This is a genomic window from Janthinobacterium sp. HH106 (assembly GCF_001758725.1).
Lineage (GTDB): Bacteria > Pseudomonadota > Gammaproteobacteria > Burkholderiales > Burkholderiaceae_D > Janthinobacterium.
The window spans coordinates 1-57,671 of the sequence record NZ_LRIC01000051.1 but is presented as its reverse complement, the minus strand read 5'-3'; the positions used below and the strand labels follow the sequence as shown (position 1 = coordinate 57,671).

44 protein-coding genes and 1 pseudogene (1 of these 45 running past the window's edge) are annotated in these 57,671 nt (G+C 62.0%); 17 read left to right on the top strand and 28 right to left on the bottom strand.

Going from position 1 to position 57,671, the window contains the following annotated elements:
* On the bottom strand, positions 1–235 hold the beginning of the coding sequence (locus tag JAB8_RS19815; RefSeq protein ID WP_070291108.1) for a M20/M25/M40 family metallo-hydrolase. Its footprint begins 1,001 nt before the window's first position; only the first 235 of its 1,236 coding nucleotides appear in the window; it begins with the start codon at positions 233–235; its stop codon lies off the left edge, out of view.
* A complete protein-coding gene (locus tag JAB8_RS19810; RefSeq protein ID WP_070291107.1) occupies positions 232–1,464 on the bottom strand; it encodes a urate hydroxylase PuuD in 1,233 nt (410 codons plus the stop codon). The genes JAB8_RS19815 and JAB8_RS19810 overlap by 4 nt, the downstream gene beginning before the upstream one ends.
* 131 nt (positions 1,465–1,595) lie before the next feature.
* Here JAB8_RS19810 and JAB8_RS19805 point away from each other — a divergent pair, with 131 nt between their 5' ends.
* On the top strand, positions 1,596–2,534 hold the full coding sequence (locus tag JAB8_RS19805) for a LysR family transcriptional regulator (protein ID WP_034754583.1): 939 nt from the start codon (positions 1,596–1,598) through the stop codon (positions 2,532–2,534).
* Positions 2,535–2,607: 73 nt separating this feature from the next.
* The gene (locus JAB8_RS19800; RefSeq protein WP_070291106.1) at positions 2,608–4,368 is read left to right on the top strand and encodes an allantoate amidohydrolase; all 1,761 of its coding nucleotides are present in this window, start codon (positions 2,608–2,610) and stop codon (positions 4,366–4,368) included.
* Positions 4,369–4,377: 9 nt separating this feature from the next.
* Here the strand turns inward: JAB8_RS19800 and JAB8_RS19795 are convergent, their stop codons facing one another.
* From JAB8_RS19795 to JAB8_RS19765, 7 genes are all read right to left on the bottom strand, one after another.
* A complete protein-coding gene (locus JAB8_RS19795) occupies positions 4,378–5,613 on the bottom strand; it encodes a Zn-dependent hydrolase (RefSeq protein ID WP_070291105.1) in 1,236 nt (411 codons plus the stop codon).
* A 10-nt stretch (positions 5,614–5,623) separates the two neighbouring features.
* Positions 5,624–7,015 carry a dihydropyrimidinase gene (gene hydA / locus JAB8_RS19790; protein ID WP_070291104.1) on the bottom strand — a complete coding sequence of 464 codons (1,392 nt, stop codon included), beginning with the start codon at positions 7,013–7,015 and terminating at the stop codon, positions 5,624–5,626.
* Between the two features lie 21 nt (positions 7,016–7,036).
* Positions 7,037–8,521 carry an NCS1 family nucleobase:cation symporter-1 gene (locus tag JAB8_RS19785; protein ID WP_070291103.1) on the bottom strand — a complete coding sequence of 495 codons (1,485 nt, stop codon included), beginning with the start codon at positions 8,519–8,521 and terminating at the stop codon, positions 7,037–7,039.
* A gap of 109 nt (positions 8,522–8,630) precedes the next feature.
* Positions 8,631–9,911 carry an NAD-dependent dihydropyrimidine dehydrogenase subunit PreA gene (gene preA, locus JAB8_RS19780; RefSeq protein ID WP_070291102.1) on the bottom strand — a complete coding sequence of 427 codons (1,281 nt, stop codon included), beginning with the start codon at positions 9,909–9,911 and terminating at the stop codon, positions 8,631–8,633.
* Entirely contained in the window at positions 9,911–11,278 is a 1,368-nt protein-coding gene (locus JAB8_RS19775; RefSeq protein ID WP_070291101.1) for an NAD(P)-dependent oxidoreductase, read from the bottom strand. Before JAB8_RS19775 ends, preA begins: the two co-directional genes overlap by 1 nt.
* A gap of 44 nt (positions 11,279–11,322) precedes the next feature.
* A complete protein-coding gene (locus tag JAB8_RS19770) occupies positions 11,323–12,828 on the bottom strand; it encodes a CoA-acylating methylmalonate-semialdehyde dehydrogenase (RefSeq protein WP_070219351.1) in 1,506 nt (501 codons plus the stop codon).
* 75 nt (positions 12,829–12,903) lie between these two features.
* Positions 12,904–14,220, bottom strand: a complete 1,317-nt coding sequence (locus tag JAB8_RS19765; RefSeq protein ID WP_070291100.1) for an aspartate aminotransferase family protein — start codon at positions 14,218–14,220, stop codon at positions 12,904–12,906.
* A gap of 203 nt (positions 14,221–14,423) precedes the next feature.
* Here JAB8_RS19765 and JAB8_RS19760 point away from each other — a divergent pair, with 203 nt between their 5' ends.
* The gene (locus JAB8_RS19760) at positions 14,424–15,881 is read left to right on the top strand and encodes a PLP-dependent aminotransferase family protein (protein WP_070291099.1); all 1,458 of its coding nucleotides are present in this window, start codon (positions 14,424–14,426) and stop codon (positions 15,879–15,881) included.
* Between the two features lie 10 nt (positions 15,882–15,891).
* Positions 15,892–16,590, top strand: a complete 699-nt coding sequence (locus JAB8_RS19755; RefSeq protein WP_070291098.1) for a TetR/AcrR family transcriptional regulator — start codon at positions 15,892–15,894, stop codon at positions 16,588–16,590.
* Positions 16,591–16,603: 13 nt separating this feature from the next.
* On the opposite strand, the gene JAB8_RS19750 is transcribed toward JAB8_RS19755, so the two are convergent.
* On the bottom strand, positions 16,604–17,539 hold the full coding sequence (locus tag JAB8_RS19750) for a choice-of-anchor A family protein (protein ID WP_070291200.1): 936 nt from the start codon (positions 17,537–17,539) through the stop codon (positions 16,604–16,606).
* Between the two features lie 310 nt (positions 17,540–17,849).
* Between JAB8_RS19750 and JAB8_RS19745 the strand changes: the two genes are divergently transcribed.
* From JAB8_RS19745 to JAB8_RS19730, 4 genes are all read left to right on the top strand, one after another.
* Positions 17,850–18,332: a hypothetical protein gene (locus JAB8_RS19745; protein WP_070219311.1), complete on the top strand. Its 483-nt coding sequence runs from the start codon at positions 17,850–17,852 to the stop codon at positions 18,330–18,332.
* A 142-nt stretch (positions 18,333–18,474) separates the two neighbouring features.
* Positions 18,475–18,744 carry a hypothetical protein gene (locus tag JAB8_RS19740; RefSeq protein ID WP_070291097.1) on the top strand — a complete coding sequence of 90 codons (270 nt, stop codon included), beginning with the start codon at positions 18,475–18,477 and terminating at the stop codon, positions 18,742–18,744.
* Between the two features lie 160 nt (positions 18,745–18,904).
* Entirely contained in the window at positions 18,905–19,327 is a 423-nt protein-coding gene (locus JAB8_RS19735) for a VOC family protein (protein ID WP_070291096.1), read from the top strand.
* Positions 19,328–19,338: 11 nt separating this feature from the next.
* Positions 19,339–20,502, top strand: a complete 1,164-nt coding sequence (locus JAB8_RS19730; protein ID WP_139143102.1) for a dipeptidase — start codon at positions 19,339–19,341, stop codon at positions 20,500–20,502.
* A 1-nt stretch (position 20,503) separates the two neighbouring features.
* On the opposite strand, the gene JAB8_RS19725 is transcribed toward JAB8_RS19730, so the two are convergent.
* From JAB8_RS19725 to xapA, 7 genes are all read right to left on the bottom strand, one after another.
* Positions 20,504–21,721 (bottom strand): nucleoside deaminase, encoded by a 1,218-nt coding sequence (locus tag JAB8_RS19725; RefSeq protein WP_175445222.1) that lies wholly within the window; start codon positions 21,719–21,721, stop codon positions 20,504–20,506.
* 4 nt (positions 21,722–21,725) lie between these two features.
* Complete coding sequence (locus JAB8_RS19720) at positions 21,726–22,133, bottom strand: cytidine deaminase (RefSeq protein ID WP_035824999.1); 408 nt, start codon at positions 22,131–22,133, stop codon at positions 21,726–21,728.
* 106 nt (positions 22,134–22,239) lie between these two features.
* Positions 22,240–23,562, bottom strand: coding sequence for a thymidine phosphorylase (deoA, locus tag JAB8_RS19715; protein ID WP_070219316.1), 1,323 nt, complete (start codon positions 23,560–23,562; stop codon positions 22,240–22,242).
* A 116-nt stretch (positions 23,563–23,678) separates the two neighbouring features.
* Positions 23,679–26,030 (bottom strand): aldehyde dehydrogenase family protein, encoded by a 2,352-nt coding sequence (locus JAB8_RS19710; protein ID WP_070291093.1) that lies wholly within the window; start codon positions 26,028–26,030, stop codon positions 23,679–23,681.
* A gap of 42 nt (positions 26,031–26,072) precedes the next feature.
* Positions 26,073–27,032, bottom strand: a complete 960-nt coding sequence (deoC, locus tag JAB8_RS19705) for a deoxyribose-phosphate aldolase (RefSeq protein ID WP_070219318.1) — start codon at positions 27,030–27,032, stop codon at positions 26,073–26,075.
* Positions 27,029–28,222: a phosphopentomutase gene (locus tag JAB8_RS19700; protein ID WP_070219353.1), complete on the bottom strand. Its 1,194-nt coding sequence runs from the start codon at positions 28,220–28,222 to the stop codon at positions 27,029–27,031. Before JAB8_RS19700 ends, deoC begins: the two co-directional genes overlap by 4 nt.
* 117 nt (positions 28,223–28,339) lie before the next feature.
* Positions 28,340–29,179: a xanthosine phosphorylase gene (gene xapA / locus JAB8_RS19695; protein WP_070291092.1), complete on the bottom strand. Its 840-nt coding sequence runs from the start codon at positions 29,177–29,179 to the stop codon at positions 28,340–28,342.
* 356 nt (positions 29,180–29,535) lie between these two features.
* Here xapA and JAB8_RS19690 point away from each other — a divergent pair, with 356 nt between their 5' ends.
* The 7 genes from JAB8_RS19690 to JAB8_RS19660 all read left to right on the top strand — a co-directional run bounded on the left by JAB8_RS19690 (position 29,536) and on the right by JAB8_RS19660 (position 37,766).
* Positions 29,536–30,693: a carbohydrate kinase gene (locus JAB8_RS19690; RefSeq protein WP_070291091.1), complete on the top strand. Its 1,158-nt coding sequence runs from the start codon at positions 29,536–29,538 to the stop codon at positions 30,691–30,693.
* Between the two features lie 12 nt (positions 30,694–30,705).
* Complete coding sequence (locus tag JAB8_RS19685; protein WP_070219354.1) at positions 30,706–31,626, top strand: pseudouridine-5'-phosphate glycosidase; 921 nt, start codon at positions 30,706–30,708, stop codon at positions 31,624–31,626.
* An 85-nt stretch (positions 31,627–31,711) separates the two neighbouring features.
* Positions 31,712–32,614 (top strand): LysR family transcriptional regulator, encoded by a 903-nt coding sequence (locus JAB8_RS19680; protein WP_070219321.1) that lies wholly within the window; start codon positions 31,712–31,714, stop codon positions 32,612–32,614.
* Between the two features lie 493 nt (positions 32,615–33,107).
* Positions 33,108–34,103 carry a BMP family ABC transporter substrate-binding protein gene (locus JAB8_RS19675; RefSeq protein ID WP_070219322.1) on the top strand — a complete coding sequence of 332 codons (996 nt, stop codon included), beginning with the start codon at positions 33,108–33,110 and terminating at the stop codon, positions 34,101–34,103.
* A gap of 81 nt (positions 34,104–34,184) precedes the next feature.
* On the top strand, positions 34,185–35,714 hold the full coding sequence (locus JAB8_RS19670; RefSeq protein ID WP_070291090.1) for an ABC transporter ATP-binding protein: 1,530 nt from the start codon (positions 34,185–34,187) through the stop codon (positions 35,712–35,714).
* Positions 35,711–36,790, top strand: coding sequence for an ABC transporter permease (locus JAB8_RS19665; protein WP_070219324.1), 1,080 nt, complete (start codon positions 35,711–35,713; stop codon positions 36,788–36,790). The genes JAB8_RS19670 and JAB8_RS19665 overlap by 4 nt, the downstream gene beginning before the upstream one ends.
* A 4-nt stretch (positions 36,791–36,794) precedes the next feature.
* A complete protein-coding gene (locus JAB8_RS19660) occupies positions 36,795–37,766 on the top strand; it encodes an ABC transporter permease (RefSeq protein WP_034754516.1) in 972 nt (323 codons plus the stop codon).
* Positions 37,767–38,279: 513 nt separating this feature from the next.
* Here the strand turns inward: JAB8_RS19660 and JAB8_RS29965 are convergent.
* A pseudogene (locus tag JAB8_RS29965) lies at positions 38,280–38,864 on the bottom strand (NUDIX domain-containing protein); the annotation flags it as partial.
* Positions 38,865–38,959: 95 nt separating this feature from the next.
* Between JAB8_RS29965 and JAB8_RS19650 the strand changes: the two are divergent.
* On the top strand, positions 38,960–39,724 hold the full coding sequence (locus tag JAB8_RS19650) for a DeoR/GlpR family DNA-binding transcription regulator (protein ID WP_070291089.1): 765 nt from the start codon (positions 38,960–38,962) through the stop codon (positions 39,722–39,724).
* 35 nt (positions 39,725–39,759) lie between these two features.
* On the opposite strand, the gene JAB8_RS19645 is transcribed toward JAB8_RS19650, so the two are convergent.
* The 10 genes from JAB8_RS19645 to puuE all read right to left on the bottom strand — a co-directional run bounded on the left by JAB8_RS19645 (position 39,760) and on the right by puuE (position 56,917).
* Positions 39,760–40,830 carry a S1/P1 nuclease gene (locus JAB8_RS19645; RefSeq protein ID WP_070291199.1) on the bottom strand — a complete coding sequence of 357 codons (1,071 nt, stop codon included), beginning with the start codon at positions 40,828–40,830 and terminating at the stop codon, positions 39,760–39,762.
* A gap of 8 nt (positions 40,831–40,838) precedes the next feature.
* On the bottom strand, positions 40,839–42,068 hold the full coding sequence (locus JAB8_RS19640) for a phospholipase D-like domain-containing protein (RefSeq protein WP_070291088.1): 1,230 nt from the start codon (positions 42,066–42,068) through the stop codon (positions 40,839–40,841).
* A gap of 16 nt (positions 42,069–42,084) precedes the next feature.
* A complete protein-coding gene (locus JAB8_RS19635; protein WP_070291087.1) occupies positions 42,085–43,794 on the bottom strand; it encodes a bifunctional metallophosphatase/5'-nucleotidase in 1,710 nt (569 codons plus the stop codon).
* A 109-nt stretch (positions 43,795–43,903) separates the two neighbouring features.
* Positions 43,904–47,278 carry a TonB-dependent receptor gene (locus JAB8_RS19630; RefSeq protein WP_070219329.1) on the bottom strand — a complete coding sequence of 1,125 codons (3,375 nt, stop codon included), beginning with the start codon at positions 47,276–47,278 and terminating at the stop codon, positions 43,904–43,906.
* Positions 47,279–48,070: 792 nt separating this feature from the next.
* Positions 48,071–49,573 carry a hypothetical protein gene (locus tag JAB8_RS19625; RefSeq protein WP_070291086.1) on the bottom strand — a complete coding sequence of 501 codons (1,503 nt, stop codon included), beginning with the start codon at positions 49,571–49,573 and terminating at the stop codon, positions 48,071–48,073.
* A gap of 43 nt (positions 49,574–49,616) precedes the next feature.
* On the bottom strand, positions 49,617–50,933 hold the full coding sequence (gene guaD / locus JAB8_RS19620; protein WP_070291085.1) for a guanine deaminase: 1,317 nt from the start codon (positions 50,931–50,933) through the stop codon (positions 49,617–49,619).
* Between the two features lie 9 nt (positions 50,934–50,942).
* Positions 50,943–52,022 (bottom strand): xanthine dehydrogenase accessory protein XdhC, encoded by a 1,080-nt coding sequence (gene xdhC, locus JAB8_RS19615; protein ID WP_070291084.1) that lies wholly within the window; start codon positions 52,020–52,022, stop codon positions 50,943–50,945.
* A gap of 9 nt (positions 52,023–52,031) precedes the next feature.
* Positions 52,032–54,377 (bottom strand): xanthine dehydrogenase molybdopterin binding subunit, encoded by a 2,346-nt coding sequence (gene xdhB, locus JAB8_RS19610; protein WP_070291083.1) that lies wholly within the window; start codon positions 54,375–54,377, stop codon positions 52,032–52,034.
* A 10-nt stretch (positions 54,378–54,387) separates the two neighbouring features.
* A complete protein-coding gene (gene xdhA, locus JAB8_RS19605) occupies positions 54,388–55,854 on the bottom strand; it encodes a xanthine dehydrogenase small subunit (protein WP_070291082.1) in 1,467 nt (488 codons plus the stop codon).
* A gap of 109 nt (positions 55,855–55,963) precedes the next feature.
* Positions 55,964–56,917 carry an allantoinase PuuE gene (puuE, locus tag JAB8_RS19600; protein ID WP_070291081.1) on the bottom strand — a complete coding sequence of 318 codons (954 nt, stop codon included), beginning with the start codon at positions 56,915–56,917 and terminating at the stop codon, positions 55,964–55,966.
* A gap of 120 nt (positions 56,918–57,037) precedes the next feature.
* On the opposite strand from puuE, the gene uraH reads away from it, so the two are divergent.
* A complete protein-coding gene (gene uraH, locus JAB8_RS19595; protein ID WP_034785620.1) occupies positions 57,038–57,391 on the top strand; it encodes a hydroxyisourate hydrolase in 354 nt (117 codons plus the stop codon).
* Positions 57,392–57,671: the final 280 nt, after the last annotated feature.

Below are 57,671 nucleotides of genomic sequence, written 5' to 3'. Positions count from 1 at the left end.
CGATCAGGTTGGTGATGCTCTGCATGCCATACGCCTCGACCTGGTCCGCCGGCACGGCGTGCTTTTCCGCGTTCCAGCCATACGCCTGCAGCAGCTGCGCCACCAGGTCCGCGTGCGGCGCGTTATTGCCGGGCGGCGTATCCGTCGGCTGCTGCACCACCTTCTGTAAAAAGGCGACTTCTTCGTCGAAGTGCTCGTCGATCCAGGCCGTGATTTTTTCTGCGTGCGTCGTCATTTTGCTCCTTGCATGGTCTGTTGCAGCCAGGCGCCCAATTTACTGCGCTCGGCCTCCGTCATATTGGTCAGGTTCCCGATCGGCATGGCCTTCAGCTCGATGGCCTGCTTGTAGATTTGCGCCGCGTGCTGGCGGATTTGCGTCTCATTATCCAGCATCATGCCGGCCGGCGCCGTGGCGAAGCCCGGCTGCGTGGGCTGGGCCGAATGGCAGGTGGCGCAGCGCTGGGCGATGATGGCGTGCACGCTCGTGAACTGCGCCGCCGGGTCCGCCGCCGGCGCGGCCGCCAGGGCCACGGGCGCTTTCGGCGCGATGGCCACGGCAACGGCCAGCAACAGGGCAACGCCGAGAGCCGGATAACGCCACTCGACACGCCCCTTGTGGCGCAGGTTGAAGAAGTGGCGAATGAAGACGCCGGCCGCCATGATCAGCGCCAGCACCAGCCACGCGTGGTCGTTCCGGTAAGTCATCGCGTAGTGGTTGCTGATCATGATGAACAGCACGGGTAACGTAAAATAATTGTTATGCACGCTGCGCTGCTTGGCTTTCAGGCCATGTTTGGGATCGGGCAGCTTGCCGGCAGCCATGGCCTCGACCATCTTGCGCTGGCCGGGAATGATCAGCATCAGCACATTGGCCACCATGATGGTGCCGATCATGGCGCCCACGTGGATGTAGGCGGCGCGCCCGCTGAGCAAATGCGTGAGCACATAGGCGGCGCCGACGATCAGCGCGAACACCGTCACGCCGAACCACAGTTCATATTGCGCCAGCTTCGAGCGGCACAGCAGGTCGTACACGGTCCAGCCGATGACGAGGGTGGCGATGCCGATGCCGACGGCCTGGCCGCTGGAGATATCGGCCACGGCCTTGTCGATCATCATGGCCTGGGCATTGAAGTAATACGCGATGGTGAGCAGTGCAAAGCCGGACAGCCAGGTGGAATACGCTTCCCACTTGAACCAGTGCAGTTCCTTCGGCAGTTCCGCGGGCGCCACCAGGTATTTTTGCGGGTTATAGAAGCCGCCGCCATGCACGGCCCACAATTCCCCCGACACGCCCTTCTTCGCCAGCTCGGAGCCGGGCGCGGGCGGACGTATGGAATTGTCGAGCCAGACGAAATAAAAGGAAGCACCGATCCAGGCGATGCCCGTGATGACGTGCAGCCAGCGGACGATCAGGTTCAGCCACTCCAGGCCGTACGGAATCAGGTAGGCAAATACTTCCATAAATTTCCTCTAGTCAGACCGAACCCATATTCGTGCCAATCTACACAAGATAAACGGATTTACCGCCCATCACATGAAAAATATCGTATATTTGACATATTCAAATCGATATACAACAGAGCCGCCGTCACATGTCCAGCCTGCCGCAACACCTCGACCTGCACCTGATCCGCATCCTCTACCTGCTGCTGGTGGAAAAGAATGTCTCGCGCGTGGCGCTCAAGCTCAATCAGCCGCAGCCTTCGATTTCCGCCTCCTTGCGCAAGCTGCGCGAACTGACGGGCGACCCGCTGCTCGTGCGCGGCGCGCGCGGCATGGTGCCGACCCAGCATGGCGAAAGCCTGCTCAATCCGGCCAAGCGCATCCTCGACCAGACGGAAAGCCTGTTCGTCAAGAAGACGCCGTTCGTGGCGCAGGAAGAGGCGCGCACCTTCCATATCGCCGCGCCCGACTACCTGGACAGCCAGTTCCTGCCCAACGTGGTGGCCCTGCTGCGCCGCGGCTCGCCGAAAAGCCGCGTCGTGCTGCACAGCCTGGGGCCGGGCATCGACCATATCCGCCAGCTGTCCGACGGGGGCCTGGACCTGGTCATCGCCAACTGGGACGAACCGCCCGCGCACCTGCACATCTCGAAGCTGTTCGAAGACCCCATCATCTGCGCCATGCATGCGGAAAACGCCTATGCGCGCCGTACCGCCAGCGACGCCATGACGCTCGACGACTACCTGAGCCTGCCCCACGTGGCGCCGTCGCAGATGATGCCCGGCTACCACGGCGTGATCGATTCCTTCCTCGAACGGCAAAACCTGCAGCGCAACGTGGTGGTGGAGTCGGCGTATTTCGGCCTGATCCCCTACATGCTGACGCAGACGGACCTGGTGCTCACCACGGGCCGGCAATTCATGCGCTTCTATGAAAAGACCCTGCCGCTGAAAACGTACACCGTGCCCTTGAAATTCCCGCCGATGCGCTTTTACCAGCTGTGGCACCAGCGCGTGCACCAGGCGCCCGAACACAAATGGCTGCGCGACCAGGTCAGCGCAGCGGCCAAGGCGCTGGTGCAGCGATAGCCGCTATCAGCGCGCGCATATAATGGAGGCAGGAACGGGGCGCTATCATCACCGCTTGAATGATCGGAAAACCATGACCACCCTTTCAGACCTGAACGCCGGCAGCCAGGCCGATTTTATCGCGCACCTGCATGGCATCTACGAACACTCGCCCTGGATCGCCCAGCGCGCGGCTGCCGCCCGGCCGTTTGCCAGCCTGACGGCCCTCAAGACGGAGCTGCAGCGCGTGCTGGCGCAAGCCTCGCCCGAAGAGCAGCTGGGACTGATACGCGCCCACCCGGAACTGGCCGGCAAGGCCGCCATCGCCGGGCAGCTGACGGCGGAATCGACGCGCGAACAGGCCAAGTCGGGCCTGAACCTGTGCAGCCCTGATGAATTCGCCACCCTGCAGCGCCTCAACAGCGAATACAACGCCAAGTTCGGCTTTCCCTTCATCCTGGCCGTCAAGGGTCCGACGGGCGAGGGCCTGACGCGCCAGGACATCATCGCCACGTTTGCGCGCCGCCTGAAAAACCGGCGCGCCGATGAACTGGCCGAATCGCTGCGGCAGATCAAGCGCATCGCCGAACTGCGCCTGAACGACCTGTTCGACGTGCGCCTGGACTTCGGCCCCGCCATCATGCAGCAGGCGGAAACGCTGGCCGGCTGGAGCGACAGCGATTACAACCTGACCTGCGCCTATCTGACGCCGGCGCACCGCAAAACGGCCGCGCAGCTGGCCGACTGGATGCGGGACGCGGGCATGCAGGTGCACATCGACGCCGTCGGCAATGTCGTCGGCCGCTATCTGTCCGACGCACCGGGCGCGAAGACCCTGATGACGGGATCGCACTACGACACCGTGCGCAACGGCGGCAAGTACGATGGCCGCCTGGGTATCGTGCTGCCGATCGCCGTCGTGCGCCACCTGCACGAACGGGGCGAAAAGCTGCCGTTTCATTTCGAGGTCGTCGGTTTCGCCGAAGAGGAAGGCGTGCGCTTCAAGAGCACGTTTTTGGGCAGCACGGCCGTGACGGGCAAATTCGACGTGTCGCTGCTGGAGCAGCTGGATGCGGACGGCGTGAGCATGCGCGACGCGCTGGCCGCCGCCGGCCACGAGGCGAGCGCCATCGGCGCCATCGCGCGCGCTCCCGAAGACTTGCTCGGCTATGTGGAAGTGCACATCGAGCAGGGCCCCGTGCTGCTTGAGCGCGACCTGCCGCTGGGTATCGTCACGGCGATCGCCGGCAGCTCGCGCTACCTGGTCAGTCTTGGGGGCGTGGCCAGCCATGCGGGCACCACGCCCATGACCATGCGCAAGGATGCGGCCAGCGCGGCCGCGGAAATCATCCTGCTGGTGGAACGGCGCTGCAGCCAGCGCGAAGCGCTGGTGGGCACTGTGGGCCAGCTGCAGGTGCCCAACGGCTCCGTCAACGTGATCGCCGGCGCCTGCATCCTGTCGCTCGATATCCGCGCGGCCGTTGATGCCGTGCGCCAGGCTGCCGTCGACGACATTCTGGATGGCATCGCCGCCATCTGCGCGCGGCGCCAGATCGACTACCAGCTGGAACTGCTGCTGTCGGCGCGCGCGGCGCCGTGCGCGCCGTGGCTGATGGCGCAGCTGGCGCAGGCCGTGGAATCCGTCGGCATCGCACCGTATGCGCTGCTGTCGGGCGCCGGCCACGACGCCATGGCCATGGCCGCCATCACCGACGTGGCCATGCTGTTTACCCGCTGCGGCAATGGCGGCATCAGCCACAACCCGCTGGAAACCATGACGGCCGACGACGCCGACATCGCGGCGCGCGCGCTGCTGGCGTTTTTGCGCAACTTCCAGCCCAAGCCGCAGGGATAGCGGTCGTGGCTACACGGCCACGGCCCGCTCCAGCATCGCGTGCAGCAGCACATTGCAGCCCGCTTCCAGGTGCTCGGGCTTGGCGTCTTCGATTTCATTGTGGCTGATGCCGTCCTTGCATGGCACGAAGATCATGCCGGCCGGCGCCAGCCTGGCCGCGTAGATGGCATCGTGGCCGGCACCGGACACCACATCCATCACCGAGTAGCCGAGTTTGGCCGTGGCGTTGCGCACGGCGCCCACACAGTCGGGGTGGAACGGGCATGGCGGGTAGTAGGACACCCTTTCCAGTGAAATGCCCAAGCCTGTTTTTTCGCGCATGGCATCGATGAAGGCAGTGATCTCGCCATGCATGGTGTTGAGCAGCTCGTCGTTCACGTTGCGCAGGTCGATGCTGAATTTGACTTCGCCGGGAATCACGTTGCGGCTATTCGGGAAGACCTGCACCATGCCCACCGTGCCGCGCCCGTACGGCGGGTAGCGGTTGGCGATGGCCACCACTTCCTGCATGATGGTGGTGGCCACCTGCAGCGCATCCTTGCGCAAGCCCATGGGCGTGGGGCCCGCATGCGCTTCCATGCCCGTCACCACGCAGTCGTACCAGGACAGGCCCATCACGGCAGGCACCACGCCGATGACTTTATCGGCGTCTTCCAGCACGGGGCCCTGTTCGATATGCGTCTCAAAATAGGCGCCGATCGGATGGTCGCCCGGCACCTGCTCACCTTTGTATCCGATGCGCGCCAGCTCCTCGCCCACGGTCTTGCCTTCCGTGTCCCTGGCCGCATACGCGGTCTCCAGCGAAAAGGCGCCGCAAAATACGCCCGAGCCCATCATCACGGGCACGAAGCGCGAGCCTTCCTCGTTGGTCCAGAAGGCCACTTCGATCGGTGCCTGCGTCTTGATCTTCAGATCGTTCAGTGTGCGCACCACTTCCAGGCCCGCCAGCACGCCGTAATTGCCATCGAACTTGCCGCCCGTGGGCTGCGTGTCGATATGGCTGCCCGTCATCACGGGCGGCAAGGTATTGTCGGTGCCGTCGCGTCGCATGAAGACATTGCCGATCTGGTCGATCGTGATGCTCATGCCCGCCTCGCGGCCCCAGCCCACCACCAGGTCGCGGCCTTCCTTGTCGAGGTCCGTCAGGGCCAGGCGCTTGACGCCGCCCTTCGCTGTCGCGCCGATACGCGCCAGTTCCATCAGGGCTGCCCACAGGCGCTCGCCATTGATACGCAATGCATCCATCGTCAACTCCTTATGCGGTGGTGGCGGAAAAGGCGGGGCGTTCGATATAGCGCCCCGCCCCTTCGACGGCCGTCAGTTCGCCCTGGTGGAACACCACCTTGCCGGCGGCAATCGTGGTGCTGGGGATGCCGCGCACGGTACGACCTTCGAAGACATTGAAGCCTCCCTTGGCGAACTGGGTGGCGGCGGAAATGGTGCGCGTGCCTTGCGGGTCCCACAGCACGATGTCGGCATCGCTGCCTGCGGCGATGACGCCCTTGCGTGGATACATATTGAAGATCTGCGCCGCATTGGTGGACGACACCTTGACGAATTCTGAGGGGGTGAGCATGCCCGAATTGACGCCAGCATCCCACACCACGGCCATGCGTTCCTCGACGCCGCCGCAGCCGTTCGGGATGCGCGTAAAGTCGTTCTTGCCGGCCGCCTTCTGCTCGGCGCAAAAGGTGCAGTGATCGGTGGCCGTCGTGTGCAGGTTGCCGCTTTGCAGGCCGTGCCACAGGGCCGATTGATGGTGCTTGCCGCGGAACGGCGGGCTCATGACGTGGCCCGCCACGTAGTCGAAATCGTCGCTCTGGTAGACGCTGTCGTCGATCACCAGGTGGCCCGCCAGCGCTTCGCCATATACGCGCTGGCCATTGGCGCGCGCGCGCGTGATGGCGTCGAGCGACTCCGCGCACGAGACGTGCACGATGTACACGGGGGTATTCAAAACGTTGGCGATCGCGATAGCGCGGTTGGCCGCCTCCGCTTCCACGGCGGGAGGGCGCGACAGCGGGTGCGCCTGCGGCCCGGTGATGCCTTTTTTGAGCAGGGCTTGCTGCAACTGGAAAACCAGTTCGCCGTTTTCCGCATGGACGGTGGGCAGCGCCCCCAGTTCCAGCGAGCGGGTAAAGCTTTTCACAAGGGTTTCATCGTCGGCCATGATGGCGTTTTTATAGGCCATGAAATGCTTGAAGCTGTTCACGCCGTGCTCGCGCACCAGCACTCCCATCTCTTCATGTACCTGTTCGTTCCACCAGGTGATCGCCACGTGGAAGGTGTAGTCGCCAGCCGCCTTGGCCGACCACTCGCGCCACTGGTGATAGGCCTCGATCAGCGACTGCTTCGGCGCGGGGATGACGAAGTCCATGATGGTGGTGGTGCCGCCCGCCAGTCCCGCCGCCGTGCCCGTGAAAAAATCGTCGGCCGTCACGGTGCCCATGAAGGGCAAATTCATGTGCGTGTGCGTGTCTATCCCGCCCGGCATCACGTACAGGCCGCCCGCGTCGATCACGGTGGCGCCGGCCGGCAGCGCCAGGTTCTCGCCGACGGCGGCAATCGTGTCGCCCTCGATCAGCACATCGGCGCGAAACGCGCGGTCGGCGTTGACGACGGTACCGCCACGTATCAGTGTAGTCATCTTGTCTCCTTCTCGAAAAGATCAGGACTGGGGCGCCTGCTGTACGAGCGCAGCTACCTTGCCCTTCATCATGACGCCGTAGACGACTGCGGCGATGGCCACGCCCACGAACCAGGCGTAGGTATAGATGGTTTTGAAGCCTTCGCCCACGCCGGGAAACGCCGCAGGAAAGGCCGCGTTCAAAAAGCCCGGGATATTCGGCAGCACGGCGATGACAAAGGCGATCAGCGCCGCCATGTTCCAGCCATTGCCATACGAGTAGACGCCGTCGTCGCGGTACAACTGCCTGACGTCTAGCTGCGTCTTGCGCACAAAGTAATAGTCGACGATGAGGATGCCGGCGATGGGGCCCAGCAGGGCCGAGTAGCCGATCAGCCAAGTGAAGATATAGCCCTGTGTCGACTCGAGCACCTTCCACGGCATCATGACGATGGCGATGAAGGCCGTGATGTAGCCGCCCATCTTGTATGAAATCTGCTTCGGCGCCAGCGAGGAAAAGTCGTACGCAGGCCCCACCAGGTTGGCCGCCAGGTTGACGCTGACCGTGTCGATCAGGAGGATGATCAGGGCGATCAGCACGGCGGCGCCCGTCATGCGGCTGGCCAGGTCGACGGGGTCCCAGATGGCCTTGCCGTACATGACGACCGAACCGGCAGTGACGATCACGGCCAGCATGGCCAGCAAACCCATGGGCACGGGCAAGCCGACCGACTGGCCCACGATCTGGTCGCGCTGCGTCTTGGCAAAGCGCGTGAAGTCGGGAATGTTCAATGCCAAAGTGGCCCAGAAGCCCACCATGGCGGTGAGCGACGGCCAGAAGACGCTCCAGAACTGGCCCGCCTTTTTGCCGCCGGGGATGAATTGCGATGGCTGGTCCAGCAGGTTGGCCACGCCGCCGGCCTTGCTGTGCACCCAGTACAGCAGCACGAAGCAGATCAGGATTTTCAAGGGCGCCGTGTAGGTTTCGAGCTTGCGGATCGATTCCATGCCATGCAGGATGTAATAGAACTGGATGGCCCAGAAGGCCAGGAAGCACAGCAGCTGGCTGCCGTTGATGCCCAGGCCAGCGATCTTCTCGCCGCCCAGCTCATGCCCCATCAGCACGCCCATCAGCGTGTAGATCATCTGCCCGCCGAACCAGGTCTGGATGCCGTACCAGCCGCAGGCGACGATGGCGCGCATCAATGCCGGCAGGCGCGCGCCCATGGTGCCGAACGAGGCGCGCGCCAGCACGGCATACGGGATGCCGTACTTGGTGCCCGCATGGCCGATCAGCAGCATGGGCAAGAGCACGATGGCGTTGGCGAGAAATACCGTGAGCACGGCCTGGTAACCGGACATGCCGCTGTCGATCAGGCTGGCCGACAGGGTGTAGGCGGGAATGCACATCACCATGCCCACCCACAGCGCGGCGAAGTGATACCAGCGCCAGGTGCGCTGCGCCGCCGTGGTGGGCGCCAGGTCTTCATTCCAGAGTTGCGTGTTGCCTGAATAGTCGTGGTTCACAGGTATGCTCCATCGGTTGGGAGGTTGGGCGTTTTAAAAACGGCTGCGGCCTAGCTTACTGCAAAGTTGGGCAACTGTTTATAAAATATGCGTACGCAAAAAACGTGCCCTATACCGATTCCGCCAATGCCCGAGGGTTGCGCGGATCCTGCGTCCAGTTCATGTAAGGCTTGCCCGTGGCCTGCGGCACCATCGTGATGCAGCCCTGCACCGGACAGGTGATTTCGCACAGGTTGCAGCCCACGCATTCCTCCTTGATCACCTCATACGTGCGCGTGCCGGCGGCGTCGATCAACTGCGCAATCGACTGGTGCGAGGTGTCTTCGCAAGCCACGTAGCACTTGCCGCATTTGATGCAGTCGTCCTGGTTGATCTGCGCGATCACCTGGTAATTCATGTCCAGGTATTTCCAGTCCGTCGTGTTGGCCACGGCCTTGCCGGAAAAATCGCTGATGCGTGCATAGCCCTTCTCGTCCATCCAGCGCGACAGGCCATCCTTCATCTCGTCGACGATGCGAAAACCATGCAGCATGGCCGCCGTGCACACCTGCACGCAGCCGGCGCCCAGGGCGAGGAATTCGGCCGCGTCGCGCCAGTTGCCGATGCCGCCGATGCCGGAAATGGGCAAGCCGCGCGTCTGCGGATCGCGCGCGATTTCCGCTACCATGTTCAGGGCGATGGGTTTCACGGCCGCGCCGCAATAGCCGCCGTGCGTGCTGGCGCCACCGACAATCGGCAAGGCCACCATGCGGTCCAGGTCCAGCGAGGTGATGGAATTGATGGTGTTGATCAGCGAGACGGCGTCCGCGCCGCCTGCCTTGGCCGCGCGCGCCGGCATGCGCACGTCCGTGATGTTGGGCGTGAGCTTGACGATGACGGGCAGTCGGCTGTGTTTCTTGCACCAGGCGGTCACCATCTGCACATACTCGGGCACCTGGCCCACGGCCGCGCCCATGCCGCGCTCCGGCATGCCGTGCGGGCAGCCGAAATTGAGCTCGATGCCGTCCGCCCCCGTCGCCTCGACCTTGGGAAGGATGTCGGCCCAGTAGTGCTCTTCGCAAGGCAGCATCAGGGAGACGATCATGGCGCGGTCGGGCCAGTCTTTTTTTACCTGCGTGATTTCGCGCAGGTTGATCTCCAGAGAGCGGTCGGTAATCAGCTCGATATTATTGAAGCCCACCACTTCGCGGTTCTTGCCGTACAGGGCGGAATAGCGCGACGAGACGTTGACTGCGGCCGGGTCTTCACCGAGCGTCTTCCACACGACGCCGCCCCACCCCGCTTCGAAGGCGCGCACCACGTTGTAGGCCTTGTCGGTCGGCGGTGCGGACGCCAGCCAGAAGGGATTCGGCGCCTTGATGCCGCAAAATTCGATGCTGAGATCAGCCATTATGCAGCCTCCACTTTATTCAACAAATCGGAATGGATGGCCAGTGCGGCCAGCTTGCCATGCTGGACGGCTTGCACCGTCAAGTCCTGTCCCGGCGCCACGCAGTCGCCGCCCGCGTAGATCCCCGGCAGCACCGTGCGGAAACCCGCGTCGACGGCGATCTTGTCGCCTTCACGCTGCAGCAAGGATGCCATCGGGTCATGCAGCACCTGCGTATCAAGGCTCTGGCCGATGGCCTTGAAGATGGCGTCGGCCGCCACGTCGAACGTTTCGCCCGTGCCCGCCAGTCGCGTGCCCTGCATGGCGGTTTTTTCGAAACGCATGCCGGCCACCTTGCCCCCGCTATCGAGCAGCACCAGCTGCGGCTGGGCCCACGTCAGCATGCGCACCTGGTTCGCCTTGGCGATCTCCTGTTCATGGTGGGTGGCCGTCATGGCGTCGAAACCGCGCCGGTAGACCAGGGTGACTTCCTCGGCGCCCAGACGCTGAATCTGCACGGCCATATCGATGGCCGTATTGCCGGCGCCAATCACGATCGCCCGTTTCGGCACGGGCAGCGCGGCCAGGTCGTCCGCCTGGCGCAGCGCGGCGATGTAATCGACGGCGGCCAGCAAGCCCGGTGCGTCCTCGCCCGTCAAGCCCAGTTTTCGGCTGGCGCCCAGGCCCAGGCCGAGGAAGACAGCGTCGTACTGCGCATGCAAGTCGCGCAGCTGCACGTTTTCACCCAGCGCCTGGCGACATCGGATGGCGATGCCGCCGATATCGAGCAGGAAGTCGATTTCCTTTTGCGCGAAATCGTCCGTCAGCTTGTACTTGGCGATGCCGTATTCATTCAGGCCGCCCGCCTTGCCCTCTTTTTCAAAGATCACCACGTCGTGGCCCAGCATGGCCAGGCGGTGCGCGCACGACAGTCCCGCCGGTCCCGCGCCGACGATGGCGATGGTCTTGCCCGTGCTTGCCGCCCGTTTGAAAGGGTGCGCCGTAAAATGCATGTGGTCGACGGCATAGCGCTGCAAGAGGCCAATCTTGACCGGCTGGCCTTCGGCGTCGTGGTTGCGCACGCAGACGTCTTCGCACAGAATCTCCGTCGGGCAGACGCGCGCGCAACTGCCGCCCAGGATGTTCTGCTTCAGGATGCCGGCGGCGGCGCCGTTGATGTTCTTGTCGTGGATGTTGCGGATGAAGCTGGCCACGTCGATTTCCGACGGACAGATACGGCTGCACGGCGCGTCGTAGCAATACAGGCAGCGGGCGCTTTCGATGGCGGCCTGGCGCGCCGTCAGGGGCGGTGCCAGGTCCGTGAAGTGGCCCGCCAATTCCTCGTTGGGCAGGGCGGGATGCGGTAAATAACTCAAGGACTCGATCATCGCGGTTTCCTTTTTTTGTGCGGCCGATGTTTGATTTAAAACCCTTACTTCATCTGGGGAAAAGCAAATTCCACACCAGCGCTTGCCGTGTTCGGCCAGCGCTGCATCACGGCCTTGTGGCGCGTGTAGAAACGCACGCCTTCGGGGCCATACGCGTGGTGGTCGCCGAACATGCTGCGCTTCCAGCCGCCAAAACTGTTGAAGGCCATCGGCACGGGCAAGGGGATGTTGACGCCCACCATGCCGACCTGGATCTGGCGCACGAATTCGCGCGCCACGCCGCCATCGCGCGTGTAGATGGCCACGCCGTTGCCATACTCGTTGGCGTTGATCAGCTCCACCGCGTGCACCACGTCTGGACAGCGCAGCACGCACAGCACGGGGCCGAAAATCTCTTCCTTGTAGATATTCATGTCACGCGTGACGTGATCGAACAAGGTGCCGCCGACAAAGAAACCGTTCTCGCGGCCAGGCACCACATGGTTGCGTCCATCGACCACCAAAGTCGCGCCCTGCTCCACGCCCGAGGCGATCAGTTTTTCGATACGCTGCTTGGCCGCCAGCGACACGACCGGGCCCATTTCCGCACCATCTTCCATACCGTCGCGCACTTTCAGTGCGGCCGTGCGCGTTGCCAGTGCATCGATCAACTTGTCGCCCGCGTCGCCCACGGCCACGACGACGGAGATGGCCATGCAGCGCTCGCCCGCAGATCCGTAAGCCGCGCCGATCAGCGCGTCGACCGTCATCTCCATGTCCGCGTCGGGCATCACCACCATGTGGTTTTTCGCGCCGCCCAAGGCTTGCACACGCTTGCCGCTGGCGCTGCCGCGCGCATAGATGTATTCGGCGATCGGCGTCGAGCCGACAAAGCTGATCGCCTGCACCACGGGGTGGTCGAGCAAGGCGTCGACCGTCACCTTGTCGCCCTGTACCACGTTGAAGACACCGTCGGGCAAGCCCGCTTCTTTCAACAGTTTCGCGTGCAGCAGCGACGCGGACGGATCGCGCTCGGATGGTTTCAAGACGAAGGTATTGCCGCAAGCGATGGCGACGGGGAACATCCACATCGGCACCATCACGGGAAAATTGAATGGCGTGATGCCGGCCACCACGCCCAGCGCCTGGCGCATGGACCAGGCGTCGATGCCGCGCGAAATCTGGTCCGTGAATTCCCCCTTCAGCAATTGCGGTATGCCGACGGCAAATTCCACCATCTCGATGCCGCGCGCCACCTCGCCCTGCGCATCGGCAAAGGTCTTGCCATGCTCGCGCGTGAGCATGGCGGCAAATTCGTCCGTGTGCTGCTGGCACAGCTGCAGGTAGCGGAACAGGACCCTGGCGCGCGTCAGCGGCGGCGTGGCCGACCACGAGGGAAAGGCGGCCGCCGCCGCCTGCACGGCCGCGTCCACGTCTTCCACGGTGCCCAGCGCCACGCGCGCCACAGGCTCGCCCAGGGCCGGGTTGTAGACGTCGCCGTAGCGGCCGCTTTGGGTGTCGATTTTGGCGCCGTTGATGTAGTGGGTGATGGTGTCGAGCTGTGTGTTAATTTGGTTCACGTTATTTCCTCTCTTTACCCCAAGGGCAAATTCTGGGGTCAGACCCGGCGGGTCTGACCCCGGGGCTTAATCAAGGTTCTTCAGCACCTTGGCCAGCTTGCCGAACAGCTCGTCGACATGCTGTTTTTCCAGCACCAGCGGCGGCGACAGCGCGATGATGTCGCCCGTCGTGCGTATCAGCACACCGTCGGCGAAGGCTTGCTTGAAGGCGCTGAAGGCGCGCGTGCCCGGCTTGCCGGCGATGGGATCGAGTTCGATGCCGGCGATCAGGCCGATGCTGCGCAGGTCGATCACGTGCGGCAAGCCTTTCAAGGAATGCACGGCGTCGCTCCAGTACGCCTGCATCGCTTTCGCGTGGCCCAGGATGTCCTGCTCCTCGAACACCTGCAAGGTGGCCAGCGAGGCGGCGCAGGCCAGCGGGTGGCCGGAATACGTATAGCCGTGGAACAGTTCGATGCCGGGCGGCGCATCCATGAAGGCATCGTGGATATACTTTTTGCTGAACACTGCCCCCATCGGCACCATGCCGTTGGTCAGGCCCTTCGCCGTCGTCATCAGGTCCGGCTCGACGTCGAAATAGTCGGCGGCGAAAGGCGTCGTCATGCGGCCGAAACCCGTGATCACTTCATCGAAAATCAACAGGATGCCGTGCTTGGTGCACAGTTCGCGCAAGCGTTTCAGATAGCCTTTCGGCGGGATCAGCACGCCCGTGGAACCGGCCACCGGTTCGACGATGACGGCGGCGATCGTCGAGGCGTCGTGCAGGGCGATAATGCGTTCCAGCTCGTCGGCCAGGTGGGTGCCGTATTCGGGTTCGCCCACCGTGTAGGCGTTCTTATCCAGGTTGTGCGTGTGCGGCAGGTGGTCAACACCCGGTAGCAGGGGGCCGAAGGTCTTGCGGTTGCCGCCGATGCCGCCCACGGAAATGCCGCCGAAACCGACGCCGTGGTAACCGCGTTCGCGGCCGATCAGGCGCGTGCGCGCGCCCTCGCCGCGCGCCCGGTGGTAGGCCAGCGCGATCTTCAACGCCGTGTCGACGGCTTCGGAGCCGGAGTTCGTATAGAACACGTGGCCGAACTTGTGGCCCGTGTAGTCCATCAGTTTTTCCGCCAGGTCGAAGGCGGCCGGATGGCCCATCTGGAAGGTGGGGGCGAAGTCGAGCTGGCCCACCATCTCGCGGATGGCGCCGACGATTTTCGGCTGCGCATGGCCGCACGGCACGCACCACAGGCCCGCCGTGCCATCGAGGATGGCGTTGCCATCGACATCCTTGTAATACATGCCTTCGGCCGATACCAGCAGGCGCGGGTTGGCCTTGAAATCGCGGTTGTTCGTAAACGGCATCCAGAATGCCGACATCGATTCCGGCCTTGTTTCGTTCATGACCTTCTCCTTGGAATGGGCTGGCGCGGGGGCCAGGATCGTTTTTGACGAAGCGTAAAATAATTTACCAGTTGGCAAAAAGCTGATGTAATAATAGACAGGCCATCCCCAATGGCACAGATACACAAACGGCAAAGTATCCCAACCGTACAGGTCGAAAAACCACTACAGTTTTTTTGTGCAAGGCAGCATAAGGAGCCACCGTGAAGCACAGCGACAGCACAGACGATGCTCCCGAGCAAGCCAGCGGCTGGCCCGTGCTCGACATCGACCGCCAGAAAAAGGGCGGCCTGGTCGAGCAGATCGTCATCGCCATCAGCGTCATGGTGGGCAGCCGCGCCCTGCGCATCGGCACGCGCATGCCGTCCGTGCGCCAGTTCGCCCGCTGCAATGGCGTGTCGACGTTTACCGTCGTCGAATCGTATGACCGCCTGGTCAACCTCGGTTTGCTGTCGTCGCGGCGCGGTTCCGGCTATTTCGTCGCGCGCCACGATATCGCCGCCTCGCCGCAATTGGCTGTGCACGCCAGCCCCACGGCCATCGACGCCCTCACGCCGGACCTGTATTCGGGCGTGTCCGACGCCCTCCCCGTGGGGGCGGGCTGGCTGCCGCCCGAGATGTATGGCGAAGCGACCGTGCTCGACGCCGTGCGCCAGGCCATGCGCATTCCCGCCAGCCGCCTGCGCGGCTATGGCCACCCTCTCGGCTTTCCCTCGCTGCGCCAGCACCTGGCAAGCAGCCTGTCGGAAGAGCTGTTCCAGGTCGAGCCGGACCAGGTCCTGCTGACGCACGGCGCCACGCATGCTTTTGACTTGATCCTGCGCAGCCTGACCAAGCCGGGCGACACGGTGCTGGTGGAAGACCCCGGCTACAGCAACCTGCAGTCGCTGATACGCCACCACGGCTGCATCCCCGTGGGCGTCCACCGCGGCGAAGCGGGCCTCGATCTCGATGCGCTGGCCGTTGAAGCCGCGCGTACGCAGCCGAAACTGACGTTCGTCAACACGGTGCTGCAAAATCCGCTCGGTACATCGCTCACCCAGGCGCAGGCGCACCGCCTGCTGGCACTGGCCGAGCAATTCGATTTCTGGCTGGTGGAAGACGATATCTACCGCGAACTGGCGGCGCGCGGCGAAGCGTCGCTGGCGGCGATGGACGGCTTGCGCCGCGTGATCCGCGTGGGCAGTTTTTCCAAGACTCTGTCGCCCGTGCTGCGCGTGGGATCGATTTGCGCCTCGCCGCCGCTGGTGGCCGAACTGGTGCGCGTGAAAATGCTGGCGGGACTGACGACGTCGGAAATCAACGAGCGCGCCGTCTACCACGCCATCTCCGCGCGGCCCTACAAGCGCATGGTCGAACGGCTCGTGGCGCAGCTCGATGCGGCCCGCGAGCGCAGCATCGACTGCCTGGCGCAGGCGGGCATGGCGCCCGTGGCGCGGCCCCGCGGCGGCATGTTCGTCAGCGCCGGCTGGCCCGACGTGCAAACGCCGGAATGGAATGGCAAGGTCATCGCCGACATGGCCTTGAAGGCGGGCATCCTGCTGTCGCCGAACGAATTTTTCATGTTGCGCGCGCCCGAGACGGTGTGGTTCCGCTTCAACGTGGCCTACACCGATACCCCCGTGCTGCAGGCCTTCCTGCAATCGATACGCCCACGCTAAAGAAACCGCCATGGCCAGCGACAAATCCCCTGCCCTTCCCGTGAAAAATGCCGGCGGCCGGCGTTTGCAAAACCGCGACCGCCTGGAAGCGGACATCCTGGAGCAAGCCGTGCGCGCGTTCGCCGAATGCGGCTATGAGGGCGCGTCGATCGCCACCATCGCCGAGCGGGCCGGCCTGTCGAAGCAAAACCTGATGTATTACTTCCCGTCCAAGCAGCTGCTGTACCAGCGCGTGCTCGACGACGTGCTCGACGACTGGCTGGCGCGCATGGACATGCTGGCCAATGAAGACGACGAGCCGCGCGACGTGCTGCGCGCGTATATCGGCGCCAAGCTGCGTTTTTCGCGCGAACAGCCGTGGGCCTCGCGCGTGTATGCGCTGGAAGTGATCAATGGCGCGCCCCTGTACGGCGCGCAGATACGCGACCGGGTCGTGCCCCTGCTGCGCAAGGATATCGCCGTCTTCGAAGCGTGGATCGCCGCCGGCCGGATCGCGCCCGTCAACGCCACGCACCTGATGTTCGCCATCTGGGCCATGACCCAATCGTATGCGGATTTTTCGGCGCAGATGGCCCTGGTGCTGGAACGCAAGCAGCTCACGCGCAAGGATTACGAGGACGCCGAAATCCTGATCGCGCACATGGTGCTGGCGGCGGTGGCCATGCCGCCAGCGGACGAAAAAAAACCGCCTCGACAGGCGGTTTTCTGAACAGCGCGAACGCTTACGCAGCCGTCTTGTTCTTGCGGCGGCGCGCCATGAAGCCGATCATGCCCAGGCCTGCCAGCAGCATCGCATAGGTTTCCGGTTCCGGCACGGCCGACACATAACCGGACACGTTGGTAGCGTTGAAATAATGGTTCGCATTGACCTGGATGTTCGAGGCCCAGTTCCCCACCACGACGCTGCCGTTGATCTGGCCATTGCCACCGGCCAGGGTCGCCAGCGGCGCCAGGACGCTGCCGTACAGGCCCACGCCGTTCAAGGTGATGGTTTGCGCTTCATAGAAGTTGTACAGCACATTGTATTTGCTGAAATCGCCGTAGCCGCCGGACAGGTTCACGTTCGTGCCGCTGATATTGAGGATCAGGGTGTCGTTCGTGTGCAGATTGCTGAACTTGAAGTTGTTCACCGAGCCCAGCGCCGCGGAAGTCAGGTCGAACACTTGCACATTGCCCGTGCCGCCCTTCAGGGTCATGCCGCCATAGGCCACCGAGCTGCTGCCCGTCGCTGCCACGTTGGCCAGCGAGGTCGAGGTGTTTTTCAGCTGCGCCGACGTCGTGGCGAACGACACGGGCGACACCGTGGTCTTGCTAGCCGTGTTCAGGCCCACGCTGCTCGTCGTCGTGCTGCCGCCCACATAGTAATTGCCGTTCTTGATCGAGCCGGAGCTGTAGTTCAGGTTGCCGCCAACGACCAGCGCATAGCCGGTGTTGCCATGCGTGACGTAGGCATCCTTGTTCTTGTCATTGACCGAATAGTTCGATGCCGTCAGATTGCCGGCCACCAGCACGCCGCCTTCGACATCGCTGCCGGACGCGCTGAAGTTACTGAGGGAATACAAATTGGCGCCACCGATGCCCAAATCGACAACACCGGCTTGCGCGGCGCCGGCGGCAAACACGGTCGACAAAACGAGAACGAATGATGATTTAGGCATGATTGACATTTTATTTCCAAAAAGAAAATTAACTTGACGCCAGAATATCATATCCATTCGCTTTGATATGTCGCAAACCAACAACTTTTGTAACAATAATGAAAACATAGTTGCTCGGCGGGAATCATTCTCCTGGCGCTGCCCGGAGAACGCCGCAGCCATCCGGCTGACGCTGAAAACAGACGGGCAAACAGCCGTCTGTTCTGCACTTTCAATATTGCTTAGAAGCGCAGCCAACTTGGTGATACGATCGCGGCAGCGCCAGACCAGGCCAGCCCACAAAGTATGAAATCATAAGGATGAAGCACGCATGAAACGATTGTCCCTAGGCGCACTGATGCTGGCATATGCCTGCGGCGCGCAAGCCGATGTGTTTAACATGATCGACAACCAGCCGCTCAGCGAAACCTGGCTCAACGCGGGCTTTTATTCGTATCACTTTCAGCGCGACAAGAACCTGAACGACAGCAATCCGGGCCTGGGCGCCGAATACCGCTTCTCCACGGTCGCGTCGGTCACGGCCGGCCGCTTCTACAATAGCGATCGCGCCTACTCGAATTACCTGGGCGTGTACTACCAGCCGATCAAGGTGGGCCCGCTGCGCATCGGCGCCGTCGTTGGCGGCTTCAGCGGCTATCCGAAGATGCGCGATGGCGGCTGGTTCCCGGCCCTGGTCCCCACCATCAGCTATGAATACCAGCGCGTGGGCGTGAATATCGCCATCGTGCCGTCTTACAAGGACCGCCTGTATGGCGCGCTCAGTTTCCAGCTGAAACTGAAGGTCTTCGAGTAACCGTTTGTCGTTGCCTGTCGCCGTTCGGTCCGCCATTCCTGCCATTCGTCGCATACGCCATACCCGGCAGCAAGGATTTGCCTATAGTGGTTTCATTGCCAGCATGCATACGGCAGCGGCACACACACGACAGGAGAACGGCATGAAAGACATCAATTCGGCACCGGGCAGCACTTCCTTCAGCGCTTTCTGGAACGAGCTGTGCGCTTACGCGCGCCAGGGGATGGCTGCCTTGCGTGCCATGTCCTGGCCCATGCTGCTGGTCTGCTGCCTGGGCATGGCGTTCCTGATCACCATCTTGCCGCTGGCCATCATGCTGTTTGCCCTCGTCATGCTGCTGAGATGGGCAAGCAACAACGACGATGCCGGCGCAGATCAGAAAGCGTCGGCTTCGCAGCATTCGCCGCAATAAAAATTTGCGTCGTGGCAAGAGTGCAATGATGGTTCTATGGCACTATGGATGGGCGCGGCACTGACGGGCATCAAAACCATCCAAATGGAAGGATTTGATACGGAACGCTACGCAGTATCCATGATCGAAGCTACTCCCCCTCAGCCATAGGAGTTTTCTGATGACCACGACAGCAAAAGCTACAGCAGCTACGACTATTCCCTGCCTGCGCTACCGCGACGCGCCCGCCGCCATCGAATGGCTGTGCAAGGCACTCGGTTTTGAAAAGCAATTGATCGTGCCCGATGGCGAAGGCGGTGTCGCCCATGCGCAACTGAGCTTTGGCAACGGCATGGTCATGGTGGCACCCGCCCTCGACAGCGACTACGGCCGCCTGATGAAACTGCCAAGCGACGTCGGCGGCGCCAACACGCAAAACTGCTACCTGGTCGTCAACGACGCCGACGCCGTCTACCGCAGCGCGCGCGAAGCAGGCGCCGAGATCGTGCTCGACATCAAGGATGAAGATTACGGCGGACGGGGCTTTACCTGCCGCGACCCGGAAGGCCACATCTGGAGCCTGGGCACCTACGATCCATGGTAAAACGGAGAACAATGATTGTCGCTACCCTCACCGCCGCCAGCCTTGCGCTGATCGGCGGTTTCCTGTCCGCTCCCGTCCTCGTCGACGAACATCTCAACCGCATTCATCCCCCGTCCGGCAAGGCGCCGTCGGCAGCCACTGTGGCCCTGCATCAGAGCCTGTGGATCGCCGACCTGCACGCCGACAGCCTGCTGTGGCAACGCGACCTGAACCGCGACAGCCAGCGCGGTCACGTCGACTTTCCCCGCCTGCAGAGGGCCAACGTGGCGCTGCAAGCCTTTTCCGTCGTCACCAAGACGCCGCGCAAGATGAATATCGAGCGCAATGGCAGCGACACGGACAACATCACGGCCCTGGTGGTGGCGCAAGGCCTGCCGCCCGCCACGTGGAACAGCCTGCTGGCGCGCGCCACCTGGCAGGCCGACGAGCTGCGCCAGCAAGCGGCAAAAAGCCATGGCAAGGTGCGCGTCATCGGCAGCCGCGCCCAGTTGCGCAGCTTCATCGCCGCGCGCGAAAAAGACCCCGCCCTGCTGGCCGGCTGGCTGACACTGGAAGGCGCGCATGCGCTCGAAGGCAAGCTGGACAATCTCGACACCCTGTACCAGTCCGGCTACCGCATGGCCGCGCCCACGCATTTCTTCGACACGGAACTGTCCGGCTCCCAGCACGGCCTGAAAAAAGGCGGCCTGACGCCGCTGGGCAAGCAATGGCTGCGCGCCATGGAGCAGCGCAAGATGATCGTCGACCTGGCGCACGCCTCGCCGGCCACCATCGACGACGTACTGACGTTGGCGAAACGCCCCGTGATGGTGTCGCACACGGGCGTGCGCGGCACCTGCGCCAACGGGCGCAACCTGAGCGACACCCAGCTGAAACGCATCGCCGCCCAGGGCGGCCTGGTGGGTATCGGCTTCTGGAATACGGCCGTCTGCGGCAAGGACGTGGCCTCGATCGCGCGCGCCATCAAGTACACGGTCAAGCTGATCGGCGCCGAACACGTGGCCTATGGTTCGGACTTCGACGGCGCCGTCACCACGGCCATCGACGCGGCCGGCTTGCCGCGCTTGACGCAGGCGCTGCTGGATGCTGGCCTGTCGGAAGCGCAGATCCGCCGCGTGGCAGGCGAAAACGTGCGCGACTTCCTGCTGAAGAACCTGCCGGACGATGACGCCTAGACTAGCCTAGCGCCTGAACCAGGGCCTGGTCCGCCACCTGGCGCGGCCGGATGCGTATCAACTTGCGGTACAGCGGCGGCATCGACTCGCACAGCGCCAGCAGCGCGTCTTGCGCCATGGCCGCGCGCACGTACTGGAATTGCGCGGGATTATTCTCCGGCAGCGCCCCTTCCATGGTGGAGCCGTAGGCACCCAGGGTCATGAAACTGGCGGCGCTGTCGTCCGGGCCGATGGCCAGCACGAAGGTGCCGTGCTTGGGGTGGCCCAGGTAGCTTTTGATTTCCTCCTGCAGCGCCGGCGCCGCATTCGCCATCAATTCAAAACGCAGCTGCGCGTACTGGCGCGTGCATTCCATGAACGGCGTGCGGATGGCCGACTGGCTCAACTTACCCGGCATGCATAGCAGCAGGTTGCCGAAGGAATCGAGCAAGGCGGCCGCATCTCCCTGGCCGCCATCACGCGCGTCCTGCTCCATGGCCGCCTGCAGGAATGGCGCCAGCCCAGCATCGGGCGCGTGCGGGTCGCAGCGGTAAGTCAGGGCGTCGGGATAGCGGCGGCGCAAGGCGCGCACCACGATATGCTCGGGCGGCAAGGCGGCGGGATCGCGCAGGGGCACGTCGTCGCCGGCGTTCAGCAGCTGCATCACCTGCGCCGATGTCGCTTCGAACACGAGCGAGCACAGTGCCTGCGTCGCCTCATGGATGCTCTTGCCGATGAAAAAAGATTTGGGCGCGGCGCCGGACGGCAGGCGCGCATACTCGGTGGCGCCGCGCACGGCCGGATAGCAAAAACTGCGGCCGGCCTGCGCCTGCAGCGGCGCCGGCAAGGCCGTAAACGTGGCGCTGCCATCGTAATTGATGCCCGCCTTGACGTCGGGCGCGGCCACCACCACGTTGAAGCCTGCCGCCAGGATCGCCCCCGTGCACATGCAGCAGGGGTCGAGCGAAGTGACGATGGTCAGTTCACCCGGCGGCGGCAAGAGCGCGCCCTTGGCCCGCTCGGCGAAATACCAGTCCACCAGCTGGCGCTCGCCATGCGCGGTGGGGTCGAACACCAGCCCCTGGCGCACGACGTTGTTGTGCATCGATTGCAGCACGTTGCCGGTGCCGTCGAGCAGCACGCCGCCCACGCCAAAGGTACCCTGCGTCTTCGCCGCCATGGCTTCGGCCGCGGCTATCGCCACGGCGGCCTGGATGTCGATCGTCTTGTTCAAGCGGATCCTGTTACTTCATGTCCAGGTCGGAATTGCCGAAGCCGTGCGGCAGCAGCCAGCCCGCCGTCACTTCCATGACATCGTTTTTCAGGTTCGTCAGGATCACGGGCAGGTCGGCGCCGCCCATCTCGAAGATCACCTGGCGGCAGGCGCCGCATGGCGAAATCGGCTCGACCGTGTCGCCCGTGACGGCCAGTTTGGCGAAGTCGCCCGGTTTGCAGCCATGCGCGATGGCGCTGAAGAATGCCGTGCGCTCGGCGCAGTTGCACAACCCATACGCGGCGTTTTCCACGTTGCAGCCGCGGAAGACGCGGCCATCCTTGCACAGCAGCGCCGCGCCCACCTTGAAACGCGAGTATGGCGCGTAGGCCAGTTCACGGCCGGCGTTGGCTTCGGCGATCAGTTCTTGGTTGTTCATTTTTTCTGTTATACCTTTGAAATCATTAAGGCCGGGGTCAGACCCTCAACACCGCTGACACATAGCTCAGCGCCATCGCAAACGGGGGTCTGACCCCAGTTTTCAACTACGGTCGAATGGTACGATAAATCACCGGATTGCCGGCCAGCGCCACCGTGCTGATGTCATACGCTTGCTGGATTTCCCTGACGGCTTGCTGCGCCGCCGCTTCCGTGCGCGCGTGCACCATGGCCAGCGGCTGGCCGACAGCCACTTGCTCGCCCAGGCCCACGAGGTCCGTCAGACCGACGGCGAAATCGATGCTGTCGCTCGGAAGGCGGCGGCCACCGCCCAATGCCACGACTGCCAGGCCGATGGCGCGGCAATCGCGCACGTTGGCAAAGCCGGCCGACGGCGCTGGCGCCGGCACGACGAACGGCGCCTGCTCCAGGTGTTTATCAGGATGCTCGACCAGATCGGCCGGGCCGCCCAGGGCCGACACCATGCGCGCAAAGCGCTCTGCCGCTTTGCCCGAATCGAGGGCCGCGATCAATTTCACGCGCGCTTCCTCTTCGGTGGCGGCCAGGCCGCCCAGCACCAGCATCTCGGCGCACAGCGCCAGGGTGACTTCGTGCAGGCGAGCGGGACGCGAACGGCCCGTCAGGTAATCCATGGCGCCGCGCACTTCCAGCGCATTGCCGGCGTACGGCGCCAGCGACTCGTTCATGTCCGTCAGAATCGCCGACGTCTGCATGCCCGCGCCATTGCCCACGGCGACGATGCTCTCGGCCAGTTCCACCGACTTGTCGTAGGTGGGCATGAAGGCGCCCGTGCCCACTTTCACGTCCATCACCAGCGCGTCCAGCCCGGCCGACAGTTTCTTCGACAGGATGGAGCCGGTGATCATCGCCACCGATTCCACCGTGGCGGTGACGTCGCGGATGCTGTAGAAGCGCTTGTCGGCCGGCGCCAGCTGCGCCGTCTGGCCGATGATGGCCACGCCGATCTCCTGCACTACCTTGCGGAACAGTGCATTGTCCGGCACCGTGCAATAGCCTGGAATGGCGTCGAACTTGTCGAGGGTGCCGCCCGTGTGGCCCAGGCCGCGGCCCGAGATCATCGGCACGTAACCGCCGCACGCGGCGACCATGGGGCCCAGCAGCAGGGACACGACGTCGCCCACGCCGCCCGTCGAATGCTTGTCGACGATGGGGCCCGGCAGGTTCAGCGAGCGCCAGTCCAGCACCTGGCCGGAATCGCGCATGGCCAGGGTGAACGCCACGCGCTCGTCCATGTTCATGTCGTTGAAATAGACGGCCATGCCGAGCGCCGCGATCTGCCCTTCGCTGACGCTGCCGTCAGTGATGCCGCGTACGAAAAACTGGATTTCCTCGGCGCTCAGGACGCCCTTGTCGCGCTTCTTGCGGATGATTTCCTGGGTCAAAAACATGGAATAACTCCAATAAAAGTAGGTTTGGGGTCAGTCCCTGCGGGATCGGGATACGCCCAATGGCGTATCCCCCCGACGGGTCTGACCCCAGCTTTGCAATTCCAACGATCAGTCAGTTAAACGCCGTAAGGTATCCACACGTTTTTCACTTGCGACGCATGCGCCAGCACGGCACGGCCGCCGCTTTGGGCGGCGCTGTACCAGTCGCGGCCCTTGGCGCCGCCGACCCAGGTGCGCTTCAGGGTGCCGGCCGACAGGCGCTCGACTTCCGCGCAACCGTCGGCGGAGCCGTCATGGCGCCAGACGGCGTCGATGTCGGCGTGCGTGGCCAGGGTGCGCGCCAGTTCATCGGCGTTGCCGCTGATGATGTTGACGACGCCGCCCGGCAGGTCGGACGTGTCGAACACCTGGTACAGGTCCAGCGCGGACAGCGTATGCGCTTCCGACGGCACCACCACCACGCGGTTGCCCAGCGCGATGGCCGGCGCCACCAGCGAGATGAAGCCGAGCAAAGGCGCTTCATTCGGGCAGACGATGCCGATCACGCCGACCGCTTCGTTCAACGCCACGGTGATGCCCTTGGTCGGCGGCTGGTGCGCCAGGCCGTCGTACTTGTCGGCCCAGGCGGCGTAGTGGAACAGGCGTTCGATCGATGCCTGCACTTCCTTCTCCGGGTTTTTACTGCCCGTCATGGCGGCGATGCGGGCGGCGAATTCGTCGGCGCGCGCTGCCAGATTTTCGGCGATGTAGTACAGCACTTGCGCGCGGTTGTGCGCCGTGGCGCTGGTCCAGCCGGACGCTTTATGGGCCGCTTCGACGGCGTTGCGGATGTCCTTGCGGCTGCCCACGCCCACTTCGGCCAGCAAGGCGCCATTCGCGCCGAACACGGGCGCGCTGTAGGCGCTGTCAGGGCGCGCCTGCTTGCCGCCGATGTACATCTTGGCCGTGCGGTCGATGGCGAAGGGGTCCGCTGCCGCCGGCTTCACGTTGGCCTTGGCTTTCGCTTCCACCACCGGCAAGGCCGGGCGCGCATCTTCGGCCAGGGCCGTCATGTATTCCAGCATGCCTTCGCGGCCGCCTTCGCGGCCGAAGCCCGATTCGCGGTAGCCGCCGAAGCCGCAGGCCGCATCGAACTGGTTGGCGCTGTTGATCCACACCACGCCAGCCTTGATGGCGGGCGCGATATCGAGGGCCAGGCTGATCGACTCGGTCCACACGCTGGCGGCCAGGCCGTACACCGTGTTGTTCGCCAGCTGCACCGCTTCGGGCGGTGTGCGGAAGCTCATGGCCACCAGCACGGGGCCGAAGATTTCAGCCTGTGCCACGGCCGCCGACGTCGACGCGCCCGTGATCAGGGTCGGCGGGAACCACGAGCCGTCAGCCGGCAGTTCGCACGCGGGTTGCCACACGTCGCAGCCTTCGGCGCGGGCCGAATCGACGAGCGCGGCGATGCGCTGGCGCTGCACGGGGTCGACCAGCGCGCCGACGTCCATCGATTTGTCCAGGGGCGAGCCGAGGCGCAGGTTTTCCATGCGGGCGCGTACCTTGTTCAGGAAGCGCTCCTGGACCGATTCCTGTACCAGCAGGCGCGAGCCGGCGCAGCACACTTGTCCCTGGTTGAACCAGATCGAATCGACCAGGCCTTCCACGGCGCCGTCCAGGTCCGCGTCTTCGAAGACGATGAACGGCGACTTGCCGCCCAATTCGAGGGACAGCTTCTTGCCGCTGCCGGCCGTCGCTTCGCGGATCAAGCGGCCAACTTCGGTGGAACCCGTAAACGCGATCTTGTCGACGCCGGGGTGGTTGACGATGGCCGAGCCCACTCTGCCGTCGCCCGTGACGATGTTGACCACGCCGGCCGGCACGCCCGCCTGCACGCACAATTCGGCGAACAGCATGGCGGTCAGCGACGTGAATTCGGCCGGCTTGAAGACGACCGTGTTACCGGCCGCCAGAGCCGGGGCGATTTTCCACGACAGCATCAGCAGGGGGAAATTCCACGGCACGATCTGGCCCACCACGCCCACGGCGCGGTAGTCGGCGAATTCTTCCGACTGCAGCTGCGCCCAGCCGGCGTGATGGTAGAAATGGCGCGCGGCCAGCGGCAGGTCGATATCGCGCGTTTCACGGATGGTCTTGCCGTTGTCCAGGGTTTCCAGCACGGCGAACAGGCGCGAATGCCTTTGCAGCAGACGGGCCAGCGCGTACATGACCTTGGCGCGGCCATGGCCTCCCATGCCTTGCCATACGGGCAGCGCGCGGCGCGCCGCTTCCACGGCGCGTTCCACGTCCGCATCGGTGGCTTGCGTCAGTTCGGCCAGCTGCGTGCCGTCGGCCGGATTGGTCGAGGCGAACAGTTCCGCCGGCTCGCTCCAGGCGTTGTCGATGAACAGGCCGAATGTGCGCTGATGGCCGTCGAGCCATGCTTGCGCTTCTTTTTGACTTTCGGGAGCAGGGCCGTAGTCCATAGTAGTGAGAATCTCGTTAATTGTAGTCATGACGAATGTTCTTTAAGGTTGTGCGTGACGATGATTGGCCGAGTAGCTGCCGGTGACGTAGTGCTCGAGCTGGCGCTCGATGTCGGTCAGCAGGCTGGAAGCGCCGATGCGGAACAGGTGCGGCTGCAGCCATTCGTTGCCCAGCTCTTCCTTCATCAGGGTCAGGTATTGCAGCGCGCTCTTGGCCGAGCTGACGCCGCCGGCCGGCTTGAAGCCCACCTTGAAACCCGTCTGTTCATAGTATTCGCGCACCGTGCGCACCATCGTCAGGGCCACGGGAATGGTGGCGTTGACGCTTTCCTTGCCGGTGGACGTCTTGATGAAATCGGCGCCCGCCATCATGCACACCCACGACGCCTTGGCCACGTTTTCCATGGTCAGCAAGTCGCCCGTGGCGAGAATCGCCTTCACGTGCGCTTCGCCGCACGCCTTGCGGTAAGCCAGCATTTCGTCATACAGCACTTGCCAGTTGCCGTTCAGGACATGCTGGCGCGTGATGACGATATCGATTTCCGAAGCGCCCGCGGCGACCGACAGTTCGATCTCGCGCAGCTTCGTTTCCATGTTCGTCAGGCCGGCCGGAAAGGCGGTCGACACGGCGGCGATGGGCAAGCGGCCCTGGATGACTTTCACGGCCGGTTGAATCATCTCGTGGTACACGCACACGGCGCCGGTGCTCAGCTGCGTCAGGCCCAGCGCGTCCATCAGGTCGGCGCGCAACGGGCGCATGGCCTTCATGCACAGGCGCTCCACTCGGCCCGGCGTATCGTCGCCGCCCAGGGTGGTCAGGTCGATCATCTGGATGGCTTTCACCAGCCAGGCGGCCTGGTATTCCTTTTTCACGGTACGGCGGTTCGCCAGGCTGGCCGCGCGGCGGTCCGTCGCGGCGCGGTTGACGCGGATCTGGTTGATCCAGCCCAGGTCGAGGCCGACGGCCTCGTTACGCTTGAATTCGGGGTGCATGAGTGTCATAACAAGCTGGTTCCATTAGCAAGTGGTGGTACGCCAAGGTGCTTGGCGAGGGTTTGGCCAATATCGGAGAAGGTCTCGGAAATACCCAGCGCACGCGGGGCGACGCCGGGGCCGAAGAAGATCATCGGAATGTGTTCGCGGGTGTGGTCGGAGCCGTGCCAGGTGGGGTCGCAGCCATGGTCGGCGGTGATCACGACCAGGTCGCCTTCCTTCAGCTTGGCCATGAATTCCGGCAGGCGCGCATCCATTTCGCGCAGCGCGTCGGCATAGCCTTCGACGTTGCGGCGGTGGCCGAATGCCTGGTCGAAATCGACGAAGTTGACAAAAGTGAGCGACTTGTCCTGCACTTCATCGGCCGTCTTCAACAGCGCTTCGAACAGCGCCATGTTGTCGACACCCTTCACGACTCTGGAAATACCCTGGGTGGCGAAAATGTCGCTGATCTTGCCCAGGCCGACGACTTCGCCGCCCGCATCCTTGACGTGGTCGAGCAGGGTCTTGCTTGGCGGCGCCACCGCATAGTCGTGGCGGTTGGACGTGCGCGTGTAGTTGCCGTTGCTGCCCGTGAACGGACGGGCGATGACGCGGCCGATGTTGTACGGCTCGACCAGCTTGAAGGCCATTTCGCACACTTCGTACAGGCGCTCGAGGCCGAACGATTCTTCGTGCGCGGCGATCTGCATCACCGAGTCGCCCGAGGTGTAGATAATCAGCTTGCCGGTGGCGACGTGCTCGTCGCCATGCTTGTTGATGATGTCCGTGCCCGAGGCATGGCAGTCGCCGAGGAAGCCGGGCACGCCGGACAGGGCTTTCAGTTTGTCGGTCAGGTCGGCCGGAAACGACGGCGTGGTGCGGGGAAAATATCCCCAGTCGAATTCGACGGGCACGCCGGCGATTTCCCAGTGGCCGCTCTGCGTGTCCTTGCCGGTGGAGCGCTCGCGCGCCGCGCCGTAGGCGCCGGTGAAGCCGTCGCGCTGGTCGAAGCCCGTGGCCCATTCGCCGCTGGCCAGGTGCGCCGCGGCGCCCAGTCCCAGGCGTTCCATGTTCGGGAGTTTCAAGGTCTTGCCGCTTTTGGCGACAGTGCTGGCAATGTGGCCAAAGGTATTGGCACCTGCGTCGCCATACTTGGCGGCGTCTGGCGTCGCGCCAAGGCCGAAGGAATCAAGCAGGAGGATAAATGCGCGTGACATGATAAGGCTCGCTTTATGGAGTGATGCAAAGATGATGCGGTCAGTGTAGGCCGGATTTTCCCGGCCTGCCGCGCGGCAGCGCCGGTGGCCGGCGCGCCGCTGCTGCGTAAAAAGTGCTTAGGCTTGCGGCGTAGCCGATACGGTCGCCAGGAAGGCCAGAATCAGCTTGACCAGGTCTTTCGCGCCGATGGCCGCGTATTTCAGGGTTTGTTCGTGCGACAGGGCGAATGGCGACATGCCTTCGGCCAGGTTGGTGATGACGGACACGCCCACCACTTTCAGGTCGCAATGGCGGGCCGAGACCACTTCCGGCACCACGGACATGCCGACCGTGTCGGCGCCCAGGCGCGCCATCATGCGGATTTCGGCGGCCGTCTCGAAGTTCGGGCCAGGGTAGGCGACGAACACGCCTTCATGCAGGGTGATGCCGCTGGCGGCTGCCGTGTCCTTGACCAGCTTGCGCAGGTCCGCATCGTAGGCGTTGGCCATGCTGAAGAAGCGCGGGCCGAAGCGGTCGTCGTTCGGGCCGACCATCGGCGTGCCTGGCAACAGGTTGATATGGTCGCTGATGGCGACCAGACTGCCGGCGTCCACTTCAGGGCGCAGGGAACCGGCGGCGTTGGTAACGAACAGCATTTCGCAGCCCAGCAGTTTCAAGGTGCGGATGGCGCTCGTCATCACGCCCATGCCATAGCCTTCATAGAAATGGCCACGGCCCTTCATGCAGACGACGGCGACGCCCGACAAGGTGCCGACCACCAGTTCGCCGGCATGGCCGTGCACGGTGCTGATCGGGAAACCCGGCAATTCGTCAAAGCTGATGCTGACGGCGTCCGTCATTTGCTCGGCCAACACGCCCAGGCCGGAGCCGAGGATCATCGCCACGCGCGGCTTGAAATTTTCTGGGGCGCGGGCACGGATGATTTCGGCGGCGTGGAAAGGGGTGTTGTTCGACATGGTTATCCTCTGATTGACTAATGATGATGGGTTGCTGCCTGCGCGGCCGTGCCCGGTGAAGAACTTCCGCCCAGGTATCGGTTATGTAGGTGTTACTGGTATATCGAAATGCGTATTGCCACTATTTGCCGCCACTATGCATCAAACGGAATATGTATGGCAAATACCATTTTTCTTGCCCATTTATACAATTCAAATATAAATGGCCGATATTATAGTCGAGGCTAGCCCAGGCCCGCCATGCCCGGGAAATGCATGCATACAAGCTCCATACGAAGGTTTTTTATGCGAGCTTGACACCAATCAGACAAATGTTTAAAGTTTCGGACAAATGTTTATCCTTTCAGTGAAACCTTGTGACCGATACCAATAAAAAAGACCAGCTATATGCGCTGATCCGCAACAACCCCTTCATCTCGCAGCAAGACCTGGCGAGCGAGCTGGGCTTGTCGCGCTCGGCCGTCGCCGGCCACATCGCCGGACTCATCCGCGAGCGACGCCTGCTGGGACGCGCCTACGTGCTGCCCGACAGCCGTCCCGTGCTGTGCATAGGCGCCGCCAACCTCGACCGCAAGATGCGCACGCTGGCGACACTGCAGATGGGCACCTCGAATCCCGTGCGCTCGGAAGAAGTGTTTGGCGGCGTGGGCCGCAACATCGCGGAAAACCTGGCCCGATTGTCGATTCCCGTCGCCCTGCTGACGGCGCTGGGCGACGACGCGGCCGGCCATGCGCTGCAGACGCACGCGGAAGACGCGGGCATCGACATGCGCGGCAGCCTGCATTTAAGCAACACCAGCAGCGGCACTTACACGGCCGTGCTCGACGAACATGGCGAAATGCTGCTGGCGATGGCCAACATGCAGCTGTACGAACAGCTGACACCGGCCTTTTTGCACAGCCGCCAGCCGCAGCGCGCCGCCGCCGCCCTCACCGTCTGCGACCTGAACCTGGGCCACGACAGCGTGCAGGCGCTGCTGGCTGATGCGCGCCAGGATGCTGCCCGCGCGACGCCGCTGGTCATCGTCGCCGTCTCGCAGCCGAAGATGGCGCACCTGCCGCTAGACCTGACGGGCTTGCACCTGCTGATCCTGAACCGGGGCGAGCTGGAAACGCGCGTGGCGCGCGCCTTGCCGACGGCGTTCGAGATGCGCGCCGCCTGCCGCGAAGTACAGCGCCAGGGGGCGCGCCAGGTGATCGTCACCTGCGGCGGCGAAGGCGTGTATTTCACGGACGGCGACAGCCTGGACGCGCCCATCGTGCACCTGGCCGCGCGCGAAGTGGACGCCGTCGACGTGACGGGCGCAGGCGACGCGTTTTCCGCCGCCGTCTGCTGGTCGCTGTACCACGACATCAGCGACTTGAAACTGGCTTGCCGGCGCGGCCTGAAGCTGGCGGCCATGACCCTGGAATCGGCTGCCACCGTCTCGCCCCGGATTTCGGCCGGCGCCCTCGACGACATCGACGACGCCGACCTGGCGCCGCCTCCCCCTACCCTCTTTCAACAGGATTGACACATGACGCAACTGAATAATTTCCTCTCGTTCTCGCAAGAAGTGCTCGATGCGCGCGCCGCCGGCAAGGCCATCGTGGCGCTGGAATCGACCATCATTTCGCACGGCATGCCGTATCCGCAAAACGTGGAAATGGCGCGCGAAGTGGAGCAGATCATCCGTGACGGCGGCGCCGTGCCGGCCACCATCGCCATCATCGGCGGCAAGATCTGTGTGGGCCTGTCGCCGGAGCAGCTGGAATTGCTGGGCACCTCGCCCGACGCCATGAAGGTCAGCCGCCGCGACCTGCCGTTCGTCCTGTCGCAGGGAAAACTGGGCGCCACCACCGTGGCCGCCACCATGATCTGCGCGGAACTGGCCGGCATTGCCGTGTTCGTCACGGGCGGCATCGGCGGCGTGCACCGCGGCGCGGAAACGAGCTTCGACATTTCCGCCGACTTGCAGGAATTGGCGCACACGTCCGTGGCCGTCGTCTGCGCGGGCGTCAAATCCATCCTCGACATCGGCCTGACCCTGGAATACCTGGAAACCCACGGCGTGCCCGTCATCAGCGTGGGCCAGGAAGGCTTCCCCGCCTTCTTTACGCGCGAAAGCGGCTTCAAGGCTGATTTCCGCCTCGACACGGCCGCCGAGCAGGCTGCCTTCATCGGCACCAAGTGGCAGCTGGGCTTGAAAGGCGGCGTGATCGTCAGCAACCCCGTGCCGGCCGCGCAAGCGATGCCCAAGGAAGAGATCGATGCGATCACCACGCAAGCCTTGCAGGAAGCGGACGCGGGCGGCGTGAAGGGCAAGCAAGTCACGCCATTCCTGTTGTCGCGCATCAAGCAGCTGACGGATGGCCGCAGCCTGGCGACGAATATCGCCCTGGTCAAACACAATGCCCAAGTCGGCACCGCGCTGGCCATTGCCATGCAGGCGGTCGTGGCACGATAATAGGACCGCTGTAAAGAAAGCGCGCGCGCCGTTACCGGTCCGCGCGCCGTTCCATCGCCAGGCACCACGCAACGCCAAGGAAAGCATGTCCATCGATCTGAAACAGTTAAAGTATTTTCTTGCCGTTGCCGAGGAGAAAAGCTTCAGCCGCGCGGCCGAGCGCCTGCATATCTCGCAGCCGCCCCTGAGCCAGCAGATCATGAAACTGGAAAGCGAACTGGGCGTGCGCCTGTTTGCGCGCACCACGCGCACCTTCGAGCTGACCGTGGCGGGCAAGGCGTTGATGAACGAGGCGGCCGAGCTGCTGGCCAAGATGCGCATGACCATCGATACCATCCGCCAGATCGACCGCGGCGAAGTGGGCCGCTTGCGCGTGGGCATCGTCGGCTCGGCCATGTGGGGCCCCATCCCCAGCCTGCTGGAAGAATTCCAGACCAAATTTCCCCGCGTCACCTGGACCATCCATGAATTCGGTCCCACGGTGCAATACGAAGCCTTGCGCGCCAAACAGATCGACGTGGGTTTCTGGCGCGAACCCAAACTCAACGACGACGACTTGCGCCACGATAATCTGCGCCAGGAACTGTGCTTCCGCGAAAACGTCTGCGTGGCCGTCAATGAACACCATCCGCTGGCAAAAAACACGGCCATCGAGCTGATCGACATCGCCCACGAGCCGATGCTGACCCTCAACCTCGACAAATCCGCGTTTCCCCGCTACCTGGTGCAATGCTGTATCAATGCCGGTTTCGAGCCCGTGATTTTCCAGGAAGCGAGCGAACCGCAAACCCTGCTGGCCATGGTGGGCGCGGGCCTGGGCGTGACCCTGGTGCCGGAAACGACGAGCCGTATCGGCTGGCCCGGCGTCGTCTTCCTGCCAATCAAGACCAATCCGCCGTCGGCGAACTTGTACATCAGCTACACGACGCTCGACGACGCCCCCGTCGTGCGGGCTTTCCTGAATATCATCAATCCCCCAGCTAATTGAGGCAAAGCCTCAAGCGTCAGCAAGCAACGGCAACCCGAAAAGCAGCAAGACCGGGGTCGGACCCTCAGGGACTCGGCGTCCCCGTCCGACCCCAGCCCTTCGTTTTGGGTTTGCATTTCAATTTATATGGCTATCATATAAATAGCTAAACAAAAACGTATTTGTCATACATATCTGGCATGATGCATAGTGATTCGGACGCCCATCGCGGCGCCGGTTCCGTGCCTGCCCTGCCCGTCCACTGACGGCGCATCCCAGCCCGCTCCGGCAGCCCCATTCGATGTTGTACTTATAAAAGAGACGGGGCGCGACTGTTGCATGAGCATCACACTGTCGACATGAAAGCACGCGAGGTCAGCAATGATCTTGTGCGATACAGTGCAATGTTGATAAGGAATTATCACCTCGTGCATCAAAAACAGGCTAAATCGGCCCCAAATTATATGTTTCACCTATAAAAAATATACAATATCGATCTTCCAGGAGCCAATTCATGAAACTTACACAATTTAGTTTGACGATCGCAGCCGTATTTCTGACTGCTCAAGCGTCCGCGGCTACCCCAAAACTGGGTGTCGTGTATGACGCGGGCGGCAAGTTCGACAAGTCGTTCAACCAATCCGCTTTCGAAGGCGCATCGCGCTTCAAAAAAGACACGGGCATTTCCTTCATCGAAGTGCAGGCATCGAGCGATACGCAGGCTGAACAAGTCATGCGTGGCTTGGCCCGCAAGAAACTCGACATGATCGCCGCCATCGGCTTTGCGCAAACGCAAGCCGTGCAAAAGGTCGCCAAGGAATTTCCGAACGTAAAATTCGTGCTGATCGACGGCCAGGCCGCCGGCAGCAACGTCAACTCCGTCGTCTTCAAGGAAGAAGAAGGCTCCTACCTGGTCGGTGTGGCTGCAGCCATGGCCAGCAAAAGCAAGAAGGTCGGCTTCATCGGCGGCATCGATATTCCCCTGATCCGCAACTTCGCCTGCGGCTACGCGCAAGGCGTCAAGGCAGTCAATCCGAAGACGGAAATCACGCAAAACATGGTCGGCACCACGTCCGGCGCCTGGAATGACCCGGCCAAGGGCGGCGAACTGGCCCGCTCGCAATTCGAGCGCGGCGTCGATGTCGTCTTCGCCGTCGCCGGCGGCAGCGGCATGGGCACCCTGCAAATGGCCAAGGAAAAAGGCAAGCTGGCGATCGGCGTCGATTCGAACCAGAACCATTTGTATCCAGGCAGCATCCTGACCTCGATGGTCAAGCGCGTCGACAACACGGTCTACGACAGCTTCATGCAAGTCAAGAACGGCACCTGGAAGGGCGGCGTCAGCTATAAAGGCTTGAAAGAGGGCGGCGTGGATTGGGCCCTCGATGAGAACAACCGCAAGCTGATTACGCCGGAAATCGAAAAACGCGTGTTGGGTGCGCGTAAGGACATTATCGATGGCAAGATCAAAGTGATCGATTACCGCGTCGGCAGCAGCTGCCCGGTTTAATTTTTCTCCGTATCTTTTAGCGCGCCGCCGGGGCCTGTCTCCGCGCGGCGCGTTTCCATGAAACTATCCAGTTATGAACCTATGCAGCCAGCAGTAGAATTTCGCAGCATTTCCAAGCAGTTTGGACATGTGAAGGCGAACGCCGACGTCAGCTTCTCCATCGCCAAGGGCAGTATCCACGGCCTGGTGGGAGAGAATGGCGCCGGCAAATCGACCTTGATGAGCATCCTGTACGGGTACTACCGTGCCGACGGCGGAGAAATCCTGCTCGACGGGAAAGTACAGCCTATCCGCAACAGCCAGGAAGCGATCAACCTCGGCATCGGCATGGTGCACCAGCACTTCATGCTGGTCGAGAACTTCACCGTCCTCGACAATATCATGCTGGGCACGGAAGGCGGTTTTCGCCTGGCCAGCCACCGCACGGAAGCGGAAGCGAAACTGCGCGAGATTTGCGCGCGCTACCGCCTCGACGTCGACCCGCTGGCGAAGATCGAAGACTTGTCCGTCGGCGCGCAGCAGCGCGTGGAAATCCTCAAGCAGATTTACCGCAGCGCCAATATTCTGATCCTCGACGAGCCGACGGCCGTGCTGACGGCCCAGGAAACGGCCTCGCTGTTTGAAATCCTGCGCCTGTTCAAGGACCAAGGCAAGACCATCATCCTGATCACGCACAAGCTGCAAGAGATCCTGGAAATCACCGACAACGTCACCGTCATGCGCGGCGGCACGGTGGTGGGCGCCGTGGCAACGGCCGGCACCTCGAAAGAGGAACTGGCCAACATGATGGTGGGCCGCCCCATCCAGAGCCACCTGCCCCGCGCACCGTACAATCCGGGCGCCACGGTGCTGGAAGTGGCTGATCTGCAACTGGCCGACGAGCAGCAAGTCAAATTGCTGGCCGATATAGGTTTCAACTTGCGCGCCGGCGAAATCGTCGCCATCGCGGGCGTTTCCGGCAATGGCCAGAGCGAGCTGCTGGAAATTCTGTCGGGCATGCGCCTGCCGACGTCCGGCAAGCTGCGTTTTCTCGACAAGGACTTGCCGTTTGCCAAGCGCCACGATGCCGACGGCTTGCCGCTGGCCTTCCGCGAGCTGGGCATCGCCCACATTCCGGAAGACCGCTTGCGCGATGGCGTGGTGAAGAATTTCTCCGTCATGCAGAACACCATCCTCGGTTACCAGGACCACCTGAAGAACCGCTGGGGCCTGTTCAACTTCAAGGCCATCGGCGCCCGCTGCGCCGAACTGCTCAAAACTTTCGACGTGCGCCCGGCCAATCCGGACCTGCGCATCGGCTTGCTGTCCGGCGGTAACCAGCAAAAGGTGGTGATCGCACGCGAAGTGCTGGCCAAGCCGAAACTGATGCTGGTGGGGCAACCCACGCGCGGCGTCGACATCGGCACCATCGAAAGCATCCATACGCAATTGCTGGCCCTGCGCGACGCGGGCGTGGCGATCCTGCTGGTGTCAGTCGAACTGGAAGAAGTGCGGGCGCTGGCCGACCGCATTCTCGTCATGTGCGGCGGACGCATCACCGGCGAACTGAAAATTGAAGAATTCGATACCACCCGCATCGGTCTGTTGATGGGGGGAATGCATAAATCATGAATAACGACTTGCCACGCTGGGCGACAGCCTTTGTCATGCCCATGTTAAACCTGCTGTCGGCCTTGCTGGTCGCAGCCCTGGTGATTTATATGCTGGGCGAAGACCCCGCCGAATCGCTGTCGATCCTCGTCCACAGCGCCATCCTCAATCCGGAAGGCTTGAGCTACACCCTGTTCTACGCCAGCACCTTCATTTTCACGGGCCTTTCGGTTTCCGTGGCGATGCAGGCCGGCCTGTTCAATATCGGTTCCGAAGGCCAGATGTATATCGGCGGCCTGGGCTTGACGGTGGCCATGCTGGCCTTCGACCAGACCCTGCCCGCCTGGCTCCTGATTCCTGCCGCCATGATCGGCGCGGCCCTGTTCGGCGCCTTGTGGGGCTTTTTGCCCGGCTATCTGCAAGCGAAGCGCGGCAGCCACATCGTGGTGACCACCATCATGTTCAACTTCATCGCCGCCAGCCTGATGAATTTTATTATCGTAAAGTACCTGATTCCGCCGGGGGAGCAGAACACGGCCAGCCGCGTGTTTGCGGAAAGCGGCGAAATGCCGCGCCTCTCCACCTGGTTCCCGTCGCTGGGCGACACGCCGCTGAACATCAGCTTTATCCTGGCGATCGCCGCGCTGGTGATCTACGGCGTGATGGTCTGGCGTTCGTCGTGGGGCTTCAAGCTGCGCGCCACGGGCCTCAACAAGCACGCGGCCCACTATGCGGGCGTGTCGATCAGCAAGATGATCATCGTCGTCATGCTGATCTCGGGCGCGCTGGCGGGCCTCGGTTCCGTCAATTCCATCATGGGTTCGACCCATTACCTGTCGCTCAATTTTGTGGGCGGCGCCGGTTTCATCGGCATCGCCATCGCCCTGATGGGCCGCCAGCATCCGGTCGGCATCTTTTTGTCCGCCGTGCTGTTCGGCGCGCTGATCCAGGGTGGTTTCGACCTGTCGCTGGAAAAACCGAATATCCCGACGGAAACTTTCATTTTCATCCAGGGCTTGATCATCCTGTTCTGCGGCGCCATGGAAAACTTCTACGCACCGGCCATTTCCGCCCTGCTCAAGCGCACCAAAGGCTAACACCATGACACTCGACGACTTTCAATTCGCCAGCATCCTGGTATCGACCGTGCGCAATGCGCCCGTCCTGATCTTTGCCGCCATGGCCGGCCTGTTCGCCGAACGCAGCGGCATGATCGACATCGGCCTGGAAGGCAAGATCCTGGCCAGCGCCTTCGCTTCCGCCGCCGTCGCCTACACGACGCAAAACCCGTATTACGGCATGGCTGCAGGCATGCTCGTCTGCGTCGCCCTGGCCCTGCTGCAGGCGTACGTCAGCATCACGCAAAAGGGCAACCAGCTGGTGGCCGGCATGGCGATCAACATCGCCATGAGCGGCCTGACCTTCGTGCTGGCACAATTTTTCTTCCAGCAGGGCGGGCGCACGCCCGACCTCGGTTCGGCGCGACTGTTCGACGTCGTCTTGCCGGGCACGCAGTACGTGGAGCATATTCCCTTCATCGGCTGGGTGTATGCCCATCTGATCGGCGGCCATTCCATCCTCGTCTACGTGGCCTTCCTCTTGATCCCGCTCGTGCACTGGCTGCTGTACCACACGCGCTTCGGCCTGCGCCTGCGCGCCTGCGGCGAAAACCCGCATGCGGCCGACTCGGCCGGCGTGAGCGTGGAAGCGACGCGCTACCTGGCCATGCTGGTGGCGGGCATCCTGTGCTCGTTCTCGGGCGCGTATCTGGCCATCGTGCAAAGCGGCTTCTTCCTGCGCGACATGTCGGCCGGCGCCGGCTATCTGGCCCTGACGGCCATGGTGTTCGGCAACTGGCGCCCCGTCTACACCTTCCTCGGCTGCCTGATGTTCGGCTTCTTCGCCGCCATCCAGATTCAAATTGAAGGCGTGGACTTGCCCGTCGTGGGCCGCATCCCCGGCTCGCTGATCCAGATGGTGCCGTACGTCGTCACCGTGATCGTGCTGGCGGGCTTGATGGCGAAATCCATCGCGCCGAAGGCCATCGGCATCCCCTTTGTAAAATCGCGTTAAGAGCACCTGAGAAAATACCCATGGCGTCGTTGCCTTGCCTCGTCGTACATTCGTACTGCCTTCGGCAAGACGCCTAGCCCTGGGCATTTTTCAGGCGCTCCCTAAAATGACAAAAAGCGAAGCCTTTGGGCTTCGCTTTTTTTACGCCTGGGTAATCTCGTCCAGCGAGAAATACACGGGTAAACCGAGATCCTGCGCCACGGCCACCATCTGGTCCGCTCCGCCAGACGCACCGCCGATACGCAGCACGGCATCGCAGTGGCTCAATAAACGCGTCGCATGCGCGTGGAACAGTTCCTCGTACACGGCGTCACCCACCCGGGTGGAACCGGCCAGCGCCAGCATGGGCAAGGCCAGCCATTCACCGAGCACGGGCATGTGGCCCTTTTCATACAGGGGCAGGCAGACGGCTTCCATGGCTGCCACATTCGCCGCCATCAGGGCCGGGTCGTCGCCCGTGCCCGAACGGTAAGGGCCGGCTACGAGAATCTGCTGCCCCTGTTTGCCTGGCATCAAATGCAGCTGCGCATGCTGCAGCAGCATGATGGTCTTGCCGTCGCAGATGCGCCCGTCCGCCACCATCCGCAGCGCTTGCGCCAGCGGCAACTCCAGCACCTCGATGTCTTCGCCCTCGTGCGCCAGGCCGCCGCCGTCGCCGATGCGGCTGGCGGGGTCGTATTCGGCGACAAAGAAATGCAGGCGTTCCGTCACGGAACCGGGGCTCATGAAGGCTTGGAACACCTTGTGCACCTGCCCCACCCGGTAACCGGTTTCCTCTTCCACCTCCGCGCGGATGCGCTGCTCGGCGCTGGCTTCTTCCAGCAAGCCGGCGGCCGACTCGATGAGAAAACCATCGTGGCCTTCGCGGTAGGTAGGAAAGCGGAACTGGCGGATCAGGATCACCGTGCGTTTGGCCTTGTTGTAGAGCAGGATGGTGGCTCCGTCGCCACGGTCATAAGTTTCCCGCGTCTGCGTCTGCCATTCGCCATCGTGGCGCAGATAGTCGAACGTGGTCTTTTGCAGCAGATACCAGTCATGCGACAGGGTCTGCACCTGCTGGATGCGGACCCGTTCCTGCTTGCTATTTTCTTCGCGCATAGTGTCTCCTTGTGTTTACATGTGCTTGCCTTCGCCGACTTTATCATGCAAACTCGTGCAATATCAAGAAAATACAAGAACACTCAAGAAAAACCATGCTGACACATCAACGCAAACAATACCTGCTGGACATGCTCCAGCGCGAAGGGCAGATCGTCGCCAAGGCCGTCAGCGATAGTCTGGGCTTGTCGGAAGACACGATACGGCGCGACCTGCGCGAATTGGCGAAAGAAGGGCTATTGGAACGCGTGCACGGCGGCGCCCTCCCCTTGCTGCCAAGTTCGCCCGCGCTGGCGCCGTTTGCGGCCCGCGAACAGATTTCGCCCGAAGCCAAGCCCGCCATCGGACGCGCGGCAGGCGCCATGATACAAACGGGGCAAGTGGTGTTTCTCGATGGCGGCACGACCGCCGTGCAGCTGGCGCGCCAGCTGCCGCGCGATTTGCGCGCCACCGTCGTCACGCACAGCCCCTCGGTTGCCGTCGAGCTGGTGCATCACCCTTTCATCGAGGTGCTGATGCTGGGCGGACGCCTGTACAAACACTCGATCGTGGGCGTCGGCGCGGCCACCGTGGAAGCCATCGGTCGCATCCGCGCCGACCTGTATTTCATGGGTGTATCCAGTCTGCATCCGCAAGCGGGCATCACCACCGGTGATTACGAGGAAGCGTGCGTGAAACGCGCACTGAGCGAGGCGTCAAACCGCACCGTCGTGCTTGCCTCGTCGGAAAAGTTCAACACGGCCTCGCCGTTTCAAATCGCACCCATGAGCCAGGTCAACGATATCATCGTGCACCGCGACGTGGAAGACGCCCTGGTCGCGCCCTTCCGCGAGATGGGCATCGGCATCACCGTGGCATGAAAAAAGCGGCCCGCAGGCCGCTTTCGGATGACACCTTACTGCGGCCAAATCGCCTGCAGCACGGCAGCGAGGCGATAGCCCGCCTCGGTCAGCTGCTGCTTCGCCAGCGCCGAGCTGGGCACCGGGTAATTGTCCGGCACCGTCAAGCTCCACACATTATAGACATCGCCCTTGCGGCTGGTCTGCTGCGTGGCCGGTCCCGCCGCCACGTCCGTGAAAGCAATCTTGGACGCCGCCAGCGCGGCATCGGCCCACTGATACGGCCAGGTGGCGGGGTCGCCGCTGTTGGCGCTCACTTGTGGCTGGCTGGCGATCACGGTACGGGCGAACTGCTGCGGCGTGCGCGTGCTCAGGCGGCGCATGGCGTAATCGACGACGGTCGTATCCCAGTAGGAATGCAGGGGCCTGGTGGGCGACTTCGGATAGCTGCTGGCAGGCTTGGTATCGCCCGCTTCCGCCGGCAGCGGCGCGGGAATCACGGCGTCCGACAGGGCCGTCATCTTCGCATCGTCGAGCAGCAAGTCGTTGCCGCCGCGCGCATTGAAGATGGCGACGTCGTCGATCTGCGCCTGCGTGGCGGGCACGAAGAACTGGCCATCCTTGCCGAGAAATGCATTGCCTACATGTAGCGGCTGGTGGATATCGCCCACCAGGTGCGTGATCAGGATCAGCGCTTCGCGCTGGCTGAAACCGTGCGGATTGCTGGCCGCATCGGCCTTGCCCTGCAACACCAGGATCGCCCGCTTGAGCGTCTGCACGATATCGTCATCGGCCGTGCCCACGCCATGGTCGTGGTAATGCGCATGTTGAAAAGGCACGTTCGTGTAGTGATATTCGCCATGCTTGGGATTCGCCGCCACATAGCTCAACATCTCCGGCGATTGCGGGCCGCAATACGTGCCCTTCACGCAGTCGGGCCAGTTGGCGATCTTTTCAAGGCTTTCGCCGGGCAACAGCAACCTGGCCACCTGCGCCTGGGCCACGCTGCCCTTGAGCAATTGATCGGCGATGGCACCCACGGCGCGGTGGCCGTCATTGCCCCAGGCCAGCACATTGCCGGAAGCGAAAGCGGCACCCAGCGCCAGCACGCAGAGTAATTTTTTCATGTTCACCATTATTCCTTGCCTTGCGGCGCGGCCTTGGCCGGCTTCGGATACTGCTTGTTGATGTCGATCGGTTGCGCATACGCCGAGCTCCACGTCTGCTCATGCAGCGCGGCAATGCGCTGCGCCATGGCATCGTTACGCAGCACCACTTCCAGGTTGCGCGACAAATCGAAATAGCCGCCCGCCCAGTTGCTCGTGCCGACCCAGGCCAGCTTGCCATCGATGCTCATGGTCTTGCTGTGGATCACGCGCGCAAACGGGATGAAACCCGTCGAGGCCGTGGGAATCGTCACGATGCGGATTTCCACGTTCGGCACCAGGGCCAGGCTTTTCAGGTAGGCGATGGCCGGCGCTTCCGTATTCCAGGCGGACACCATCAGCTTGATTTTGACGCCACGCTGGGCGGCGGCGCGCACGGCGTTGTCGATCACGGCGTAGTACGGCCGCGTGCGGTTCGGGCCATACGACAGCGGCGCATAGTCGAGCAACTGGATGCGCACTTCGTTTTTCGCTTCCGCCAGCAGGGCGGGCAAGCCCGTTTCCGAGTCGCCCACGCCGGCCGGGTTGTAGGCGTTCGGGCTGGCCAGCAGGAAAGCGTTTTGCGCGTAATTGGCCGGCACGACCTTGCTGTTGAGCACCGTGGCGCGGCTGCCTTGCGACGTCAGCGCCTGGGCTTGCCAATCCTGTTCAAAAATCGCCTGCACCTGGCCCACCATGGCGGGTTCCGTGATCTTCAAGCCCGTTTCATGGATGTGCTCGAACGAGCGCCAGTCGAAGTTCTGGCTGCCGATGTACGCGACTTCACCATCGACGGCCAGGTATTTCGCGTGCACGATGCCGTTGCCCGTGATTTTATTGAAATCGATGAGGCGCAAGTCCAGGTTGGGAATCGCCTTGATGCGGGCGATGGTCGCCGCTTCCGACAGGCCCACGCCCTTCTGGTCCAGCAGGAAGCGGATCTTCACGCCGCGCTGGCCGGCGGCCGTCAAACTGGCCAGCACCTTTTCAAAGGCCGTGCCCGGTTTGCTGACGGCATAGAACTGGGCGATGACGATCTCTTTCTTGGCCGAATCGAACAGCTCGCGCCACACGGCGACGGGTTCGCGCAGGTCGGGATTGGTCAAGCTCGTTTCCACGGGCGAGGTGTGCACCAGCTCAAAGCCGGGTATCGTGAAATCGGCGTGGGCCGTGCCCGCGAACAGGGTAGTGACGAGCAGGGAAACAGATAAATGACGCATGGTTATTCCTTGTAGATTATTTGACGCGCACGATGCGGCCCGCCGCCGTGGCACTGCCGGCCGGTTTGCCGGCGCGCGCGCGGGCGATCAGGTAATCGCTGAAGGCGTCGATGTCGCGCACGCCCGTGTCGAGCCGGCGCGTGCCGGCCGCCAGCACGGTGAAGCGGTCGCCGCCGCCAGCGAGGAAACTGTTGGCGGCGACACGGTATTGTTGATTGTCTTCCAGAGGAATGCCATTGAGCATGATGCTGCCCGGCAGCACGCGCTGGCCCTGGGGCCGCGTGCTGTCCCAGCGATAAGTAAAACCTTCGGACACTTGCAGCAGATTGTTCTCCTCCGCTTCGGCGCCCGGCCATTGCTGCTCGAGCAAGGTACGGATTTGCGCGCCGGACAGACTGACGACGATCAGGGTATTGCCGAACGGGACAACTGCCTGGTTCTGACCCACATTCGTCATCAGGCCGGCACCCGCTTCCAGGTCCTTGCGGATGCCGCCATTGTTCATCAAGCCGATTTGTGCACCGGCAGCGCGTGCGCCGAACAGGGTGCTGTCGGCCACCAGGTCGCCCAGCGCGGAAGCGCCGCCGCCCTTGGTGCTGCGGCCCACGCTGGGCACGGCGATGGCGGCCACGGGGCGCGACAATTCGGCTGCGCTGCGCTGCTTGACCGATTCCAGGTAGGCTGCCACGGCAGGGTCCGGCTCATACATGCCTGGCAACATGACGACGTTTTGCGCGCTGGCATCAACAACGGCATTCTTGACGGGATCGACCTTAAGCTTGATGCGCGTCAACATGTGCCCGCCCATCTGTGCCTGCGTCACCAGCCGGCCATCGACGCGGCACAGATAGCCCTGGTGCGAATGGCCGCTGATGACCAGCTGGATGGCCGGGTCGAGGCGCTTGACCACGTCGACCACTTCGCCCTTCAGGTGGCTGCAGTCGGGCTGGTCGACGGCTTCCTTCGTCTCGCCGCCCTGGTGCAGCAGCACGACGAACACGCCCACGCCCTGCGCGCGCAACTGCGGCAAGGTGGCGTTGATGGCGTCCGCTTCATCGCCGAACTGCAGGCCGGCAATGCCGGCGGCCGTCACCACGGACGGCGTATCTTTCAGCACGGCGCCGATCAGGCCCACCTTGACGCCATGCGCCTCTTCGATGCGGTAGGCGGGCAGCAGGGACTTGCCCGTCTGCGTGTCAATGACATTGGCCGCCATATAGGTATAGCTGGCGCCCTTGAAGTCGGGCGTGAACTTGCAGGCCTTGTCGGCGCGCGATGACCCGCAACCGCCGCGCTGCTGGCGCAGCAATTCCGCCTTGCCCTGGTCAAATTCATGGTTGCCGACGGAGCTGGCTTTCATGCCCAGCATGTTCATGGCGACGATGCTCGGTTCGTCCGCCCACAGCGCCGACATGGCGGGGCTGGCGCCGATCAGGTCGCCATTGCCGACAAAAATCAGCTGCGCATCTTCGCGGCGCCACGCTGTCAATGCGCCGGATAAGGTATCGATGCCGCCCGCCTGCACCGTCTGGCTCCCGGCATCGGCAGCGCTCGTGTAGGTGAATTTGCTGCGGTCGAGGTTGCCGTGGAAGTCGTTCAGGGCGACCAGGTTCACTTCAATCGGGCCGCTGCGTGCAGCCTGTGGTGCGACAGCGAAATGGCTGCAGCCAGACAGGGTCAGAATCAGGGCCGCAGTGGCGACCCGAGTGCGTAGGAAGTGAGCCATGGGATCAATATGTAAAAAGAGAAAGGTTAAACGATCTTGTCTATAAAAAAAACGGCTGGTGTCGCCACCAGCCGTTTTTTACTTGCCAAGCTACGAGGCCGCTACGAGATTAGAACTCGTACTTGACCGTGGCCTGAATTGCCCATTGCGATTCGCCTTTGGCTTGACGCGTTTCCGTGCCTTCTACCGTTGGACGCGTGTTGTAGATATAACGACCTTGGGCATCGATACCGACGAAGTCGACAAAGCTGCGCACTTGCCCGCCTTGCGGTTGGAAAGCGATTTCGTTGATACGGCCCCACTTGCGGTTGATCATGTTGCCAACGTTCAACATATCAAAGGTAATGATGCCTTTGTTGCCTTTGAAGATGCCTGGAACTTCCTGGCTAAAGCGCATGTCGATGCTATTGGTCCATGGCGCAAAGCTCTTGTTGCGGTTCATGACTTTGCCAGCGGACTTGCGCAGATCGCCATTGCTGTTCACAACTGCCCAGAACGCCGCTTCATTGGCTGCGCTCTCAGCTGCAGTTTTGCCGTAGAACGCAACTTCGCCCGAGCCTGGTGCCTTTGGAATGTACATCAGGTCATTGCCTGCCAGGCCGTCGCCGTTCAAGTCATTATTGAAGGTCCAGCTATATGGCTTACCGCTACGACCTTCATAGAACAGGCCGAAACTGGTCTTGTACTCGCCAAAGAAGCGCTTCTGCCAGCTGACGTTGGCGGTAAAGCGGTCTTTCACCATATAGTTCGAGTTTGACGCGACGTTTTCGTTCGGGTTAAACGATGCACGGCCACCCCAGTTCGAGCTGGAGGTCGATGAGCTCAATGGTGACACTTCAGTAGCATCCGTGTACGTGTACGAAGTTCCCCACGACAAGCCATTGCGCATCGGGCTACGCACCGACAAGGTCAGCACATTACCTTCGCCTTTATCGGTCTTGGTTGCCATCAGTACCTGGCCAAATGCGGCATTATTGCCCGCCTTGGTATCGGCACGGCAGCCAGTCTTGCCATTCAAGATACCTTTGACAGTATCCCAGCAATCGACCTTGTAAGCATTTTCGCCCCAGTACAGCGCACGGCCATCGCTACCGGTTTTGGTCGGTGCGCCAAGGTTCAGCTCTTGGTAGTAGATCGCATCTTTGGTACGAGTGCGCAGGTATTCAGCGCCAAATACCAGTCCCATCCATGGCAGTTCATGCTCGAATGCCAGGTTGGCCTTCCAGACCGATGGCTGAGCCAGATCAGGACTAAGAACGTCAACCTTCATCGCAGGAACCGTGTCACCTACATTGGTCGGCTGGCGCAGTGGATCAATACTGAAGAACCCGTCGTTCGTTGGGCAAGCTTTGCCCGTGGAGCTGCAATTGAAGTTACGCAACGCTACGCCGGTATTCTGGTAGGGATTGCCCAGCCAGACAGCCATGGCAGCTCCTTGAAACAAGCCCATGCCGCCACGAATTTGTGTCGGGCGCGCCGAATCCAGCTTATAGTTGAAACCAAAACGCGGCTGGTACAGGTTTTCGCCATCAATGGTGTGCGTATTGTCGATGCCGAAACCACCGGTTTGACGACCAGCAACAACGGGGCCAACCGGCTGGGCAGCGATTGCATTGCGGATAGGTTTTTCACCGATGCGCGTGCCGTCGACGCGCAAGCCTGCCATCAGGGTCAGTTGCTTGTTGACGTTCCAGCTATCCTGTACGAACAGACCGATATTTTTCAGGGTAAAGCGGGCGATCGCATCGTCGAGTGAGCCGCCGGCAACTGGTGCCTGCAGGGTGTACGAGCTTGGACGACCGTTGCGGAAGTTTTCCAGCATCGCCGCTTGCCACTGGGCCGTTGTCGCCTTGGTGCAATCCAGCGCGAGGGTAGTAATACAGCCAAAGGTATAGTTACCATTGACGTTTTGCAAGAAGGCGTTATAGACCTCGGTTTTACTGAAATCAGTACCGAACTTGACGTCATGGTCGCCGAGCGCCCAGCTGGCGCCAAGGTAAGCGTCAAGCGTCTTGTTATTCAAGACATTCTTTTGACGGCTTGTTTCAGTGCCGAAGTTCAGGTAACGGCTGTCGGCAGCCTTGCCATCCGGTCCGGGACCGCTGAATTGCAGGCCAATCGAAGGCAGATAGGCATTGTTCTTCGGTACGCTGTCATATTTACGCGTCGACAGTTTTACTTCGGTGGAAAAGGTTGGCGTCCACTCGGAAGTCCACTGCGCAACGATCGTTTCCAAGCTCTTTTCCTGGGCATACCAGTAAGAACTCAGCGACAGACCTGTCTTGCTGAAACCAGGGAACATCGGCTCGGCCTGCTCAGTTTTCGAATAACGCAACATCATGCGTTGCGTATCCGTCAAGTTCCAGTCCAGCTTCAACAATTTTTCCGTTGCGGTAAATTCCGTACCGCCTGGAACCTCGGAGGTACCGATAGGAATACCGTATTTATCCTTGGCGATGGCGATGGCGCTGTCGATAGCAGCCTGAGGAATGAGAACGTTCGTCAGTGGACTGCCAATCGGGCCAAACGTTGGGGAACTACGGCTGCTGCTCGATTTTTCATAGTTCGCAAACAGGAACAATTTATCTTCGATCAGCGGACCGCCCAAGGTAATGCCTTTGGTGGTGTCCTTCGATTTTGGCGCATCGTAGTATTCACCGGTCGTGTCGTTGTAGCGCTCGCCCGACATCTTGTCATTGCGGAAGACGTAGTAGACGCTGCCCTTGACCTTGTTGGTACCCGACTTGGTGACGGCATTGATGTTGGCGCCCGTGTAACCTTTTTGCGTCACGTCATAGTTCGCGACGTTCACTTGCACCGACTGAATCGCTTCAACGGAAATCGGCTGCTTGCCGGTGGCGGTGCCGCTGGCTTCCAGGCCGAAAGTATCGTTCACGGCCACGCCATCGATGGTCATCGAGTTGTAGCGCGAGTTTTGGCCGGCAACGGAAATTTCACCGCGCTCTTTATCGGTTTGCGACAGGCGCGGGTCGGCACGTGCATAGTCTTGCAGGCTGCGCGAAATCGATGCCTGGGTTGCCAGTTCCGTTGGGCCGATGTTGGTGCCCGCACCCATGTTGCTGCGGTTAAAAATCTGTGCGCGTGCGCCCGTGCCCGTGACGTTCACGGTTTGCATCTGGGCGCCCAGGGTGGCGTCCACATTGGCCGTTTCCGCCAGCTGCACGTACACGCCTTCGCGTTTTTCCACTTCACCATTCTTGGTGATGGTGATGGTGTATGGACCGCCGGCGCGCAAGCCGCGGGCGACGTAGCGGCCTTCCGCATCGGTCGTCACATTGCTGACGGAACCCGATTCGGTATGCACGATGGTAACGGTGGCACCAGCTGCCGGCTTGCCGTCGGTGGCCGAGATACGGCCGCCGATGGAAGACGTAGTGTTCTGTGCGAACGATGGTGCCGCCGCCAGTGCAATAGACAGGCTGAACGCGATTTGCGTTAGCCGAAGTCGCTTGTGATTGATCATCTTTAACCCCAGAAAAGACTATTATTTTTGAACATCCTGGATTGCCCACCGTCCGGCTGCGCCGCACAGCAACACAAACACAAGATCTCCTCTTTACGATGCTGCAACTGTTACGCCGACGGGACTGGCTGCGGTCCTGACAAGACCATCACAAAACGCCGCTCCACACATCACAACTATTTATATCCAAACAATAACGGTGGAAAAAACTGCTACCGATGCGTATGACCCAGGGCGCTAGCACCTGTGTCATTCATCCCACATGCTTAGCCGGCCAACATGGCAAGCCGCGAGTGTAATTGTTAAATATTTCAAGACTGTGACACGGCGGCAAAATGCAGAAGAATGTCGTCATTTAGCTGCGCGACTGTTTGTTTCACTCTGCATCTCACCTTTATTTACTGCAAATACCCATCTTCTTACGATATCGCCCAGATGAATTGTGACTTTTTAATATCATCTTCATCTCACTATGCATCATCAAAAAATGGATGACAAATACGATTTTTTTTACATATTTATATATTTAAAATATAAATAGCATGGGGTAACTAGCTGGATTGATATCGTGCTGACAGCGTTCGGGCTTATGGCGCGAGATTATAAATGAGCAATATGTACTTGAAATTGATTCATCCAGGAAATTGGATAAAGTCGTGTATCTGCTGTTAATTGTGTCGCATGGCCGCCACAACATTAACAAAAACACATTGCAAGAAAGGGAGGGGAGAAATGGAAAACGGCCGGAAGATCCGGCCGCCCTGAGAGTATCAGTTGGGAACGTCGCGTAACTTACGGTTTGCCGCTCTTGCCTGCCTTGTCGGCCGCCGCAATTTGCGCTTCAAACCGGGTGAAACGGGCATCGAGCGCTTTCAGCAAACGCTGCTTGTCCGCTTCCGCCAGGAAGGAATAGCGCAAGCTGTTATACGACAACTTTTTGATTTCCGCATAATCGGTCTTGTACTGGCTGGCAAACAGCACGTATTCATTCGACAAGGTATTGCGCGACACGCCCGCGTCGTCCGTCGAGATCACGAAGGGCACGCCATACTTGCGGTACAGGGTGACCGGATGCGCCTGGCCCTTGATGCCAAGGATGTAATCGTTGCTGGTCAGGTTCACTTCTACAGGGATACCCCGCTCGCGCATCTTTTGCATGGTCGCCAGCGCATTGTGCTCGTAGGCGATATCCATGCCGTGGCCGATACGGTCGGCGCCCGCCACATCGACGGCTTCGGCGATATGGAAAGCCATGCCTTCCGGCGGCACCATGCCCAGCGCCAGCTCGCCCGCGTGCAGGGCGATCTTGACGTTCGGATATTTTGTCTTGAGGAACTTGAACATTTCCATGTGCAAGCTGTAATCGCGCATGGACACGTTCACGCTTTCCTGGCCCACGATGTTCACGCCCACCAGCAGCGGATTGAGGCTGGCCGCCTTGAACGCGGCCACCATGGACGAGAACACTTGCGATGGCGACAGGAAACGCAGCACATACGCCTGGTAGCGCATGGTGAAGTGCGCATCGTCGATGCCGGCGCTGCTGGCGTTCACATTGTCGTTATAGGCGGTGATGCTTTTCTGGAAGCTGGCGTCCTGGTCCAGGCTGGCGGTCCACTTGGCCAGCAGCGCTTGCAACGCGGCCGGCGGCAAGCCCGGCGCCAGCACTTGCTGGTCGAACTGCGCGTTTTGCACGAAGGGCGACAGCTCGAAAATCGTCTCGATGTAGCTGAGGTTTTCCGCGATGGCACGCTGCTTCAGCGTTTTCAGGCCATCGGCCGTATTCGTCGATGCCACGGGACCGAAGTAGCCGAAGGTGTCAAAAAAGGTACGGTCCGGCGGCGTCTGGACGGCGCCGTGGTTATAGAAATCCTTGGTCGACCAGCGCTGCAGCAATTCCGCATACAGGCCCGCATCGGCAAACACTTCCGTGGACGACAGGCAGCTGCGCTGTGCGGCCGGCTTGGCGCGCTCGGCCGCCACGACGTCCTTGTTGCTTTCGATGCGGTAGGTCGTCTTGTTGACGCAATAGTTTTCCTTGTCGACCCAGTCGAGAAATTGCTCGGCATAAATGGCGCCCGAGTAATGGTGATGCAAATCACCGCCCTTGGGCATCATGGAAAAGAACAGGCTCAACTCGGCTGTCTTCGGCTGTGCACCGGACACCAGGGCGGCAAAATGGCGCGCCGTGGCCGCTTCGTTGGAAGACGGAGTGGCCACGGCCTTGGCGGCTTGCGCCGTTCCGGTCAATGCCAGCGCGGCGCCAAGCGCCAGGCCAGTGAGTTTCTTGTGCATTCGCGTTCTCGCTCAGGATAATTCGTGTTGAACAACGGGTAGGTCAGCCCTGCCCCCGCACATGCACGCATTGCCCGCCTGAATAAGTGGCGGCCACGGCGCGGTCGTCGCCCAGCAGCGCGAAGGCAAACAGCAATTCCTCCAGGCTTTGACAGCCAGCCGTGCGGCGCTCGAGCAGCGGCGTCGCTTGCTTGTCGAGCACGATGAAGTCCGCTTCCGTGCCTGCCGTGAAATTGCCCAGGGTGCCTTCCAGCTGCATGGCGCGCGCGGCGCCCAGGGTCGCCAGGTAAAACATGCGCAAGGCAGGCAGGTAGCTGCCTTTCAAGCGTGCTACTTTATAGGCTTCGTTCATGGTTTGCAACATCGAGAACGAGGTGCCGCCGCCCACGTCCGTCGCCAGCGACAGCAGCACGCGCGCCGCGTCGGCCCGCTCGAAATCGAACAGGCCGCTACCGAGGAACAGGTTGGATGTAGGACAAATGGCGGCCGCCGAGGACGTTTCAGCCATGCGCGCGCGGTCGCGCTCATCGAGCCAGATGCAGTGGCCGAACATGGCGCGCGGGCGCAGCATGCCGTAGTGGTCATACACATCGAGGTAGCTGCGCGCCTGCGGATGCAGTTCACGCACCCAGCGGCATTCATCCTCGTTTTCCGACACGTGGGTTTGCAGATAGGTATCCGGATAGGCGCGCGCCAGCTCGCCCGCCAGGTGCATCTGTTCATTTGTCGATGTCGGCACGAAGCGGGGCGTGATCGCATACAGCGAGCGGCCGTGCTTGTGCCAGCGGCGTATCAACTCCTCGCTTTCACGTGCGCCGGACTCGGCCGTGTCGCGCAGGAACTCGGGGCAGTTGCGGTCCATCATGACCTTGCCCGCCACCATGCGCAAGCCGCGTGCCTCGCTGGCGCCAAAGAAGGCATCGACCGATTGCGGATGCACGCTGCCATACACCATGGCCGTCGTGGTGCCGCAGCGCAGCAGTTCATCGAGAAAGAACTCGGCGACATCGCGCCCATGCTCGGGATTCTCAAACGCGCGCTCGGTAGGGAAGGTGTACGTTTCCAGCCATGGCAGCAAACCGGGCGCGGGCGAGGCGATCATTTCCGTCTGCGGGAAATGCAGATGGGTATCAATGAAACCCGGCACGATCAGCTTGTCCCGGTAATCGACGATCTCGGTGCCAGGCGGCAAAGTGGCTTGCAGCTGCGCGTAATCGCCGGCCGCGACGATCTTGCCGTCGGCCACGATCAGCAAGCCATCCGCATGCCAGGCGTGCGCATCCTCATTAAAAGCGGGATCGGCGTGGAAGTGCAGCAAGCTGGCTCGGTAGGCTTGCAATGTGGCAGGAACAATCGGCATGACTTCTTTCTATAACGGATGAATGGCGGCGCGTGTCCGGCGGCGCGGTGGCGCGCCGGCAGAAGCCAGCCGCAGCGGTGCGGCCAAGGCGGCCGCGGCCGCTTCCTCCCACACCATCAGTAATTGACAGGCAACGGAGGCGGCGATCACGGCCGGCGCCTTGTTGCGGATGCCGGGCATGCCGATCGGACACACCATGGCCGCAATGCGCTCGTCCGGCACGCCGCGCGCCTGCAGCCGGTGCTCGAACTGCTTGCGCTTGGTGTGCGAACCGATCAGCCCGAACCAGCCCGCATCCTCGCGCTCCATGATGGCTTGCGTCAAGCGTTGATCGAGCGCATGACTATGCGTCATGACGAGAAAACTGCCGCCAGGCGGCGCCATGGCAACGAATTCCTCGGGCGTGTCGGTGGCGGCGATGCGCACATTATCGGGCAACCCCGCAGGCAACGCTGCGGAAAACATGTCTTCGCGTTCATCGACCCAGGTGACATTGCAGGGCAAGTGGGCCAGCGCGCGCACGATGGCCGCGCCCACGTGGCCGGCGCCGAACAGGGTCAGATGGGCGCGCGGCGCCAAGCAGCGATCGACCAGCCAGCGCCGCCCTTCACTCCCCTGCGCGACATGGGTTGCGCGCTCGCGTGAAAACGTATCGGGCGCCTGGCCTGGCGTGCCGGCGATCAAGCGACCGTCAGCATCGAACAGCGCAGAGGCGGGTTCGCCATCGACCGCCGTCAGGCGCCAACTATCCTGCTGGCGGCGTTCGCGCAAAGCAGCCAGCAATTCTATCAGGCCGGCATCGACATATTCAAATGCCAGGTGGACGACGCCGCCGCAGCATTGGCCCAGGCTGGGGCCCAGCGCAAAACGCTCGAGCCGCGCATGCGTGTCTCCTGTCGCCAGCATGGTCTTGGCGATTTCGACGGCACGCAATTCCAGGTGACCGCCGCCGATGGTGTCGACCTGGCCATCGAGGGTGACGCGCATCTTCGCGCCCGCCTCGCGCGGCCCGGAACCTTCGACCAGGGCCACCGTCACCAGCACGGATGCCTGCGTGTCGTTGTCCATCACTGTCAGCCAGTCGCTCATCGTCTGCTCCTAGGCGCCGACATGCGCCGCTTGGACGGCCATGACCGCCTTGAGGATTTCCTCGCTGGTGGCCGGTGCATTCAGCGGCGGCTGCACGGCGTGATGGCCCACGCTGGAAATGGCGTCGCGGATGGCGAAGAACACGGAAAACGGCAACAGCAGCGGCGGCTCACCCACGGCCTTGGAACGGTGGATACTGTCTTCCACATTGCGGTTCTGGAACAGTTTCACACGGAAATCTTCCGGGCAATCGGAAATGCCGGGAATTTTATAGGTCGATGGCGCGTGCGTCATCAGCTTGCCTGCCGCATTCCACCACAACTGCTCCGTCGTCAGCCAGCCCATGCCCTGGATAAACGCGCCTTCCACTTGCCCCAGATCTATCGCGGGATTGAGCGACTGGCCCGCATCGTACAAGGCATCGGCGCGCAGCAGTTTCCACTCGCCCGTCAGGGTATCGACCACCACTTCGGCCACGGCCGCGCCATAGGCATAGTAGGAGAACGGATGGCCCGTCATCGTTTTCGCATCCCACGACAGCCCGGGCGTGGCATAAAAACCATCGGACCACAATTGCACTCTCGCCAGATACGCCTTCTGCACCAGCTCGGCAAACGGCACGACGTGACCATGGACGTGGATATGGTTGTCGAAGAAGCGCACAGTGCCAGCGTCGCCACCGTACAGTTTGACCGCGTAATCGGCCAGACGTTCGCGGATCTGGCGCGCCGCATCCTGCGCCGCCTTGCCATTCAGGTCGGCGCCGGTGGATGCCGCCGTGGCCGACGTGTTCGCCACCTTGCTGGTGTCGGTGGCCGTGGCCCGCACGCATTCGAGGTCCAGTCCCAGCTCGTGCGCCACCACCTGCATCACCTTGGTATTGATGCCCTGCCCCATTTCCGTGCCGCCATGATTGACCAGCACGGAGCCATCCACGTACACGTGCACGAGGGCGCCGGCCTGGTTCAGGTGCGTGACGTTGAAGGCGATGCCGAATTTCAAGGGCGTGAATGCCAGGCCCTTCTTCAAGACAGGGCTGGCTTCGTTGAACGCATCGATGGCGCGGCGGCGCGCGCGGTAGTCGCTGCTCTCTTCCAGTTCCGCGACGAGCTCATGGATGACATTGTCGACGATTTTTTGCCCGTACGGCGTGACGTTGCGCCCTTCCGCATCGTTGCGGCCATAGAAATTGAGCAGGCGGATATCGAGCGCATCGCGTTGCAAATGGCGGGCGATTTCATCGATCACATACTCGATGGCAATGGCGCCCTGCGGCCCGCCGAAGCCCCGAAAAGCCGTGTTCGACTGGGTATTCGTCTTGCCGCAGGCGGCGCGGATATCCACGTCGGACAAATAATAGGTGTTGTCGAAGTGGCAGACGGCGCGCGTGGCGACGGGGCCGGACAAGTCCGCCGAATAGCCGGCACGCGTGGTCATGTCGACCTTGGCAGCCAGAATTTTACCGTCGTCGTCGTAGCCGACTTCGTATTCATAGTAAAAACAGTGGCGCTTGCCCGTCACCAGCATATCGTCGTCGCGGTCGGCGCGCAGTTTCACGGGGCGCTTCAGTTTGGCTGCCGCAATCGATGCGGCCGCCGCCCACAGGGCCGACTGCGATTCCTTGCCGCCGAAACCGCCGCCCATGCGCCGGCATTCGACCGTAATGTTGTGCGAATGCACGCCCAGCGCATGCGCCACCACGTGCTGCATCTCGCTCGGATGCTGGGTCGAACACAGCACCAGCATGCCCTGCGCTTCCTTCGGAATGGCGTAGGAAATCTGTCCTTCCAGATAAAACTGTTCCTGGCCGCCCACATACAGCTGGCCCTTGACCACATGCGGCGCCTTCTCGAACGCGGCCTGGTAATTACCGCGCGTCAGCTGCATGGGCGGCAGCACATACGATTGCGCCGCCTTGGCCGCCTGCGGCGTCATGATGGCGGGCAATTCGTCATAGCTCACTTGCGCCAGGCGCGCGGCGCGGCGCGCATGGTCGTGCGTATCGGCCACCACGATGAAGATGGGCTGGCCCACGTATTGCACCAGATCAGCAGCCAGGATGGGATCGTCGTGGATGATGGGGCCGCAATCATTGGTGCCGGGAATGTCCTGCGCCGTGTAGACTGCGACAACACCGGCAGCGGCGCGCACGGCCGATAAATCCATGGCCGTGATGCGCGCATGCGGCTTTTGCGACAGGCCCAGCGCCGCGTGCAAGGTGCCTTGCAATTCGGCGATATCGTCCGTGTAGGTGGCTTGCCCCAGCACATGCAGTTGCGCCGATTCATGGGGGCTGGGCTTGCCCACGGCGCTCCAGGCGGCCGCTTGCAGTTCGGGCGTGGCAGGATGGTTCATGCTGGTCCTTTCAGGCGCGGCAAGCGTAGGCGTTAAGGGACGTCGGGGGCAAAGGCGCACCGGGACGGGTTTCCAGCCAGAAGCGGCGCAACAGGTTCTGCGCCGTCGTCATGCGGTAGGTGTTCGACGCGCGCATGTCGGACAGGGGCGCGTAATCGTCGGCCAACAAGCGCATGGCGATGAGCAAATTGTCTTCCGTCCACGCCTGTCCACGCAAAAACGCTTCCGTTTGCGCGGCGCGCTGCGGCGTGGCCGCCATGCCGCCAAAGGCGATGCGCGCATCGACGATGCGCTCGCCATCGAGTTCAAACGCGAACGCGGCGCACACGGCCGAGATATCCTGGTCGAAGCGCTTCGCCAGTTTATACGTGCGGAACTGCACCTCGGCACGGGGCAAGGGCACGTGCACGGCTTCGACGAATTCGCCGGGCTGCAAGTCTTTCTTCTGATAACCCAAATAGAACTTTTCAAGCGGCATGATCCGCTGTCCGGCAGGACCGCGCAGCACGATATCGCTGCCCAGCGCAATCAGCCACGGCATCGAGTCGCCGATGGGCGAACCATTCGCCACATTGCCGCCCAGGGTACCCGCGTTGCGGATCGGCAAGGAAGCAAAACGCTGCCACAGTTCCGACAATTCGTCCGGATAATGCCGGCACAGCGCCGCATACGCATCGTTCAGGCTGGCGCCAGCGCCGATGTGCAGCTTGCCGTCAACAATGCCGATGGTTTTCAGCGCAGCCACGTTGCCCAGATAAATGATGTCGCCCAGGTCGCGCAGTTGCTTGGTCACCCACAGGCCAATATCGGTGGAGCCGGCCAGCAGGCAGGCCTGCGGCTTTTCCGCGCGCAGCGCCACCAGTTCCTCAATGGTACGCGGCGCATGGAAGTGCTGGCCGCCATGTTCATACGTGCTCACGCTAGCGCGCTGCAGCGCTTGCAATTGCTGCGCCAGGGCATCCCGATCAAACGTGACATGCGGCAATTCACCCATGCGCCTGGCCGCGTCGATGATGGGCCGGTAACCGGTGCAGCGGCACAGATTGCCCGACAGCGTATCGTCGATTTCGCAGCGCGTGGGCGTGGCGCCGTTTTTCTGCAGATACATGCCCCACAGCGACATGACAAAGCCGGGCGTGCAAAAACCGCATTGCGAACCATGGCACTCGACCATCGCCTGCTGCACCGGATGCAGGGCGCCGTCGGGCTGCTGCAAGTCTTCCACGGAAAACAGGGCTTTGCCATCGAGCGTCGGCGTCAGCTGAATGCAGGCGTTGACGGCCTTCATCTCGACCTGGCCGTCAACCAGGCTGCCGATGACGACGGTGCAAGCGCCGCAATCGCCCTCGGCGCAGCCTTCCTTGGTACCCATGCAATGCAAATCCTCGCGCAGGTGCTGCAACACAGTCTGCGTAGGGGCGGCGTTGCGTACTTCCTGTACGGCACCACGGTAGTAAAAGCGGATCGGTTCTGACATGCTGGCCTCGGTATAGTCCCAGTGTAGGAGATTAACACCGGCATATGGGACAACTATATGCAAAGACTGATTTTACTTATCATCCAATATCAATACTTATCAGACACTCTCAGACAATGCAGGGATGCGTCGCATGCCAGTGTTCGGCAATATCGATGCGGCGCGTGATCCACACTTGCTCATGGCACTGCACATAGTCGAGGAAGCGCGCCAGCGCAGCGGCCCGTCCCGGCCGCCCCACCAGGCGGCAATGCAGGCCGATGGACAGCATCTTCGGCTGATTCAGACCGTTCGGATCGCCTTCCGCGTACAGCACGTCGAAGGCATCCTTCAGGTAATCAAAAAACTGTGTGCCCGAATTAAAACCTTGCATGGCGGCAAAGCGCATGTCGTTCGTGTCCAGGGTATAAGGTACGATCAGCTGGGGCTGCATGGCCGGCATGCCGGCCGCATCCGTGTACGCCACTTTTTCCCAGAATGGCAAGTCATCGCCGTAATAATCGGCGTCGTAGCGGAAGCCGCCATGCTCGACCACCAGTTTGCGCGTATTTGGAGAGTCGCGCCCCGTGTACCAACCTTGCGGGGCAGAGCCCGTCAATTCGCGGATGATCTGCACGGCCTCGCGCATGTGTGCGCGCTCCGTCGCTTCATCCAAGTTTTGATAGGAAATCCAGCGCAAGCCGTGACAGGCGATTTCATGGCCCAGTTCCTGGAAGGCGGCCACCGCCTCGGGATTGCGCTTCAGGGCCATCGAGACGCCAAACACGGTCAACGGCAGGCGCCGCTCCTCGAACATGCGCAGCAAGCGCCATAATCCGGCGCGCGAACCGTATTCATAAATCGACTCCATGCTCAGGTGGCGCGCAGGAAAAGCCGCCGCTCCGATCATTTCCGACAAAAACGTTTCCGAGGCGGCATCGCCATGCAGCACGCTGTTTTCCGCCCCTTCCTCGTAATTGAGGACGAATTGCAGGGCGATGCGGGCTTTTCCCGGCCATTGAGGGTGAGGTGGCGTGCGGCCATAGCCGATCAAATCGCGCGGATAATTTTCATAAGTGCTCATGCGGTGGCTCGCCTATAGGAGACAATGTTGGTTATATGCCCAATCATATAGCCAGCCGCTGATGCAGGTATATGATTTGCAAGATAAGCACATTCACTCACCCTATATACAGGATAGCAAATGGGAAAACTCAGCACGCATGTACTCGATATCGCCCACGGCAGGCCGGGAGCCGGCGTCAAGGTGGCCCTGTTTTCAGTCGCGCCGGAAGGCAAAGTGTTGTTGAAGATGGATATGACCAATAGCGACGGCCGTTGCAGCTCGCCCTTGCTGGAAGGCGACAGCATGAAGGCGGGCCAGTATGAGCTGGTGTTCAACGCAGGGGACTACTTCGCCGCCCAAGGCGTGGAATTGCCCTCGCCCCGCTTCATCGATCTGGTGACCCTGTCCTTCGGCATTGCGCATACGGATGAGAACTACCACGTGCCGCTGGTGGTATCGCCGTGGTCATACTCGACCTATCGCGGTAGCTGATCCCACCATACCAACAATGTTGTCGGATTACGCGCTGCGCGCTAATCCGACCTACCCGACCTACCCGGTTTGGTCGATGTCGGCCGGTGTTGGCCGGGGTAGGTCGGATCAGGCGTAGGCCGGCGTAGGTCGGCTTAGCGCAGCGTAAGCCGACAGCACCAGCGGCGTATCCAAGCGCCAGACGTAAAAAAACCCCAACCGGATCACCGGAAGGGGTTTTTTCGAATAACAAGCCTGACGATAACCTACTTTCACACTGGTTGCAGCACTATCATCGGCG

What these genes read in the sequence shown, in the direction of transcription:
- JAB8_RS19810 (WP_070291107.1), bottom strand. Translation starts at nt 1,464, where the DNA reads ATGGAAGTATTTGCCTACCTGATTCCGTACGGCCTGGAGTGGCTGAAC.
- JAB8_RS19805 (WP_034754583.1), top strand. Translation starts at nt 1,596, where the DNA reads ATGTCCAGCCTGCCGCAACACCTCGACCTGCACCTGATCCGCATCCTC.
- JAB8_RS19800 (WP_070291106.1), top strand. Translation starts at nt 2,608, where the DNA reads ATGACCACCCTTTCAGACCTGAACGCCGGCAGCCAGGCCGATTTTATC.
- JAB8_RS19795 (WP_070291105.1), bottom strand. Translation starts at nt 5,613, where the DNA reads ATGGATGCATTGCGTATCAATGGCGAGCGCCTGTGGGCAGCCCTGATG.
- hydA (WP_070291104.1), bottom strand. Translation starts at nt 7,015, where the DNA reads ATGACTACACTGATACGTGGCGGTACCGTCGTCAACGCCGACCGCGCG.
- preA (WP_070291102.1), bottom strand. Translation starts at nt 9,911, where the DNA reads ATGGCTGATCTCAGCATCGAATTTTGCGGCATCAAGGCGCCGAATCCC.
- JAB8_RS19775 (WP_070291101.1), bottom strand. Translation starts at nt 11,278, where the DNA reads ATGATCGAGTCCTTGAGTTATTTACCGCATCCCGCCCTGCCCAACGAG.
- JAB8_RS19765 (WP_070291100.1), bottom strand. Translation starts at nt 14,220, where the DNA reads ATGAACGAAACAAGGCCGGAATCGATGTCGGCATTCTGGATGCCGTTT.
- JAB8_RS19755 (WP_070291098.1), top strand. Translation starts at nt 15,892, where the DNA reads ATGGCCAGCGACAAATCCCCTGCCCTTCCCGTGAAAAATGCCGGCGGC.
- JAB8_RS19750 (WP_070291200.1), bottom strand. Translation starts at nt 17,539, where the DNA reads ATGCCTAAATCATCATTCGTTCTCGTTTTGTCGACCGTGTTTGCCGCC.
- JAB8_RS19745 (WP_070219311.1), top strand. Translation starts at nt 17,850, where the DNA reads ATGAAACGATTGTCCCTAGGCGCACTGATGCTGGCATATGCCTGCGGC.
- JAB8_RS19740 (WP_070291097.1), top strand. Translation starts at nt 18,475, where the DNA reads ATGAAAGACATCAATTCGGCACCGGGCAGCACTTCCTTCAGCGCTTTC.
- JAB8_RS19735 (WP_070291096.1), top strand. Translation starts at nt 18,905, where the DNA reads ATGACCACGACAGCAAAAGCTACAGCAGCTACGACTATTCCCTGCCTG.
- JAB8_RS19730 (WP_139143102.1), top strand. Translation starts at nt 19,339, where the DNA reads ATGATTGTCGCTACCCTCACCGCCGCCAGCCTTGCGCTGATCGGCGGT.
- JAB8_RS19720 (WP_035824999.1), bottom strand. Translation starts at nt 22,133, where the DNA reads ATGAACAACCAAGAACTGATCGCCGAAGCCAACGCCGGCCGTGAACTG.
- deoA (WP_070219316.1), bottom strand. Translation starts at nt 23,562, where the DNA reads ATGTTTTTGACCCAGGAAATCATCCGCAAGAAGCGCGACAAGGGCGTC.
- JAB8_RS19710 (WP_070291093.1), bottom strand. Translation starts at nt 26,030, where the DNA reads ATGGACTACGGCCCTGCTCCCGAAAGTCAAAAAGAAGCGCAAGCATGG.
- deoC (WP_070219318.1), bottom strand. Translation starts at nt 27,032, where the DNA reads ATGACACTCATGCACCCCGAATTCAAGCGTAACGAGGCCGTCGGCCTC.
- JAB8_RS19700 (WP_070219353.1), bottom strand. Translation starts at nt 28,222, where the DNA reads ATGTCACGCGCATTTATCCTCCTGCTTGATTCCTTCGGCCTTGGCGCG.
- xapA (WP_070291092.1), bottom strand. Translation starts at nt 29,179, where the DNA reads ATGTCGAACAACACCCCTTTCCACGCCGCCGAAATCATCCGTGCCCGC.
- JAB8_RS19680 (WP_070219321.1), top strand. Translation starts at nt 31,712, where the DNA reads ATGTCCATCGATCTGAAACAGTTAAAGTATTTTCTTGCCGTTGCCGAG.
- JAB8_RS19675 (WP_070219322.1), top strand. Translation starts at nt 33,108, where the DNA reads ATGAAACTTACACAATTTAGTTTGACGATCGCAGCCGTATTTCTGACT.
- JAB8_RS19670 (WP_070291090.1), top strand. Translation starts at nt 34,185, where the DNA reads ATGCAGCCAGCAGTAGAATTTCGCAGCATTTCCAAGCAGTTTGGACAT.
- JAB8_RS19665 (WP_070219324.1), top strand. Translation starts at nt 35,711, where the DNA reads ATGAATAACGACTTGCCACGCTGGGCGACAGCCTTTGTCATGCCCATG.
- JAB8_RS19660 (WP_034754516.1), top strand. Translation starts at nt 36,795, where the DNA reads ATGACACTCGACGACTTTCAATTCGCCAGCATCCTGGTATCGACCGTG.
- JAB8_RS19650 (WP_070291089.1), top strand. Translation starts at nt 38,960, where the DNA reads ATGCTGACACATCAACGCAAACAATACCTGCTGGACATGCTCCAGCGC.
- JAB8_RS19645 (WP_070291199.1), bottom strand. Translation starts at nt 40,830, where the DNA reads ATGAAAAAATTACTCTGCGTGCTGGCGCTGGGTGCCGCTTTCGCTTCC.
- JAB8_RS19640 (WP_070291088.1), bottom strand. Translation starts at nt 42,068, where the DNA reads ATGCGTCATTTATCTGTTTCCCTGCTCGTCACTACCCTGTTCGCGGGC.
- JAB8_RS19635 (WP_070291087.1), bottom strand. Translation starts at nt 43,794, where the DNA reads ATGGCTCACTTCCTACGCACTCGGGTCGCCACTGCGGCCCTGATTCTG.
- JAB8_RS19630 (WP_070219329.1), bottom strand. Translation starts at nt 47,278, where the DNA reads ATGATCAATCACAAGCGACTTCGGCTAACGCAAATCGCGTTCAGCCTG.
- JAB8_RS19625 (WP_070291086.1), bottom strand. Translation starts at nt 49,573, where the DNA reads ATGCACAAGAAACTCACTGGCCTGGCGCTTGGCGCCGCGCTGGCATTG.
- guaD (WP_070291085.1), bottom strand. Translation starts at nt 50,933, where the DNA reads ATGCCGATTGTTCCTGCCACATTGCAAGCCTACCGAGCCAGCTTGCTG.
- xdhC (WP_070291084.1), bottom strand. Translation starts at nt 52,022, where the DNA reads ATGAGCGACTGGCTGACAGTGATGGACAACGACACGCAGGCATCCGTG.
- xdhB (WP_070291083.1), bottom strand. Translation starts at nt 54,377, where the DNA reads ATGAACCATCCTGCCACGCCCGAACTGCAAGCGGCCGCCTGGAGCGCC.
- xdhA (WP_070291082.1), bottom strand. Translation starts at nt 55,854, where the DNA reads ATGTCAGAACCGATCCGCTTTTACTACCGTGGTGCCGTACAGGAAGTA.
- puuE (WP_070291081.1), bottom strand. Translation starts at nt 56,917, where the DNA reads ATGAGCACTTATGAAAATTATCCGCGCGATTTGATCGGCTATGGCCGC.
- uraH (WP_034785620.1), top strand. Translation starts at nt 57,038, where the DNA reads ATGGGAAAACTCAGCACGCATGTACTCGATATCGCCCACGGCAGGCCG.